We start from the raw sequence: 55,195 nt of genomic DNA on the forward strand, positions 1-55,195 counted from the left end.
GCGCGCCTTGCGGCCTTCGGCACCATCGCCTCGGTCGGCACGCTGCTGATCGCGGCGGCGCTGTTCACGCCGCAATCGGCGGCGGCGGCGCTCTACTACATGCCGCATTCGACGCTGGCGGCGGCGGTCATGTTCCTGGCCGCCGACATGGTGACCGAGCGGCGCGGCGACGCCATCGCGCCCGGGCCGCGCATGGCCCATCATGCGCTGGTGGCGGCGGTGTTCTTCCTTGGCGCGGTGGCGCTGGCGGGGCTGCCGCCGCTGTCGGGCTTTCTGGGCAAGCTGATGATCATGGACGCCGCGCGCGGCCATGAGCGCGTGGCGTGGATCTGGGGCGTGATCCTGGTCGCGTCGCTGATCACGCTGATGGGGCTTGCCCGCGCCGGCAGCGACGTGTTCTGGCGTCCGGCCGAGGGCGAGGGCCGCGCCGAGAACCGCGAGCAGGACGAGGACGACGCCGCCGCCGGGCCCGGCCCCGCCGCGCCGGCGCAGCCCTCGGCGGCGTTGACCTTCGTCGCCGCCTTCGCTCTGCTGGCGGCGCTGGCGGCGCTGACGGTCCTTGCGGGGCCGGCCATGCGCTATGCCGACGCGGCCGTGGCGCAGCTGTTCGACGCCGGCGCCTATGCCGACGCCGTTCTGAGGAGGCCCTGAGCATGCGTCTGATCCGCGCGCTGTTTCCGCACCCGACGCTTTCGCTGCTGCTGACGGCGGTGTGGGTGGCGATGGCCAACACCTTCACGATCAACTCGCTGGTTCTGGGGGCGATGCTGGGCGTGGCCATTCCGATCTTCACGCGCGCCTACTGGCCCGACCGGCCGCGGCTGCGCAGCCCGCTGCGGGTGGCCGAGTATGCGGCGGTGGTGCTTTGGGACATCGTCATGGCCAACATCGCCGTGGCGCGGCTGGTGCTGTTCCGGCGCAACGCCGATCTGCGCCCGGCCTGGATCGCGGTGCCGCTGGATCTGCGCCACCCCGAGGCGATCACCGCGCTGGCGGGCACCATCACCATGACGCCGGGCACCGTGTCGTGCGACGTCTCCTCCGAGGGGCGCGCGCTTCTGGTGCATTGCCTGCATGCGCCCGATCCCGACGCCGTGCGCGACGAGATCAAGCAGCGCTACGAGCGCAGACTGATGGAGATTTTCGAATGATCGCGCTGGCCCTGGACTTCGCCTTCGCCTGCTTCGGCGCCGCGATGCTGATGAACATGTGGGTCGTGGCCGCCGGCCGCACGGTCGAGGACCGCATCCTTGCGCTCGACACCATGGTCATCAACGCCATCGCCCTGCTGATCCTGCACGGGATCTGGGCCGGAACGGCGGTGTTCTTCGAGGCGGCCATGATCATCGCCATGCTCGGCTTCGTCTCGACCGTGGCCTATGCGCGCTTCATCCTGCGCGGCAACATCATCGAATGAGGGGCGGGCATGTCGCAGGCGGCTGAAATCCTGATCGCGGCGAGCCTTGCGGTGGGCGGCGTGTTCGGCCTGGTCGGCTCTTACGGCCTGATCAAGCTGCCGAACCTGGTCATGCGCCTGCATGCGCCGACCAAGGCCACCACGCTGGGCGTGGGCGGGGTGCTGATCGCCTCGATGCTGCATTCGTGGTTCGCGCTCGGGCGGTTCTCGGTGCACGAGCTGCTCATCACCATGTTCCTGTTCCTGACCGCGCCCGTCACGGCGCATTTCATCGCCAAGGCGCATATCCACCGCCGCCTGAGCGCGCGCGATCTGCCCGCGCCGCAGGTCGATCGGGGGTGGGCGACGCTCGAGCGGCCCGAGGACGGCTCCCCCGACGGCGACCCCGGCGAAAAGGCCGAAGGCGCGCAGCCCGGCGGCGGGAACTGACCCGGACCCCGGCCGGCGCGCCGACCCCGCTCCGGCCGCGCTCTGGCCCCGCGCTGATCTCGCTCGAGCCCCGCTCTGGCTCGCCCGCCGGTCAGCGCGTGCGCAGCGCGTCGAGGTCCGCGGCGTGGTCCACGTCGCGCAGCGTTTCGGCGAAGGCCACGCGGCGCCCGGCGAAGGCGCGCAGCGAATCGCTCAGCGCATGGGGGCTTGACCAGCGCACCCCCTGGAACAGGCCGGGCGGGGGCGGCGCGGCGCCGCGCGCCAGGCCGACCAGCCAGAAGCCGCCATCCTCGGCCGGGCCGAACACCGCGTCCGCGCCGCGCAGCAGGGCGAAGGCCCGGGCGATTCGCGCGCGATTCGCGCCGGGCACGTCGCCGCCCACGATCAGCGCCGGTCCGGCGGGCGCGTCGCGCAGCGCGCGGGCCATGCGCGCGCCCAGATCGCCGCGCCCCTGGGGCATGCGGCGCAGATGCGCGGGCCAGACGCGGCTGGTCAGCCCCTCGGCGTCGGGCGAGACGGCAAGGATCGTCTCCCAGCGCGGATCGCGCGCCAGCTCGCGCGCCGTGCGCAGCGCCTGCGCGCGGAACCAGCGCGCGGCCGCGGTCGCGCCCACATCGCGCGCAAGGCGGGTCTTGACGCGGCCGGGGCGCGGCTCCTTGACGAACAGGATCACCCGGGGGCGGCGCATGGCGCGGGGAGGGTCGGCGAAGGCGCGTCCGGGCAACGCGAAACCCCCGCAGGCCTTGCGGCCGGCGGGGGCGTCGAGCGCCATCGACGGCGCGGCGCGCTCAGCCCTGGCGGGCCTTGAAGCGGCGCTGGGTCTTGTTGATGACGTAGACGCGGCCCTTGCGGCGCACGACGCGGCAGTCGCGATGGCGCGCCTTCAGGGAGCGAAGCGAGTTCTTGACCTTCATCTTTCTCTCCGTGGCGAAGGCGCGGCGTGCCCGTCGGAGCCGGCGCCCTGTCAGCTTCGGCCCGCGCGCCCGGACCGTGGGCGCCGCAAGACCGCGAAATGGGATCGCGCCGGCGCGCAACGCTCCGGCCCGCGGGTGATAGCCGAGGAATCGGCCCGACGCAAGAGCCCCGCCTCTCCCCGCGCCGCGCGCCGCGCCCGCGCTCGAGCGCGCGCCGCGGGACATGGCGCCGCGGGCCCGGCGCCCAAGCGGGAACGGTCGCGGGGCGCGCCGCGCGGCGCGGCGTCCGGCGACGGGCGGGCGCGGGCGACCGGCCCCGGCGCGGGCTTGACGGCCGCCGGGGCCGCCGCTTCACTGCCCGCGCCGCTCAGGAGCCGCGACATGCCCCAGCTTCCGCTCTTCGAACAATCGCCCCGCGACCCCGCCTTCGTGCAGGACCCCTTCCCGGCCTATGAGCGCATGCGCGCGCTGGGGCCGGCGGTGTTCTGGCGCGACTATGGGATGGCGGTGTTCGCGCGCCACGCCGACGTGGCGGCCCTGCTGCGCGACCGGCGGCTGGGCCGCGCCCCGGCGCCCGAGCTGGCCCCGCAGGGGCCGCCCGCCGACGCCTTCGACGCCTTCGAGCGCCTGTCCCTGCTCGAGCGCGAGCCCCCCGACCACACCCGCCTGCGGGCGCTGGTCAACCGCGCCTTCACCTCGCGCGCCATCGCCGGCTTCGCGCCGCGCATCCGCGCCGTCGCGGCCGGGCTGGCCGACGCGCTGCCCGCGGAGGAAGCCGATCTGATGCGCGCCTATGCCGAGCCGCTGCCCGTGCGCGTCATCGCCGAGCTGCTGGGCGCCCCGCCCGAGGCGGCGGCGCAGATGCGCGCCTGGTCGCACGACATGACGGCGATGTATCGCTTCGCCCCGCCGCCCGGCGCGCGGGCGCGCGCCAACGCCGCCGCCCAGGCCTTCGGCGCCTTCATGGCCGAGGTGATCGAGCGCCGCCGCCGCGCGCCGGAGCGGGCGTTGATCGACGCGCTCATCGCCGCCGAGCAGGACGGCTCGCGCCTGAGCCGGGACGAGCTGATCGCCACCTCGATCCTTCTGATGAACGCGGGGCACGAGGCCACGACGCTGGCGATCGGCCTGGCGCTGAAGCTGGCGCTGACCGGGGCGGCGACGCCCGCGGCGCTGGCCGCCGAGACGGGGCCTGACGAGGCGCTGCGGCTGGACCCGCCCATGCACCTGTTCACGCGCCATGTGCGCGAGGATCTGGAGCATGCCGGCGCGACGCTGCGGCGCGGGCAGGTGATCGGGCTGGCGCTGGGCGCGGCCAACCGCGACCCGGAGCGCTTCGCGCGCCCCGAGCTCTTCGACCCGCGGCGGCCGGGGCTGGCCGGGCATGTGGGCCTGGGCGCGGGCATCCATTTCTGCGTCGGCGCGCCGCTTGCGCGGCTCGAGATGCGCGCGGCGGTCGCGGCGCTGTTCGCGCGCTGGCCGCGCATCCGCCTGATCGAGGCGCCGCGCTTCGAGGACCGCTACCACTTCCGCGCCCTCGGGGCGCTGCGCGTCCGCCCGGCCGGCTGACCGGCGCCTTGCCGCTTGCGCCGGGGCGGCGCCTCGGCCGATGGTGAGAGGGTCCGAATCCGCCGCAAGGAAACCCCATGCTCGATCCGCTTCTGCCCACCTCGATCTCGGCCGCGACGCTGGCCTTCCTCGTCTTCGCGCTGGTGCTGGTCTTCCTGTCGGTCAAGGCCGTGCCCCAGGGCGAGGAATGGACCGTCGAGCGCTTCGGCCGCTACACCCGCACCCTGCGGCCGGGCCTGAACTTCCTCATCCCGCTGATCGAGCGCGTGGGCGCGCGCATCAACATGATGGAGACCGTGCTCGACATCGACAGTCAGGAGGTCATCACCCGCGACAACGCCCGCATCCAGGCCGACGCCATCGCCTTCTACCAGGTGGTCGACGCCGCCGCGGCGGCCTACGAGGTGCGCGACCTGGAGCGCGCGCTCAACAACCTGACCATGACCAACATCCGCACCGTGATCGGCGCCATGGATCTGGACGAGGTGCTGTCGAACCGCGACGCCATCAACTCGCGCCTCCTGACGGTGATCGACGCGGCGTCGAACCCCTGGGGCGTGAAGGTGACGCGGGTCGAGATCAAGGACCTGACCCCGCCCGAGGACATCACCGCCGCCATGGCCAAGCAGATGAAGGCCGAGCGCGAGAAGCGCGCCGAGGTTCTTCAGGCCGAGGGCGAGAAGCAGGCCGCCATTCTCAAGGCCGAGGGCTTCAAGGAGGCCCAGATCCGCGAGGCCGAAGGCCGCCGCGCCGCCGCCTTCCTCGACGCCGAGGCGCGCGAGCGCCAGGCCCGCGCCGAGGCCGAGGCGACGCGCATGGTCTCCGAGGCCATCGCGGCGGGCGACGTGCAGGCGGTGAACTACTTCGTCGCCCAGAAATACGTCGAAGCCCTGCGCGACGTGGCCGCCGCGCCCAACGCCAAGACGGTGATGATCCCGCTCGAGGCGTCGGGGGTGATCGGCTCGGTCGCCGGCGTGGCCGAGCTGGCGCGCGCCGCCGGGCTTGGCGGCGGCGCGGCCGGCGGCCGGGGCTGAGGGCGCGTCATGGACATTTTCGCCTTTCTCGACGGCGCCTCGCCCTGGGGCTGGGCCGCGCTGGCCGTGGGGCTTGCCGCGGTCGAGATGCTGATCGGCTCGTTCTTCCTGCTGTGGCCGGCGCTGGCGGCGGCGCTGACGGCCATGGCGCTGATCTATGCGCCCGATCTGAGCGGCGCGGCGCAGATCGGGCTGTTCTCGGGCGCGGCGGCGCTGCTGACGCTGGGCGGGCGCTGGGCGGCGCGGCGGCTGGGGGCGGCGCGGTCCGGGCGCCCCGAGCTCAACCGGCGCGAGGCGCGGCTGACCGGGCGCGTGGCCGTGGCGGTCGAGCCCTTCGAGGCGGGCGAGGGCGCGGTCGAGATCGACGGCGTGCGCTGGAGGGCCCGCGCGGCGCCGGATGCGCGCATCGACAAGGGCGCGCGGCTGCGCGTCAGGCGCGCCGAGGGCATGACGCTGATCGTCGCGCCCGTTAACCATTAGTGAACGATTGTTGAGGCAAATTTTTCCGCTTAATATGCGCCCCGTATGTTTTTGTTGATGGGGTCCGCCCGGCAGGGGCGGGCAGGGGGCGTTGCGATGAAACGGTTCATGAAACATTTCGCCGCCGCGGCGATGGCGGCGGGCGTCGCCTGCGGCGCGATGGCGCAAGAAGGCGCGCCGGCGCGCGAGTGCGGCGTGGAGTATGTGGTCGTTCCCGGCGACACGCTGGGCGTGATCGCGCGCAAGACGCTGGGCGACGAACGCCTGTTCGACCTGATCCACCTCGTCAACCGCGCGGCGATCGGCCCCGATCCGAACCGCATCGAGATCGGGCAGAGGCTGCGCATCCCCTGCCCGGACGATCTTCTTGCGGCGCGCGTCCAGCTTGACGAGGCGGCGGACGGCGCCTCCGCCGCGCCCGCCTCCGTTCCTGCCTCCGATCCCGCCGCCGATCCCGCCGCCGATCCTGCCGGGGCGCTTGCCGCCGACCCCCTTCCCGCGCCGGCCCTGCGGCGCGAGGTTCCCGGCGCGCCGCTCTTGCGGCTGGTCACCTTCGACCGCAATCCGCCCCTCAGCGGCGCGGATCTGCCGGCGGGCGGCGTGCTGACCGACCTTGTCGGCGCCGCGCTGAGCGTCGGCCGCCCCGCCTTCGGCTACGAGGTCGTCTTCGTCGACGACCCGGCCGCCATGCGCGGCCCGCAGGCGCGCGCGGATCTGCATTTCCCCGCGGTCGCCCCCGACTGCGCCGCGGGCGCGTCGCTGCCGCCGGCCGCGCGCGCGCGCTGCGCGGCCGAGCTGTTCTCGGACCCGTTCTTCGAGATCCGCGTCGGTTATTTCGTCGGCCCGCGCAGCGACTACCGCCGCGCCAAGGCGCCGGCCGATCTGCGCGGGCTGCGCCTTTGCCGGCCTGCGCGCATGCCCGTGGGCGATCTCGAGGCGCGGGGCCTGACCGATCCCGAGGTGTCGCTGGTGCGCGGGCGCGACCTTGACTATTGCCTGCGCGCGCTGCGCATCGGCGAGGTGGACGTGGTGTCGGCCGAAACCGTCCGCGTGAACGAGGCGGCGGAAAGGCTGGGCTATGTGAACTGGGCGGTCGAGCTCGAGCCGCTGTCGCAGACCCTTCCGCTGCGCGCCGCCGGTCCGCGCACGGCGCGCACGCGCCGGGCGCTCGAGGCGCTCGACGCCGGCCTTGCGCGCCTGCGGTCCGATGGCGGGTGGTTCCGGATCGTCTCGCGCCACGCGACGGGCGCCGCGGCGACGAACTGATCTCCAGACGCCCCGGCGCGCGCCGCGGCGACGGACCGATCCCCAGGCGCCCTGGCGCGCGCAGCAGGGACGAGCCGATCCCTAGGCGCCCTGGCGCGCGCCGCTCAGGGCGCGCACCATCTCGTCCAGCCGCTCGAGCTCGGGATCGCGCAGCCCAAGCTCGCGCAGATGCGCGACGGTGTTGTGCAGATACTCGGCGTTCGGGCCGGCCGGACCGACCGAGGCGGCGATGATCCGCGCCTGTTCGTCAAGCGGCAGCGGCGCGTAGTGGGGATGCGCCTGGTTCATCAGGTAGCAAAGCGCGCGCACCCTGCCGCCGTCGCGCAGCTCGATCTCGTGAAAGGTCTCGAGATAGCTGTCCTCGTCCATCTCGCGATGGTTCAGATAGGCGTGCGCCTCGGCTGCGCTCTCGGCCGGCACGCGAAAGGCCGCGCCGTCGCACCACGCGCCCGGCGCCCGGTCCAGCGCCAGCACCAGCCCCGGCGCCCGCGGCGTGCCCCGGTAGCGCACCGAGCGCAGGCAGAAGGCGCGCCGATAGCCATGGATGCGCGCGATGCGCCGCTCGGCATAGGCGAAGCCGGGCCGCCACAGCAGCGAGCCATAGCCGAACACCCACAGATCGCCCTCGGCGCCCGCCGCCTGCGCCGCGTCGGCGCGCCGGTTCGCGGTCTGTCCGTCATGCATGGCTTTCTCCGCGTCTCGGGCCGGTTTCGCGCCTGCCGGGCCTCGCGCGCCGGCCCGTGCCGGCGTATATAGCGCCCAGCCGCGCAAGCCAAGCGCGGCGCGCCGAAGGGCGGCGAAGGAAAGGGCGGGCATGCTGTTCAGGGTCAGGCTTTTGATTGCGGCCGTGGTCGTCGCGGCGTTGGGGTGGAGCGCATGGTGGTGGATCGGCGCCTCGGCGCAGCGCGCGGCGCTCGAGGGCTGGCTCGAGGCGCGCCGCGCCGACGGCTGGACGGCCGAGGCCGACGCGCTGCGCGTGGGCGGCTACCCCAACCGCTTCGACGCGGTGCTGTCGGGGCTGCGGCTGGCCGATCCGCGGGGCGGCTGGGCGTGGGAGGCGCCCGAGCTGCGCAGCTTCATGCTGTCCTACGTTCCCAACCGGGTCATCCTGGCGCTGCCGGCGCGCCAGACCTTCAGGGCGGGCGCGCTTTCGGGCGCGCTCGAGGCGGACGAGCTGCGCGCCTCGGCGGCCGTCGCGCCGGGGCTTGGGCTGGAGCTGGAGCGCGCGGTGATCGAGGGGCGCGGCCTGCGGCTGATCGCCGACGAGGGATGGCGCGCCGAGGCCGCGCGCGGCCTGCTGGCGCTGCGCCGTTCGCCCCGCGCGCAGGGGCTGGCGAACGCCTATGACGTCGCGCTCGCGCTGGGCGCGCTGGGCCTGCCGCGCCAGGCGGCCGACGCGCTGGCGGGGCTGTGGGACGAGGGGGCGTCGCTGGACGCGGACATGATCGCGGCGTTCGACGCGCCGCTCGACCGCCGCGCGGCAGAGGGCAGGGCGCCGCGGCTGACCCATCTGCGCATCCTGAGCGCGCGGGCGGGGGGCGCGGCCCTGCGCCTCGAGGCGAAGGGCGAGCTGGCCTTCGACGCCCAGGGCCGGCCAGAGGGGCGGCTTGATCTGCGCGTGAGCGACTGGCGCGCGGCGCTCGAGGCGCTGCGGCGCGCGGGGCGCATCGCCGCGGCCGATGCGCGCGACGCGCAGTGGGTCTTGTCGCTGCTGGCCGGCGGGGCGGACGCGCTCGAGGCGCCGCTGCGCTTCGCTTCGGGCGGCGTGTTCCTGGGGCCGCTGCGGCTGGGGCCGGCGCCGCGGCTGGGCATCGCCGCCGCGCGGCGCGGCGCGCCCGGCTGAGGGCGCGGGCGGGGCTCAGCGGCAGACGGGCGGCCCCTCATGGGCGCGCACGTCAAGATGGAAGTGGTCGGCATGGGGGGCGTCATGCTCGGGCCCCAGCGTCGTGCCGAAGCTGGCGCAGCCCGCGCGCCAGGCGCCGCGCAGAAAGCGCCCTGCGACGCCGCGGCCCCAGTGCCGCCGCACCAAGATCACCCGCCCGTCCGACAGCACGAAGGCGGCCACGTCCACGGCGTTGCCCGCCGCATGCTCGGACAGCCGCGCGCCGGGGCGCCCATAGAGCGGCCGGCATTGATACGAGCCGCTGGGCCGCACCGCCGCCAGGTCGAAGCCGAGGCGGCGCGCATGGGCGCGGGTGCGCGCGATCCAGTCGGCGAAGGCGCGCGCCGTGCGGCAGTTGACCACGATCGGCTCGAGCAGCGCGACGCCGTCCGCGCGTTCGACGCGCACGGGTTCGGGCACGCCGCAACGTCCCGGCGCCTCGATGGGATCGAGGGCGCGCCCGCGCAGCCGCGCGTCGCCGCACAGCCCCGCCGCCGCGCCGGCCGCCTTGGCCGTGGGCCCTGCCGGCAGCGCGGCCAGCAGCCCCGCCAGCGCCAGGGCGGCCGCGCGCGGGCGGCCGGCGCGGCGGCGGGCTTCGCGCCGCCCGGGGCGCGCGGCGAAGGTGCGCTGCGCCGGCGTGTCCCGGGGCGCGTCGCCGGGCGCATGGCGAGGGCTGCGCGCGCGCGACATGGCCGCCCTACTCGCGCCGCGCCGCTCCGGGGGCGGGCGTCTCGTCGTCCGCGGCGGGGGCCGGAGCCGGGGCCGCGGTGGGGGCCGGGGCGGGGGCCGCATCGGCGCCCGGCCCCGCGCCCAGTCCTGCGCCCAGGTCCGCATCCTTGTCTGGGCCTGCGCCCTGATCCTGATCCCGGGCCGAGGCCTGCGGGTCGGCGCCCGCTGCGGCCGGCGCCTCGGCGCTGCGGGCGGGCGCGGGGCGCGAGGGCTTCACGCGCCCGAAATCCGGCGCGGCGGTGTCCTGGCCGGCCTCGATGATGCCGCGGCGGATGGCGCGGGTGCGGGTGAAGTAGTCGAACAAGAGGTCCCCGTCGCCCATGCGGATGGCGCGCTGAAGGACGAACAGCTCTTCGGTGAAGCGGCCCAGGATCTCGAGCGTCGCCTCCTTGTTGTTGAGAAACACGTCGCGCCACATGGTCGGGTCGGACGCGGCGATGCGCGTGAAGTCGCGAAAGCCGGCCGCGGAATACTTGATGACCTCGGAATCCGTGACCCGGCGCAGGTGGTCGGCGACGCCGACCATGGTGTAGGCGATCAGATGCGGCGCGTGCGAGGTCACCGCCAGCACCAGGTCGTGATGGGCGGGGTCCATCTCGTCGACATTGGCGCCGCAGCCCTCCCACAGCCGGCGCAGCCGCGCGACCTGGCCGCGGTCCGAGCCGGGCAGGGGGGTGAGGATGCACCAGCGGTTGTCGAACAGCTCGGCGAAGCCTGCCTCGGGGCCCGAATGCTCGGTGCCCGCAAGCGGGTGGGCGGGGATGAAATGGACCTCCTGGGGCAAGTGAGGGGCCACGGCCTCGATCACCGCCGCCTTGACCGAGCCCACATCGGAAACCACCGCGCCGGGCTTGAGCGCCGGGGCGATGGCGCGGGCGGTCGCTTCCATGGCGCCGACCGGCACGCACAGGATGACCAGATCGGCGTCGCGCACGCATTCGGCCGGGGCGGCGAAGACCTCGTCGCAAAAGCCCAGCCGCGCCGCGGTCTCGCGCGTGGCGGCCGAGCGCGCATGCCCCACGATCCGCCGCGCCAGCCCCGCGCGCCGCGCCGCCCAGGCGATGGACGAGCCGATCAGCCCCAGCCCGATCAGCGCCACCGTGTCGTAGATGGGGCCTTCGGCCTGCGCGCGCGCGGCGGCGGCGTCCACCGCCGCGGGGCGCGGGCCGGCGTCGCGCGCGGCGCCGGCGGAGGCGCCCGTCGCCGCGGCGGAGGCGGGCGCGGCTGGGGTGGGCGCGGCGGGGGCGCGTTCGGCGGGGGCGGGTCGGGCGGGGGCCGTCGGCCCCTGGTTCGGCCCGGCGTTCCGGGCGGCGGGCGCGTCGTCGCTCATGCCGATCCCTCCTGATCTTCGCGGGCGAAGCGCGCGGCCAGCTCGGCCACCAGGCGGCAGGCCTCTTCGTCGCCGACGGTGATGCGGATGTGCTCGGGCAGCTTGTAGCCCGCCACCTTGCGCAGGATCACCCCGCGCGCCTTGAAGAAGGCGTCCATGCGCTCGACCCGTCCGGCGCCGACATGGGCGAGCAGGAAGTTTCCCTCGGAGGGCAGGCAGGGCATGCCCGCCGCCGCAAGCCGCTTGGCCAGCCAGTCGCGCCAGACCTCGTTGCGCAGGGCGCAGGTCTCGCGCCATTCGAGGTCGCGGATGGCGGCCTCGCCGGCCTCGAGCGCGGGGGTGGACAGGTTGAACGGTCCGCGGATGCGGTCGAGCGCGTCGATGACGTGATCGGGCGCGTAGGCCCAGCCGATCCGCAGCGCCGCCAGGCCGTGGATCTTCGAGAAGGTGCGCGTCATCACCACGTCGTCGCGCATGCGCGCCAGCCGAGCGCCGGCGTCGTAGCCGGGCGCGCGGACGTATTCGGCATAGGCGCCGTCAAGCACCAGCAGCGCGCGCGCCGGCTTGAGTCGGGCGAGGCGGGCGATCTCGTCCGCGCCGACCAGCGTGCCGGTCGGGTTGTTGGGGTTGGCCACGAAGATCAGGCGCGTGCGCTCGGTGCAGGCGGCCAGCAGCGCGTCGACGTCGGTGCGCATGTCCTTCTCGGGCGCCTCGACGGGCGTGGCGCCGGCGGCCAGCGCGCTGATGCGATACATGCCGAAGCCGTGTTCGGTGTGCAGCACCTCGTCGCCGGGGCCCGCATAGGCTTGGCACAGCATCGAGATGATCTCGTCCGAGCCGGCGCCGCAGATGATGCGCTCGGGCTCCAGCCCCTCGACCTCGGCGATGGCGGCGCGCAGGCGCGCATGGCCGCCGTCGGGGTAGATCGCCAGCCGGTCGGCCGCCGCGGCGTAGGCGGCGACGGCGCGCGGCGAGGGTCCGTAGGGGTTCTCGTTGGACGACAGCTTGATGGCCCGGTTCGCCCCCGGAACCGCGCTCTCGCCGCCCACATAGGGCGCGATGCTCAGGATGCCGGGCTGGGGCTTGATGACGGGATGAGGCTTGGTCATGTGCCGCGTCTTGTTCCGACCGCCGGCTCTGGCGCGCCCGCCGGCGGATGGGCGCGCCAATGACTTACCCGGGAATGCGGGCGCGCGCCAGCGCCGCGCGCGCTCATGTCTTCAGCTTCCAGCCGCTGCGCAGCAGCGCCCATGCCGCCGTCCACAGCGCCGCCGTCAGCCCGGCCGCGACCGCCGCCCCCGTCCATGGCGCGCCGCCCGCGCCGGCGTCCGACAGGCCGATGGCGCCGTAGCGAAAGCCGTCGATCAGGTGAAAGACCGGGTTGAAGTGGCTGGCGGTCTCGAGCGCGGGGGGCAGGTCGCGCACCGAGTAGAAGGTGCCCGACAGGAAGCTGAGCGGCGTGACGACGAAGTTGGTGATCGCCGCCATCTGGTCGAACTTGTCGGCCGCGATGCCCGCGATGACGCCCGCCAGCGCCATGATCGCCGATCCGGCCAGCGCATAGCCCAGCAGCCAGAGCGGATGCGCGGGCGCGACCCCGGCCATGGCGAAGGCCGCGCCGCCGGCCAGCAGCGCCACCGCCAGGCCGCGCGCCACGCCGCCGAAGACGTAGCCGAACAGGATCTCGGTCGGGCTGAGCGGCGGCATGAGCGTATCGACGATGTTGCCCTGCACCTTCGAGATGATCAGCGAGGACGAGGTGTTCGCGAAGGCGTTCTGCAGCACCGCCATCATGGCGACGCCGGGCGCCAGGAAGGCGGCGAAGGGCACGCCCTCGGTCTCGCCGCGCCGGGCGGCGAAGGCGACGGTGAACACCGCCATGAACAGGATCGTCGTCGTCATCGGCGCCAGCAGCGTCTGCGTCCAGACATTGGCGAAGCGCAGCGTCTCGCGCATGCACAAGGTCCATGCGCCCAGCAGGTTGAAGCGTCCGAAGCGCCGCGCCCCCATCCGGCCCGCGCCGCCGCGGGCGGGGGCGTCTTGCAGGTGCGGGGCGGTGGGCTGGGTCATGACGTTCTCCGCTGCAGGGTCGGGATCGTGGCGCCCGGGGCGCCGCGCATCTTGTAACGGGCGCGGCGCGGGTTACAATAGGCCCGAGCGGGGAGGCCTTCTGCGGAGGCCTTCCCCAGCCGCGCGCCCGGCCGGTGCGCGGCGCTTGCATTCGTCAATCAGGAGACTCAGCGCATGTCGTGGACCGACGAGAGGGTCGAGGCGCTCAAGACCATGTGGGCCGAGGGCAAGAGCGCCAGCCAGATCGCCAAGGCGTTGGGCGGCGTCACCCGCAACGCGGTGATCGGCAAGGTGCATCGCCTGGGTCTGTCGAACCGCGCGGCCGCCAAGCCGGCCGCCGAGCCCGCGCGCGAGCGCCCCGAGCCCAAGGCCGAGCGCGCGCCCAAGGCCGCGCCCAAGGCCAAGCCGGCCGAGGCCGAGGCCCCGGCGGCCCAGCCCGCGCCGGCGCCCCAGCCCGCGCCCGAGCCGGCCGCCGCCCGCCCCGCCCCCCAGCCCGAGCCCGAGCCCGAGCCGCGCCCGGCTTCCGCCCCGGCCGCGCAGCCCGAGGCGCCGGTCGTCGCGCGCCGCGGCGGGCCGGGGGCCGGACCGCAGCCGCCCGCGCCCTCGGAGGTGTCCGAAGAGGCCCGCCGCCGCCTTGAAGAGGTCGAGAAGAAGGCCCGCCGCCTTTCGCTGCTCGAGCTGACCGAGCGCACCTGCAAATGGCCCATCGGCGACCCGGCCACGGACGACTTCTATTTCTGCGGCCTGCCCGCCCATGGCGGCAAGCCGTATTGCGAGGATCACGTCGTCATCGCCTATCAGCCCATGAGCCCGCGCCGCGACCGTTCGCGCTCGCGCTGAGGCGCGGCTCAATCGGCCAGCGGCAGCCACAGCGTGAAGCGGCTGCCGCGGCCCGGCGCGCTTTCGATCTGCAGCTCGCCGCGATGGCGCGTCATGATGTGCTTGACGATCGCCAGCCCCAGACCCGTGCCGCCCTGGTCGCGGCTGCGCTTGACCGAGACGCGGTAGAATCGCTCGGTCAGGCGGGGGATGTGCTCGCGCGCCACGCCCTCGCCCTGATCCTCGACGCAGATGCCCGCCATGCGCGGGCGCAGCGGGTCGGCGGGGGCGGGGCGGACGCGCACGGGCTTGCCGCCGCCGTATTTGAGCGCGTTCTCGATCAGATTGCCCAGCGCCTGCGCCAGCTGGTCGCGGTCGGCGCGCACGACGGGGCCGGGCTCGGGGGCGGCGAGCTCGATCGTCACGCCGCGCGCGCGGGCCATGGGCTCGAAGGCGGCGGCCGCCTCGCGGGCGGCGGCGTGCAGGTCGAGGCGCCCGGACGGGGGCACATGCTCGTCCAGCTCGATGCGGCTGAGCGACAACAGGTCGTCCACCAGCCGCGACATGCGCTCGGCCTGCGCGCGCATGATGGCCAGAAAGCGCGCCTGCGCCTCGGGGTCGTCGCGCGCCGGGCCCGACAGCGTGTCGATGAAGCCCATGATCGAGGCCAGCGGCGTGCGCAGCTCGTGCGAGGCGTTGGCCACGAAATCGGTGCGCATCTGCTGGGCGCGCACGTCGCGCGTGCGGTCCTCGAGCGCGCAAAGCGCGCCGCCCTCGTCCTTGCTCAGATGCGCGCGCAGCCAGCGGCCGGGTCCCGAATGCATTGCGAACTCGACCGCGCGCGGGGCGCCGTCGCGCAGCGTGTCCTTGAGCGCCGCCACGAATTCGGGATGGCGAAAGCAGGCCGCGTGATGCACGCCCGGCGCGGCGCGCGGCACAAGCGCGCGCGCGGCCGCGTTGGCGAAGGCGATGCGCCCCGCGCGGTCGATGGCCAAAAGCGCGACGGGCACGGCTTCGAGCGCGTCGCGGCCCTCGGGCGGCGCGGGGGGCGGCCCTGCACGCGGGGGGGACGGCGCGGTGTCGGAGTCGGGGGCGGGGTCTGAGGCGCGCGCCTGCGCGGCGATCCACAGGCCCAGCGCCGCCGCGCCCGCCGCGGCCAGCCCCGCCGGCCCGGCGCCGGCCGCCGCCGCCAGCGTCGCCGCGGCAAGCGACGCCGCGCCCGCGCCCAGCGCCGCCCGGCGCTCCTTCGCATCGCGCCCCGAAGCCATCGAGCCTCCCCTTCCGCGTCCCGGCCTAGCGCGTCCGCGCCGCATCTTCGGCGACGCCGGCGCTCATAGCACGAACGCGCCTTTCGGCGAAGCGCGGTTGCATTGACGAAATCGTCATATATCTGTTTGACCATGCCGATGCGGCGAACCTGTCGGCGGCCGGGAAACTGGTGCGATGATCCGATACGCGTTGAAATGCAAGGCGGGGCACGCCTTCGAAAGCTGGTTCCAGTCGAGCGAGGCGTTCGACCGTCTGCAGGCGGCCGGCCGGCTGAGCTGCGCGGTGTGCGGCGGCGCCGAGGTGGAGAAGGCGCTGATGGCGCCGAACGTGGCGGCCTCGGCCGAGGGGCCGGCGCGCCCCTTGTCCGAGCCCGCCAGCCCGGCCGAGGCGCTCTTGCGCGCGCTGCGCGAGCGGCTTGAGCGCCATGGCGAATATGTCGGCCGCGACTTCGCGCGCGAGGCCCGCGCCATTCACGCCGGAGAGGCCGATGCGCGCCTGATCTACGGCGAGGCCAGCGTGGAGGAGGCCCGGGCCCTGCTGGAAGAGGGCGCGCCCGTCGCGCCCTTGCCGTTTCCAGTCCGGCGTGACGGTTGAGATCGCGCATGACGGGCGTTGACCCTTGCCGTGCGGGCCTCTATGCGCCACCTTTTGATGTGACGCGGCGCAGATGATCGGGCCGTCCCGCCCGCGTCCGGATCCCTCAGGCCCGCCGGGAGAGCAATTGGCGCGCAACGCCCCCCATGACCCCGCCATGGACGGCCCCTTGGCCGTCGCCGACGACGACGCGCCGCGCACGCGGGTCGAATTTCCCGACAATCGCCTTCTGATCGAGCTGTGCGGCGGCTTCGATCGCAATCTCGCCCAGGTCGAGGGCGCGCTGGGCGTGCAGATCGCGCGCCGCGGCAACGTGCTGACGCTGCATGGCGACGAGGACGCCCGCGCGCGCGCGGCCGAGGCGCTGCGCGCGCTCTACCGCCGGCTCGAGGCCGGCCGCGCGGTCGAGCCGGGCGACGTGCTCGCCGCCCTGCGCTTCGGCGCCGCGCCGGACGAGGACGCGCCCCGCGCCGGTCAGCTCGAGATGTTCGCCGGCGGGCGCATGGCCATCCGCACCCGCAAGAAGGCCGTCGAGCCGCGCACCCCCGCCCAGCGCGCCTATGTCGAGGCGCTGTTCGAGAAGGAGCTGGTCTTCGGCCTGGGGCCGGCGGGCACGGGCAAGACCTATCTGGCGGTGGCCGCGGCCGCGGCGATGTTCCTCGAAGGGCGCGTCGACCGCATCGTGCTGTCGCGCCCGGCGGTCGAGGCGGGCGAGCGGCTGGGCTTTCTGCCCGGCGACATGAAGGAGAAGGTCGATCCCTACATGCAGCCGCTTTACGACGCGCTCAACGACCTGATCCCCGCCCGCCAGGTGCAGCGCTTCATCGAGGAGAAGCGCATCGAGATCGCGCCGCTGGCCTTCATGCGCGGGCGCACCCTGTCCAACGCCTTCATCGTTCTGGACGAGGCCCAGAACGCGACCGAGATGCAGATGAAGATGTTCCTTACCCGCCTTGGCGAGGGCGCGCGCATGGCCGTGACCGGCGACCCGGGGCAGGTGGACCTGCCGCGGGGCGTGCGCTCGGGGCTGGTCGCCGCCGATCGGATCCTGCGCGGGGTCGAGGGCGTGGGCTTCGTGCGCTTCACCTCGGCCGACGTGGTGCGTCACCCGCTGGTCGCGCGCATTCTCGAGGCGTGGGACCGCGACGAGCCGGGAGCGGACTCGTGACCGGCCCCGCGCTGAGCGTCGAGCTGATCGCCGAGGCCCCCGGCTGGGCGGCGCTCGACTTCGATCCGGCCGAGGCGGTCGAGCAGGGCGCGCGCATGGCGCTGAAGGCGGCCGGGGTCGCGCGCGGCGCCTATGTCGTCGGCGCGCTGGCGGCGGATGACGCGCGCATGGCGCAGCTGAACGAGGCGCATCGCGGCAAGCCCGCGCCGACCAACGTGCTGTCCTGGCCCGCCTTCGCGCTTTCGGCCGCCGAGCGCGGCCTTGCGCCCGGCGCGCGCCCCGCGCCGCCGCCCGAGGCCGACCCGTTCGGCGAGCCCGTCGAGCTGGGCGATCTGGCCTTCGCGCTCGAGACCGTCGCGCGCGAGGCCGAGGCGCGCGGCCTGAGCCTGCGCGCGCATCTGGTGCATCTGGCGCTGCACGGGACGCTGCATCTGCTGGGCTATGATCACGAGACCGAGCCCGATGCGGCGCTGATGGAGGGCCTCGAAAGCGCGGCCATGCGCAAGGCGGGCTTCGACGATCCCTATGCGCAGGAGGCCGCATCATGAGCGCGCAGGCTTCGTCCGACGAGCCGTCATCCGCCCGCGCGCCCCGCAACTCCGGCGGGGCCGGCGCGGGGCGCGCGCCCGCCTCGGTCCCCGCCTCGGCCCCCACCCCGGCCGCCGTCCCCGCACCCGCCGGCACGGCCGCGCCGGCGCCCGCCGCCGCTCCGGCTTCGGGCGCGCGCGCGCCCGCGGCGCCCGCTCCCGCCGCGCCCGAGCCGCCGCGCCGCGGGTTCTGGGGGCGGCTCGCCGACCTTCTGCGCGGCCGCAAGCCTGCGCCGCCGCCCGTTCCCTCCGGCGCGGACGAAGCCGGCCCGGGCGAGCGCGCCATGCTGGTCAACGTCCGCCGTCTGCGCACCTTGCGCGTGCGCGACGTGATGGTGCCGCGCGGCGACATCGTGTGCGTGCCCGTGACGGCGGCGCTGCCGGATCTGGTCGACGTGTTCCGCCAAAGCGGCCACACGCGCCTGCCCGTGCATGGCGAGACGCTGGACGATCCGCTGGGCTTCGTGCATCTCAAGGACATCGCGCTGACCTACGGCTTCGGGGCCGAGGCCGAGACCTTCGACCTTGGCCGCCATGTGCGCCCGGCGCTTTACGCGCCGCCCTCCATGCCCATCGGCGCGCTGCTGCAGAAGATGCAGAGCGCGCGCGTGCACATGGCGCTGGTCATCGACGAATATGGCGGCGTGGACGGGCTGGTCACGATCGAGGACCTGCTCGAGCAGATCGTGGGCGAGATCGAGGACGAACACGACGTGGACGAGGATGACGAGCTGCGCGAGGAGGCGCGCGGCGTCTTCGTCGCCTCGGCCCGCGTCGAGGTGCCCGAGTTCGAGTCCGCCGCGGGCATCGACCTGTTGCCCGACGACCTGGACGAAGAGGTCGACACGCTGGGCGGGCTGGTCTTCAAGCTGGCCGGGCGCGTGCCCGCCCGCGGCGAGGTGATCCGGCACCCGCAGGGGCATGAGTTCGAGGTGCTGGACGCCGACGCGCGCCGCATCAAGCGCCTGCGCGTGCGGCTGGCCGAGGCGGTGGCGCGGGCCGCGGAATGAGCGGGGCGAAGGTCGGGCCGGCCGCGCGCGCGGCCTTGATGCGCGCGCGCGCCGCGCCTTTCGCGGCCGCCGCGGCGGCGGGCGCGGCCCTGGCCCTGGCCCAGCCGCCCTGGGGCGCATGGTGGCTGGCGCCGCTGGGCTGGGCGGGGCTTGCGGCGCTGACGGCGGAGGCCGGGCCGCGGCGGGCCTTCGCGCTGGGCTGGACGGCGGGCGCGGTCTTTTTCGCCATTGCGATCAGCTGGATCGCCGAGGCCTTCATGGTCGACGCCGCCCGCCATGCATGGATGGCGCCCTTCGCGTTGGCCGGGCTGTGCGGCGGGCTGGCGCTGTTCTGGGGGGCGGGGCTGGCGGGCTTTGCGGCGATGCGGGCGGCGGGCGCATGGCGCGCCGTCGCCTTCGCGGGCGCGCTGACCCTGGCCGAGGCGGCGCGCGCGCGCGTGCTGACCGGCTTTCCCTGGGCGCTGCCGGCGCATGTCTGGGCCGATGCGCCCGTGATCCAGACGCTGGCGCTGTTCGGGCAGGAGGCGCTGGGCTTCGTCACGCTGCTTGGCGCGGCGCTGCCGGTCTTCGCGCGTGCGCGCCTGGCCTGGGCGGCGGGCGGCGCGGCGCTGCTGGCCGCCGCCTGGCTTTGGGGCGCGCATCGCCTGGCGGCGCCCGAGCCCTCGGCCCCCGGCCCGCGCCCAATGGTGCGCATCGTCCAGCCCAACGTCGCGCAGGCGCTCAAATGGGACCCGGCGCTGGCGCCGGTCCACTGGCGCGATCTTCTGGCGCTGACCGCCGCGCCGCGCGCCGACGGGCGCCGGCCGGACGTGGCGATCTGGCCCGAGACGGCCACCGCCTATCTGCCCGACCGCGACGCCGAGGCGCGCCGCCAGGCGGCGGCCGCCGCCCGCGCGCCGGTGCTTGCGGGCGCGCGCCGCTTCGATCCCGCCGCGGGCTGGTTCAACGCGCTGCTGGTCATCGGCGCGGACGGCGCGCTTGAGGCCGTCTACGACAAGGCGCATCTGGTGCCGTTCGGCGAGTATGTTCCCCTGCGCGGCGCGCTGGAGCGGCTGGGGCTGACCGGCCTGGTCGGGCAGGGCTTCGCCGCCGGGCCGGGGCCGCGCACGATCCGCGCGGCGGGTCTGCCGCCCTTCGCGCCGCGCATCTGCTACGAGATCATCTTTCCCGACGAACTGCCGGCCCGGCGTCCCGACTGGATCGTGCAGATCACCAACGACGCCTGGTTCGGCGACAGCGCCGGCCCGCGCCAGCACCTGGCGCAGGCGCGCTTCCGCGCCATCGAGCAGGGATTGCCGGTGGCGCGGGCGGCCAATACCGGCATCTCGGCCATGATCGACGCGCGCGGGCGCATCCTTGCCCGGCTCGAATTGGGAGCGCGCGGAACGTTGGACGCGCCGCTGCCGCCCGCGCTGGCGCCCACGCCCTTCGCGCGCACCGGCGGCTGGCCGTGGCTGGCGCTGATCGGCGCGCTCACGGCGCTGGCGGCGACGCGGCGCCGCGCCGCCTGACCCAGGGCGGCGGCTGACCGGGCCGCGCCCGGCGGCGACGCTCCGATCCAACCCAGGACGCGCACGCCGGGGCGCGCAGCCGATGCGGGCGTCGCATCGACCCAGCCGGGCCCCGGCCGCCCGCGCCCGGGCGCGGGCGGCGCCGTCAAGTCCCGCCCATCGGCCGCGCGCCATCGGCCTCACCCCGCGCACACGGCCTCTCGGCCGCGCGCCGCCTGCGCCGGCGCCGGCGCGGGGGCGGCGCCAGGCTCGCGCCGGGGCGGCGCCGATCCGCAGCGCGATGCGGGGGCCGCCGCCCGCGCCCCGGACGAAGGCGCTCGCGCCGCCGTTCGCGCGGCGGTTTCGCGGCGCGCGCTCTTGACCCGCGGCGGGCGTTGCGCGTATGTCAGCCGCGCCCGCCGCGCGACGCGCCGCGGGCCGCCCTTGTGCGCGCTGCCGCGCGGCCCGCCGCCTGACCCCGAGGAGACGCCCGTGTCCCGACTGAATTACCTGTTCACCTCCGAATCGGTTTCCGAAGGCCACCCCGACAAGGTGTGCGACCGCATCTCGGACGCCGTTCTCGACGCCTATCTGTCGGTCTTCCCCTACACCCGCGTCGCCTGCGAGACCCTGGCCACCACGAACCGCATCATCATCGCGGGCGAGATCGGCCATCCCGAGGGCCGCGAGGACATCGTGCGCCGGGTCAACCCGACCATCGAGCGAATCGCGCGCGAGTGCATCCGCGACATCGGCTACGAGCAGCCCGGCTTCGACTGGGGCACGGTCGAGATCACCAACCTGCTCCACAGCCAGTCCAAGGACATCGCCATGGGCGTGGACGCCACCGACAGCAAGGACGAGGGCGCCGGCGACCAGGGCATCATGTTCGGCTACGCGGTGGACGAAACCCCCGAGCTGATGCCCGCGCCGATCCACTACGCGCACCGCATCCTGCGCCGCCTGTCCGAGGCGCGCAAATCGGGCGAGGCGCCGCAGCTGGGCCCCGACGCCAAGACGCAGCTGACCCTGCGCTACGAGGACGGCAAGCCGGTCGAGGTGACCTCGCTGGTGCTCTCGACCCAGCACCTGGACAAGCGCATGAGCTCGGAGCGCGTGCGCGAGGTGGTCGAGCCCTACATCCGCGAGGTGCTGCCCAAGGCGTGGCTCACCTCGAACACCGAGTGGCACGTCAACCCCACCGGCGCATTCGTCATCGGCGGACCCGACGGCGACGCGGGCCTGACCGGGCGCAAGATCATCGTCGACACCTATGGCGGCGCCGCGCCGCACGGGGGCGGCGCCTTCTCGGGCAAGGATCCGACCAAGGTCGACCGCTCGGCCGCCTACGCCGCGCGCTACCTGGCCAAGAACGTGGTCGCGGCCGGTCTGGCCAGCCGCTGCGTCATCCAGCTCAGCTACGCCATCGGCGTGTCCAAGCCGCTGTCGATCTACGCCAACACCTACGGCACCGCCACGGTGGACGAGGCCGCCATCGAGCGCGCGCTCGGCGAGGTGATGGACCTGACCCCGCGCGGCATCCGCGAGCATCTGGGCCTGAACAAGCCGATCTACCAGCGCACGGCCGCCTACGGGCATTTCGGCCGCGACCCCGAGCCCGACGGCGGCTTCAGCTGGGAGCGCACCGACCTGGTCGACGCGCTCAAGGCGGCGGTCTGACCCGGCCCGGGGCGGCCGCGCGCCGCCCCGCGCCGACACCCGAAGGAAGGTTGCGATGACAGCGAATGGCGAGGGCGCCCCGGGCCGCGCCGACGGCGCGCCTTGGCGCAACTTCTACGGCCGCCGCCATGGCAAGCGGCTGCGCAAGGGGCAGGAAGAGCACCTGCGCACCACGCTTGCGCGCATCGCCCCGCGCGGCGTGACCTGGGAGGAGAACCCCGCGCGCACGCCCATCGACCTTGCCGAGCTGTTCGGCGGTCCGCGCCCGGTCTGGCTCGAGATCGGCTTCGGCGGCGGCGAGCACATGCTGGCCCAGGCCGCCGCCAACCGCGAGGTCGGGATCATCGGCTGCGAGCCCTTCGTCAACGGCGTGGCGATGTTCCTGTCGCACATGGCCCGGCATGGCATCGACAATGTGCGCGTGCATGCGGGCGACGCGCGCGACCTGATGGATGTGCTGCCCGAGGGCGCCATCTCGCGCGTGTTCCTCAACTATCCCGATCCGTGGCCGAAGGCGCGCCATCACAAGCGCCGTTTCGTCAACCCCGAGAACCTCGACGCGCTGGCGCGCGTGATGGCGCCGGGGGCCGAGCTGCGCCTGGCCACCGACATCGGCGACTATGCGCGCCACGCCCTCGCGCATGTCATGGACCACCCCGCCTTCGTCTGGACCGCCGAGCGGCCCGAGGACTGGCGCCGCCCCTGGCCCGATTGGCCGGGCACGCGCTACGAGGCCAAGGCCCTGCGCGAGGGCCGCACGCCCATCTATCTGACCTTCCGCAGGGTCTGACCGGCCGCCGGCGCGCGCCGCGCCGGCGCGGCGGGGCGGGAGCAGGGCGCGCGGGCGGCGAAAGCCGCGGCCCGATGCGCGGGGCGCCGGGCAAAAGCGTGGGCCGGCGGGCAAGCGCGCAGGGCGCCGGACAGGCGCGGGCCGGCGAAAGCCGCGGCCCGATGCGCGGGGCGCCGGGCAAAAGCGTGGGCCGGCGGGCAAGCGCGCAGGGCGCCGGACAGGCGCGGGCCGGCGGACAACCGCGCGGGGCGCCGGACACGCGCCGGCGAAGGGCGGTGGACGCGGCGCGCGCGCGTGGCTAGAACCGGGCCGTTCCCGCTGTTCGAACCGGAAGGCCCGCATGACCGCTCATGGCCCCGCCAGCCCCCTGACCGCCCGCCGCGCCGGACCGCTTGCCGGCATCGCGCATGTGCCGGGCGACAAGTCCGTCTCGCATCGGGCGCTGATCCTTGGCGCGCTGTCGGTGGGCGAGACCCGCGTGACCGGCCTGCTCGAAGGGCAGGACGTGCTCGACACCGCCGCGGCCATGCGCGCCTTCGGCGCCGAGGTCGAACGCCTCGCGCCCGGCGAGTGGCGCGTGCACGGCGTGGGCGTGGGCGGCTTCGCCGAGCCCGAGAACGTCATCGACTGCGGCAATTCGGGCACCGGGGTGCGCCTGATCATGGGCGCCATGGCGACCACGCCCATCAGCGCCTGCTTCACCGGCGACGCCTCGCTGCGCTCGCGCCCCATGGGGCGGGTGACCGAGCCGCTGGCGCTGTTCGGCGCGCGCGCGCAGGGGCGCGCGGGCGGGCGGCTGCCGCTGGTGCTGACCGGGGCTTCCGATCCGGTTCCCGTCAGCTACCGCCTGCCGGTGCCCTCGGCGCAGGTCAAGTCGGCGGTGCTGCTGGCCGGGCTCAACGCCCCCGGCGTGACCGAGGTGATCGAGCGCGAGCCCACCCGCGACCATACCGAGCGCATGCTGCGCGGCTTCGGCGCCCGGGTCGAGATCGAGCGCGACGGCCCCGACCGGATCATCCGCCTGACCGGCCGGCCCGAGCTGACCGGCCAGACCATCGCCGCCCCGCGCGATCCCAGCTCGGCGGCCTTCCCGGTCTGCGCGGCGCTGATCGTCGAGGGCTCGGACGTGCTGGTCCCCGGCGTGTGCCTAAACCCCACCCGCGCCGGCCTTTACGAGACGCTGCGCGAGATGGGCGCGGACCTGGTCTTCGAGAACCCGCGCGAAGAGGGGGGCGAGCCCGTGGCCGATCTGCGCGCGCGCTTCTCGACGCTGCGCGGCGTCGAGACCCCGCCCGAGCGCGCGCCGGCGATGATCGACGAATACCCGATCCTGTCCGTGGTCGCCGCCTTCGCCGAGGGACGCACCGTCATGCGCGGCGTGCGCGAGCTGCGCGTCAAGGAATCGGACCGCATCGATGCCATGGCCCGCGGGCTCGAGGCCTGCGGCGTGACGGTCGAAGAGGACGAGGACACGCTGATCGTCCACGGCATGGGGCCGGGCGGCGTGCCGGGCGGGGCGACCTGCGCCTCGCGGCTCGATCACCGCATCGCCATGTCGTTCCTGTGCCTTGGCATGGCGTCGCGCCGCCCGGTGACGGTGGACGACGCCGGCCCGGTGGCGACCTCGTTCCCCGGCTTTCGCGCGCTCATGCAGTCGCTGGGCGCGGCGTTCGAGGAGCGGGCGGCATGAGCGCGGCCTGCGCGGGGCGCTTCGTGGTGGCGCTGGACGGCCCCGCGGCGGCGGGCAAGGGCACCATCGCGCGGGCGCTGGCGGCGCGCTTCGGCTTCGCGCATCTGGACACGGGGCTGCTCTATCGCGCGGTCGGGCGCAAGGCGCTGGCCGCGGGGGGCGGGGCGATCAGGCCCGAGGACGCGATCCGCGCCGCGCGCGCGCTGCGCGCCGAGGATCTGCAGGCGCCGGGGCTGCGCGATCCGCAGGTGGGGCAGGCGGCCTCGCAGGCGGCGGCGCTTCCCGAGGTGCGGGCCGCGCTGCTGGACTTCCAGCGCGCCTTCGCCGCCCGGCCCGGCGGCGCGGTGCTGGACGGGCGCGACATCGGCACGGTCATCTGCCCGGACGCGGATGTGAAGCTGTTCGTCACCGCCTCGGACGAGGTGCGCGCGCGCCGGCGCTGCGCCGAGCTGCGCGCGGGCGGGGCGGAGGCGACGTTCGAGCAGGTGCTCGAGGATCTGCGCCGGCGCGACGCGCGCGACGCGGCGCGCGAGGCGGCGCCGATGAAGCCGGCCCCCGACGCGGTCTTGCTTGACACGACGAAATTGAGTATAGACGCGGCGGTCGCCCAAGCGGCGGCGCTGATCGAGCGGAAATGTGCTGGCAGAGCAGGCGGGGGGTGATTCCCTGCGCGGCGACAAACCCCGGACACCCGACATGGCCCGGTGTTCGCCGGGCTTTCGCTTTTTCGCACGCGCCCGCTCGCCGTCGGCGACGGACCCAGAGGAAAGACCGCCGGACCCAACCGGCTGGCCGGAAACCATAGACCCATACGGAGACCCGACTGCATGCCCGCAGCAACCATGGAAGAATTCGAGGCGCTTCTCAACGAGAGCCTCGAGATCGCGACCCCTCAGGAAGGCAGCGTCGTTCGCGGCAAGGTTCTCGCCATCGAGAACGGCCAGGCGATCATCGACGTCGGCTTCAAGATGGAGGGGCGCGTCGACCTCAAGGAATTCGCCAAGCCCGGCCATGAGCCCGAGATCAAGGTCGGCGACGAGGTCGAGGTGTATCTCGAGCGCGTCGAGAACGCCCGCGGCGAGGCCGTGATCTCGCGCGACAAGGCCCGCCGCGAAGAGGCCTGGGACCGTCTCGAGAAGGCCTACGAGAAGGAAGAGCGCGTCGAGGGCGCCATCTTCGGCCGCGTCAAGGGCGGCTTCACCGTGGATCTCGGCGGCGCCGTGGCCTTCCTGCCGGGCAGCCAGGTCGACGTGCGCCCCGTGCGCGACGTCACGCCGCTGATGGGCATCCCGCAGCCCTTCCAGATCCTCAAGATGGACCGCCGCCGCGGCAACATCGTGGTCTCGCGCCGCGCCGTGCTCGAGGAAAGCCGCGCCGAGCAGCGCGCCGAGGTTGTCGCGCGCCTGAAGGAAGGCGACGTGGTCGAGGGCGTGGTGAAGAACATCACCGATTACGGCGCGTTCGTGGACCTGGGCGGCGTCGACGGCCTGCTGCACGTCACCGACATGGCCTGGCGGCGCGTCAACCACCCCTCCGAGATCCTGAACATCGGCGAGACCGTCAAGGTCCAGGTGATCAAGATCAACAAGGACACCCACCGCATCAGCCTGGGCATGAAGCAGCTGCAGGCCGATCCGTGGGAGGGCGTCGAGGCCAAGTATCCCGTCGGCGCCAAGCTGCCGGGCCGCGTGACCAACATCACCGACTACGGCGCCTTCGTCGAGCTGGAGCCGGGCGTCGAGGGCCTGGTCCACGTCTCGGAGATGAGCTGGACCAAGAAGAACGTCCATCCGGGCAAGATCGTCTCCACCTCTCAGGAGGTCGAGGTGATGGTGCTGGACGTCGATCCGGTCAAGCGCCGCGTCTCGCTGGACCTCAAGCAGTGCCTGCAGAACCCCTGGGAGGCCTTCGCCGAGAAGTTCCCGCCGGGCTCGAAGGTCGAGGGCGAGGTCAAGAACATCACCGAGTTCGGCCTGTTCATCGGTCTCGAGGGCGACATCGACGGCATGGTGCACCTGTCCGATCTGGACTGGGACCGTCCCGGCGAGCAGGCGATCCAGGACTACAAGAAGGGCGACGTCGTCCAGGCGGTGGTGCTGGACGTGGACGTCGAGAAGGAGCGCATCTCGCTCGGCATCAAGCAGCTTGACGGCGATCCCTTCGCCGACGCCGTGGCCGGCGTGAAGCGCGGCGACGTCGTCACCTGCACCGTCACCGCGATCGAGGATGGCGGCATCGAGGTGGAATACGACGGCATGAAGTCGTTCATCCGCCGCTCGGACCTGGCGCGCGACCGTCAGGACCAGCGCCCCGAGCGCTTCTCGGTCGGCGACAAGGTGGATGCGCGCGTGACCAACATCGACCGCGCCTCGCGGCGCCTCGGCCTGTCGATCAAGGCGCGCGAGATCGCCGAAGAGAAGGAGGCCGTGCAGCAGTATGGCTCGTCCGACTCGGGCGCCTCGCTGGGCGACATCCTGAGCGCGGCCCTCAAGGAGCGCGGCGAGTGATCGCCGCCGCTTCGCGGGCATGACCACGCTCGACGACATCGAACGGCGCCGCTTGCGGCGCCGTTTATGGTTCTGGCGCATCCTGGCGCTGATCCTGCTGGCCGTGGCGGCGGCGGCGCTGCTGGCGCCCGAGGCGGGGCCCTCGGGGCCGCGGGTGGCGCGGGTGCAGCTGTCGGGCGTGATCGCCGACGACCCCGAGCGCGACGCCTTTCTCGAATCGCTGGCCGAGGACGACGAGGTGCGCGCCGTGATCCTGCGCATCAACAGCCCCGGCGGCACCACGGTCGGGGCCGAGGCGCTGTATGATTCGCTGCGCCGCCTGGCCGCGCGCAAGCCGCTGGTCGCCATCGCCGGCGAGGTCGCCGCCTCGGGCGCCTACATCGCCGCCCTGGCGGCCGACCGCTTCATCGTGCACGGCAATTCGATCGTCGGCTCGATCGGGGTCATCGCCCAGCATCCCGAACTGTCCGAGCTGCTCGATTCGATCGGCGTGCGCATGGTCGAGGTGAAGTCCTCGCCGCTCAAGGCCGCGCCCTCGCCCTTCGCCCCCGCCGACGAGGCCGCGCTGGAGGTCGAGCGCGCCATGATCCGCGACGCCTACGCCTGGTTCCGCGACCTGGTGGCCGAGCGCCGCGGGCTGCGCGGCGAGGCGCTCGAGCGCGTGGCGGATGGGCGAATCATGACCGGGCGCATGGCCGTGGCCGCCGGGCTGGCGGACCAGATCGGGGCCGAGCGCGAGGCGCGCGCCTGGCTCGAGGAACGCGGCGTGCCGGCCGATCTGCCCCTTGCGGACGCGCGCCCGCGCGAGAAGGGCGCCTCGACGCTCGAGCGGCTGATCGACCTGCTGCGCGGCGCCGGCTCGGCCGCGCGCGCGCTGACGGCGGGGCCGCGGCTGATGTCGATCCAGCGCTGACCTGCATCGCGCCGCGGGCCGGGCGCGGTTTTGCGGTGACATTCCGCGCCGCAGCCGCGATAGTCCCAAGGCATCGGACGAGAAGATCCGCGGGGAGGAGAAGGCATGATTAGATCGGAACTCATCCAGCGTCTGACGGAAGAGAACCCGCATCTCTACCATCGCGACGTCGAACGCATCGTCGCCACGGTGTTCGAGGAGATCACGCGCGCGCTGGCCGACGGCGACCGGGTTGAGCTGCGCGGATTCGGCGCCTTTTCGGTCAAGACGCGCGAGGCCAGGATGGGCCGCAACCCCCGCACGGGCGAATCCGTGGCCGTCCCGGAAAAGCGCGTGCCTTTCTTCCGCACGGGCAAGGAGCTGCGCCTGCGGCTGAACCAGGCGCAGACCGGCCAGGACCGCCCCGCTCAAGAGGAGTGAACGCCAGGTGCGCATCGTCAAATTCATCCTGCTGGCCGCCATCGCGCTGGCCGCCATCGCCTTCGGCGTGGCCAATCGCGGCCCGGCCACCGTGCACGCCCTGCCGCCCGAGCTGGACATGGGCCTTGGCCTGTCGGGCGGGGTGACGGTTCCGCTCTTCGTCGCGCTGTTCGCCGCCTTCTTCGTCGGCGTCGCGGCGGGGCTGCTGCTCGAGGCGGTGCGCGAGCGCGGCCATCGCCGGGCCGAGCGCGAATACAAGCGCAAGGCCGCCGAGCTGCAGCGCGAACTCAAGCGCCTCGAACGCAAGACGGGCGAGGAGGATGCCGACATCCTCGGACTGGCGCGCGGCTGAGGGGCGATGCGGATCAAGATCTGCGGCCTGACCGAGCCCGAGGGGCTGCGCGCGGCGGCCGGCGCCGGCGCGGCCTATGTCGGCTTCGTGTTCTTCGCGCGCTCGCCGCGCAACGTCGCCCCGGCCGAGGCCGCGCGGCTGGCGGCGCTGGCGCCGGCGGGCCTGTGCAAGGTGGCGCTGACGGTCGATGCCGACGACGCCGCGCTCGAGGCGATTCTCGAGGCCGCCCCCATCGACATGCTGCAGCTGCACGGCGCCGAGACGCCCGAGCGCGTCGCGCAGCTGCGCGAGCGCTTCGGCCTGCCGGTGATGAAGGCGGTGGGCGTGGCCGACGAGGGCGACCTGCCCGCCATCGCCGAGCACGCGCGCGCGGCCGATCAGCTGCTGATCGACGCCAGGCCGCCGCGCGGCGCGGCGTTGCCGGGGGGCAACGGGCTCAGCTTCGACTGGCGGCTGCTGCAGGGGCGGCGCTGGGCCGTTCCGTGGATGCTGGCGGGCGGGCTGACCCCCGAGAACGTCGCCGAGGCCGTGCGGCTGACCGGCGCGCGGCAGGTGGACGTCTCGTCCGGGGTCGAGCGCGCGCCCGGCGTCAAGGACCCCGCGCGCATCGCCGCCTTCGTGCGCGCGGCCGCCGCGGCCGCCTGACCCGCGATCGGCGATCGACTAGCCCGCGCCAAGGCGCTAAACACCCCTTTCGCAGGCCAAGCTACGAGGAATTCGAGATGAGCGCAGAGGGCGTCAACAGCTACCGCACCGGCCCGGACGAGCGCGGGCGCTTCGGCATCTACGGGGGGCGCTTCGTCTCCGAGACGCTGATGCCGCTGATCCTCGATCTCGAGGCCCGCTACGAGCACGCCAAGACCGACCCGTCCTTCTGGGCCGAGATGGACGATCTGTGGAAGCACTATGTCGGCCGTCCCTCGCCGCTCTACTTCGCCGAGCGCCTGACCGAGCAGCTGGGCGGCGCGAAGATCTACATGAAGCGCGACGAGCTCAACCACACCGGCGCGCACAAGATCAACAACGTGCTGGGGCAGATCATCCTTGCCCGGCGCATGGGCAAGACGCGCATCATCGCCGAGACCGGCGCCGGCCAGCATGGCGTGGCCACGGCCACGGTCTGCGCCAAGTTCGGGCTCAAATGCGTCGTCTACATGGGCGCGACGGACGTCGAGCGGCAAAAGCCCAACGTCTTCCGCATGAAGCTGCTGGGCGCCGAGGTGGTGCCCGTGACCTCGGGGCGCGGCACGCTCAAGGACGCGATGAACGAGGCGCTGCGCGACTGGGTCACCTATGTGGACGACACGTTCTACTGCATCGGCACGGTCGCCGGCCCGCATCCCTATCCGGCCATGGTGCGCGACTTCCAGTCGATCATCGGGCGCGAGACCCGCGCGCAGATGCTCGAGCGCGAGGGCCGTCTGCCCGACACGCTGGTCGCCTGCATCGGCGGCGGCTCGAACGCCATGGGCCTGTTCCATCCCTTCCTCGACGAGGAGAGCGTGCGCATCATCGGCGTCGAGGCCGGCGGCCACGGCGTGGACGCGCGCATGGAGCATGCCGCCTCGCTGACCGGCGGGCGGCCGGGCGTGCTGCACGGCAACCGCACCTATCTGCTGCAGGACGAGGACGGGCAGATCCTGGAGGGGCACTCGATCTCGGCCGGGCTCGACTATCCGGGCATCGGCCCCGAACACGCTTGGCTGCATGATGCGGGGCGGGTGGAATACGTGGCCGTGACCGACGACGAGGCGCTCGAGGCGTTCCAGGCCTGCTGCCGGGCCGAGGGCATCATTCCCGCCCTTGAACCCAGCCACGCGCTGGCGCATGTGATGAAGATCGCGCCCGAGCTGCCGAAGGACCACCTCTTGGTCATGAACATGTGCGGGCGCGGCGACAAGGACATCTTCACCGTGGCCGAGGCGCTGGGGGCGAAGATCTGAAGGGGCGGCGCGCCGCCCGAAGAACCTGGGGCCGCGGGCCCCGAACAAGGGATCACGTTACGTGACTGACTTCAAAACGGGCGACATGGTCGTCCTCATCTCGGGTTCCATGCGCATGGCGGTGGAAGAGGTTCGCGACGACCGCGTGAAGGTCGTCTGGTGCCACGAGGGCCGCGTGGGCCGCGACGAATTCGACGCGCGCCTGCTCAACAAGTGGGAAGCGCGCGAGGGGCAGGGCGCCGGCCCGCGCCCATTCGGCGGCAAGCCGCAGGGCGATCGCGGCGGCAAGCCGTGGCAGAACCGCGACGAGCGCCCGCGCGGCGGCGACGACCGCCCCCCGCGCAAGACCGGCTGGGACGGAAAGCCGCGCGACAAGAAGTATTTCCGCAAGGAAGACTGACCCCGACCCGCCGCCGCCCGGCCCCGCGCCCGGCGGCGGCGCATGACCGCCGCATCGCACGACGAGAGAGCCGCCCATGACCCGCATCGCCGACCGTTTCGCCGAGCTCAAGGCCCAGGGCCGTTCGGCCTTCGTGTCCTTCGTGATGGCCGGAGACCCGGATTTCGAGACCTCGCTCGAGCTGGTGCGCGGGCTGCCCGGCGCGGGGGTGGACGTGATCGAGCTGGGCATGCCCTTCACCGATCCCATGGCCGACGGTCCGGCCATCCAGATGGCCGGACAGCGCGCCCTGGCGGCGGGCATGACGCTGTCGCGCGTGCTCGACCTGGTCGCCGCCTTCCGCAAGGAAGACGACCGCACCCCGATCGTCCTGATGGGCTATTACAACCCCATCTACGCGATGGGCGTGCCGCGCTTTCTCGAACGCGCCAGGGCGGCGGGGGTGGACGGCCTGATCGTGGTCGATCTGCCGCCCGAAGAGGATGACGAGCTGTGCCTGCCCGCCCGCGCGGCGGGGCTGGACTTCATCCGCCTGGCGACGCCGACCACCGACGACGCGCGCCTGCCCAAGGTGCTGAGCAACGCCTCGGGCTTCGTCTATTACGTCTCGATCACCGGCATCACCGGCGCGGCCGCCGCCGACGCGGCGCGCGTCGCGCCCGAGGTGGCGCGCATCAAGGCGCGCACCGATCTGCCGGTCTGCGTGGGCTTCGGCATCAAGACGCCCGAATCGGCGCGCGAGATCGCGGCGGCGGCCGACGGCGCCGTGGTCGGCTCGGCCATCGTCGAGCGGCTGGGCCGCGGCGAGCCGCCCGCCCGCATCCTCGAATTCGTCCGCAGCCTGGCCGACGCCGCCCACGGCGCCTGACCCGCCGCGGGCCGGGCGAGCGCGCAACGCCGCCCCCGGGGCGCGTATCCGCAGCCGCCAGGCCGCCCTGTCCCGCGCCCTCGCGCCGGGCGCGCGGCCTCGGAGCGCGCGCGGATGCGCCCGCATGTCGGCGCCGCGCGCGCGGCCAAGGCGCCAGCTTGCGCAGCGCCGCCCCGATCAGCGCCCGGCGCCGCGCGCGCGCATGGCCCGAGGCGCCTTCGCCGCGGCCAGACGCGGCGCGCGCGCCCGAGCGCCGGCTGGGGGCGTCGGCGGCGCGTCGGCGGCGCGGGCGATGGGCGCGGATCAGAACGGCACGTCGTCGGCGGCGGTGACGTAGCCCGCCACCACCTTCTTCACCCCGGCTTTCTCGAAATCGACGGTCAGCTTGTCGCCCTCGATGGCCTGCACGGCGCCGTAGCCGAATTTCTGGTGGAACACGCGCTCGCCCAGCGCGAAGGCGGGCGCGGCGCGCGCGTCGATGACCACGGGCGCGGCCGAGGGCGCCGCCCGGCGCGCCTGCATGCGCCGCCATCCGGGCGAGTCATAGGCGCCGGCGCGCGCGGCGCGCTCTTCCAGCTCCGAGCCGCGCACGACGCCGGCCAGCCCCTCGATCGCCCGCAGCCGCCCGTCGGCGCCCGCCGCGCCGCGCCCTCCCGCCACCGCCGCGCGCCCGCGCGGGCCGCCATGCAGCCCCGGCGGGGTCAGCACCTCGACATGCTCGGGGGGCATCTCGTCGATGAAGCGCGAGGGCAGGGCGCTTTGCCAGCGGCCGAACACGGCGCGGTTGGCGGCGAAGCTGACCACCGCCAGCCGGCGCGCGCGCGTCAGGCCGACATAGGCCAGGCGCCGCTCTTCCTCGAGGCCGGCAAGCCCGTTCTCGTCCATCGAGCGCTGCGAGGGAAACAGCCCGTCCTCCCATCCGGGCAGGAAGACGACGGGAAACTCAAGCCCCTTGGCGGCGTGCAGCGTCATGATCGAGACCTTGGCCGCGCCGTCTTCCTGCTCGTTGTCCATGACCAGGGCGACATGTTCGAGAAAGCCCTGCAGGTTCTCGAACTGCTCGAGCGCCTTGACCAGCTCCTTCAGGTTCTCGACCCGGCCGGCCGAGTCCGGGGCGCGGTCGTTGCGCCAGTGATCGACATAGCCGCTTTCGTCAAGGATCGTCTCGGCCAGCGCGACGTGATCGGCGCCCGCGCGCACGGCCTCGTGCCAGCGGTCGATGGCCTCGAGCAGCCGCCCCAGCGCGCCTCGCGCGCGCGCGGTCAGCCCACCCTCGGCCACCAGCGCGCGGGCCGCGTCCACCAGCGTCAGGCCGCGTTCGCGCGCGATCAGGTTCACGCTCTGCGCCGCCTTCTCGCCCAGGCCGCGCTTGGGGCGGTTCATGACGCGCTCGAAGGCCAGCCCGTCGTCGGGCGAGACGGCCAGGCGGAAATAGGCCATGGCGTCGCGGATCTCGAGGCGTTCGTAAAAGCGCGGGCCGCCGATCACGCGATAGGGCAGGCCGATGTTGAGGAAGCGGTCCTCGAAGGCGCGCATCTGGAACGAGGCGCGGACCAGGATCGCGATGCCGTCGGGCGAGACCGGCTCCATGCCGCGCGTGCCGCGGGTCAGGGCCTCGATCTCCTCGCCGATCCAGCGCGCCTCCTCCTCGCCGTCCCAATGGCCGATCAGGCGCACCTTCTCGCCCTCGGTCTCGTCGGTCCACAGGGTCTTGCCCAGGCGGCGCTCATTGGCCGCGATCACCTCGGAGGCGACGGCCAGGATATGCGGCGTCGAGCGGTAGTTGCGCTCGAGCCGGATGACCGCCGCGCCGGGAAAGTCCTGCTCGAAGCGCAGGATGTTGCCGACCTCGGCGCCGCGCCAGCCATAGATGGACTGGTCGTCGTCGCCCACGCAGCAGATGTTGCGATGCTCGGCCGCCAGCAGGCGCAGCAGCAGATATTGCGCGACGTTGGTGTCCTGATACTCGTCCACCAGAATGTAGCGCAGCCGCCCGCGCCACAGCTTCAGCACCTCGGGATGGGCCTGGAAGATGGTCAGCACATGCACCAGCAGGTCGCCGAAATCGGCGGCGTTGAGGGTGCGCAGACGCTCCTGGTAGTCGGCGTAGAGCCGCCCGCCCTTGCCGCCGAAGGCCGCGGCCTCGTCGGCGGGCAGGTTGGCGGGCGTCCAGCCGCGGTTCTTCCAGCGGTCGATCAGCCCGGCCAGCATGCGCGGCGGCCAGCGCTTTTCGTCGATGTTCTCGGCCGCGATCAGCTGCTTGAGCAGGCGCAGCTGGTCGTCCGTGTCGAGGATGGTGAAGTTGGGCTTGAGCCCCGCCAGCTCGGCATGGCGGCGCAGCAGCTTGGCGCACAGGGCGTGGAAGGTGCCCAGCCAGGGCATGCCCTCGACCGCGCCGCCCACCAGCGCGCCCACGCGCTCCTTCATCTCGCGCGCGGCCTTGTTGGTGAAGGTGACGGCGAAGATCTCGTTCGGGCGCGCGCGCCCCGTGCGCAGCAGATGCGCCACGCGGCAGGTCAGCGCGCGCGTCTTGCCCGTGCCCGCGCCGGCCAGCACCAGAACGGGGCCGTCCAGCGTCTCGACCGCGGCGCGCTGCTCGGGGTTCAGCCCGTCCAGATACGCGGCGTCGCCCGGCGGGCCGCCGGGCATGGCGCGTGCGGACAGGCTCTGGGCCTCGTAGCCGGCGAAGGCGTCGAATTCGTCGAAGTCGCTGCTGCTCATGGGGGTGCAATCTAGCGCCTTGCGCGCGGTTGGGAAAGGTGTCGTTCGCGCATTGTTCGCGCCAAATCGCGACATGGCCCGCGCGGGCGCGGGCGCGCCGGTCCGGCGGGGCTGGACCCGGAGCGCGGGGCGTGGAAACCTGCGCGCGACGCGGCGTGCGCGCCGCCGGGGAAAGGCGATCGATGGACGAGGCGCAGGCGACGATTCTGTGCGAGGGCGACGGTTCCGGGGCGCGGCTGCGCGTGCGCGGCGCGCTGACGCTGCCGGGGCTGGCCGCGGCCCGCGCCGAGCTGCGCAGGGCCTGCGCGCGGCCGGGGCTGCGGGTCGTCGAGTTCGATCTGGGCGCGCTCGAGGGGCTGGACACCGCCGGCGCATGGCTGATCGCCTCGGAGCGCGCGCGCCTTGAGCGCGCGGGCGTGACGACGCGCCTCGCCCCGCCGCCCGCGCGGCTGCGCGAGCTGCTCGAGGCCGTGACCGCCGCCATGCCCGAGGCGCCCCCGCCGCCGCCGCGCCAGGGCCTGGCGCAAAGGCTGGCGGCGCTGGGGCGCGGGGTGGAATCGGGGGCGCTGGGCGCGCTCGACGCGCTGGCCTTTCTGGGGCTGACGCTGGCGCGGCTGGGCGGGGCGCTGCTCCGGCCGCGGCGGCTGCGCATGGCGGCGCTGTTCAGCCACATGCAGCAGGCGGGGCTGAACGCCCTGCCCATCGTCACGCTGATGGGATTCCTGATCGGCGTCGTGCTGGCGTTTCAGGGCGCCACGCAGCTGCGCCGTTTCGGGGCCGAGGTGTTCGTGGTCGATCTGATCGCCATCTCGGCGCTGCGCGAGCTGGGCGCGCTCTTGACCGCGATCATCGTCGCCGGGCGCTCGGGTTCGGCCTTCACGGCGGCGATCGGCTCGATGAAGGTGAACGAGGAGATCGACGCCATGCGCGCCCTGTCGCTCGACCCGATCGAGACGCTGGCGCTGCCGCGCGCGCTGGCGCTGCTGCTGACGCTGCCGGTGCTCAGCTTTCTGGCCATGATCGCGGCGCTGGCGGGCGGCCTGCTGATGAGCTGGATCGAGCTGGGCGTCTCGCCGGGCATGTTTCTCGAGCGGCTGCACGCGCAGACCGACGTGAAGCATTTCCTGGTCGGCATCTCGAAGGCGCCGGTCTTTGCGCTGATCATCGGCGTGGTCGGCTGCCATCAGGGATTTCTGGTCGGCGGCAGCGCCGAAAGCGTGGGGCGGCGCACCACCGCCTCGGTGGTGATCGCGATCTTCTCGGTCATCGTCGCCGACGCGCTGTTCTCGGTCTTCTTCGCCGAGCTGGGCATATGAGCGGCGCGGCGCAAAACATCATCGAGGTCCGCGGCCTGCGCACGCAGTTCGGCGCGCAGGTGGTGCATGACGGGCTGGATCTGGACGTGCGCCGGGGCGAGGTTCTGGGGGTGGTCGGCGGCTCGGGCACCGGCAAGTCGGTGCTGCTGCGCACCATCATCGGGCTGAACCGCCCGGCGGCCGGTTCGGTGCGGGTGCTGGGGGTGGACATGCTGCGCGCCCCGCGCGCCGAGCGCGCCCGCGTCGAGCGCAGCTGGGGGGTGCTGTTCCAGAACGGGGCGCTGTTCTCGTCGCTGACGGTGCAGCAGAATGTCGAGGCGCCCTTGCGCGAGGCGCGCGATCTGGGCCTGGACGACGCCGACATCGCCGAGCTGGCGCGGCTGCGCATCGCGATGGCCGGGCTCGCCCCCGGCGCGGCGGCCAAGATGCCGGCCGAGCTGTCGGGCGGCATGCGCAAGCGCGCCGGGCTGGCGCGGGCGCTGGCGCTCGATCCGCAGATCCTGTTCCTCGACGAGCCGACCGCCGGGCTGGACCCGATCGGCGCGGCGGCCTTCGACCAGCTGATCGGCCGGCTGCAGCGCGCGCTGGGGCTGACGGTGTTCATGGTCACGCATGACCTCGACAGCCTGAACGCCGTATGCGACCGCATCGCCGTGCTGGCCGAGCGGCGCGTGCTGGCGGTGGGCACGATGGAAGAGATGCTTGCCGTCGACCATCCCTGGGTGCGCGAGTATTTCCACGGTCCGCGCGCGCGCGCCGCGCTGCGGGCCGGATGAACGCGAAAGGACGCTCGGCATGGAGACCAACGCCAGATACACGCTCATCGGAGCCTTCGCCGTGGCGGGGTTTCTGGGGCTTCTGGGCTTCTTCCTGTGGCTGGCCAAGGTCGAGACCGACCGGCGCTACGCCTATTACGACGTCCTGTTCGAAAGCGTCGCCGGGCTGAACGAGGCCGGCGAGGTGCGCTACAACGGCCTGCCCGTGGGGCGCGTGATGTCGCTGGCGCTGGACAAGGCCGACCCCGGGCGCGTGCGCGTGCGCATCGAGGTCGACGCCGCCACCCCCGTGCGCGCCGACACCCGCGCCACGCTCGAGATGCAGGGCGTGACGGGGGTGTCCTACGTGGCGCTGAGCGGCGGCAGCCCCGACGCCCCGCCCCTGACCGCGCCCGGCGCCGCCGGCGTGCCCGAGATCGTGGCCGAGAAATCCGCCGTGCAGAGCGTGTTCGAGGGCGCGCCCGCCCTTCTGGACGAGGCGCTGCGGCTGATCGGCGACCTGCGCGAGGTCGTCTCGCCGCAGAACCGCGCCGCGGTGGCGCGCATGCTGGCCAACCTGGCCGACGCGTCCGAGCGCATCGACGGCGCGCTTGCGGCGTTCGAGAAGGTGGCCGGCGCGCTGGACCAGGCCTCGGGCGCGGTCGCGGCGGTGGCCGCGCGGGCCGAGCGGCTGGCCGACGGCGCCGACGCCGCCCTGGCCGCCACCGCCGGCGCCATGGACGCGACCCGCGCCGCGGCCGAGCGCGCGCAAGGCGCGATCGACGACGCCCGCGCGGCGCTGGCCGAGGCGCGCGGGGCCTTCGCCGACGCCCGACCCGCCATCGCCGAGGCCGGCCGCGCCGCGGGCCGCATCGGGGCGGCGGCGGACATGGTCTCGGCCCAGGCGGCGGCGGCCGGCGCGGCGCTGACCGCGCGCCTGACCGAGGCCCAGGCGGCGCTTGCGCGCGCCGACGCGATGTTCCTGGCCGTGACCGAGGCCGCGCGTGGCGTCGAGGGCCTGGCGCGCGGCGAGGGCGCCGCGCTGATCGCCGACGCGCGCGCCGCGGCCGGCGCCGCCGCCCAGGCGGCCGCGCGGCTCGATGCGCTGCTCTCCGCGCAGCTGCCGCCCATGCTCGAGCAGGTGCGCGCCGCCGCCGCGGGGGTCGAGCGGCTGACCGCCTCGGCCGAAGCCGATCTGGGCGTCATGATCGGCGGCTTCGACGCCGCCGCCGCACAGGCGCGCGAAACGCTGGTTCAGGCCGCCGACACCTTCGCCAACGCCAACCGCGCCATCGAGGCCGTGACCGGCGCCATGGGCCGGGCCGAGGGCGCCATGGACGCGGTGCGCGCGACCATGGCCAACGCCGACGCCGCGCTGGCCTCGGCCAAGGGCGCCTTCGACGGCGCCGGCCGCCTGATCGATCAGGACATGGGCGCCGTGATGGCCGACATCCGCGCCTCGACCCTGGCGATGTCCGAGGCCGCGCGCGCCGTCGCCGCGCAGGCGCCCGCCGTGGCCGAGGATGTGCGCCGCATGGTCGAGCGCGCCGCGCGCCTTGCGGCCAGCCTCGACGGCGTGGTGGCCGGCAATCGCGAGCAGATCGACGGCTTCCTCAAGGCCGGTCTGCCGCAATTCGTCCGCTTCGTGCGCGAATCGCGCGAGCTGGTCCGCAACCTGGAGCGTCTGACCGCGAAGATCGAGCGCGACCCCGCGCGCTTTCTTCTGGGCGGCCGCGCTCCCGAATTCGGGAGAGACCGATGACCCCCTTCCTTCGCCCGCCCCGCGCGGCCGCGGCGGCCGCGCTGCTGGCGCTGTCGGGCTGCGGTGGCCTTGCGGGGCTGAGCGCCGTCACCGAGACCGCGGCGCTTTACGACCTGTCGCCCAAGACCTCGTTCGACGCCGATCTGCCGCGCGTGCGCCGCCAGGTGGTGGTCGAGGAGCCCACCGCCTGGAGCTACGTCGACACCGACCGCGTCGCGGTCAAGGTCGGCCCCTACCGGGTCGAGTATTTCCCGGCCGTGCGATGGGTGGACCGGGCGCCGAAGATGGTGCAGCGACTGCTGGTCGAATCGCTCGAGAATTCGGGCGCGCTGGCGGCGGTGGGGCGTCAGGCGGTGGGGCTGAACTCGGACTACACGCTGATCGCCGATCTGCGCGAGTTCGAGGCCGTTTCCGTGGGCGGCGCGGACGAGCCCGTCGGCGTGCTCGTGCGGCTCAACGTCAAGGTGGTGGCCGAGCCGCGGGGGCTGATCATCGCCTCCGAGTCCTTCGCGGCCCGGACCCGCGCCGCCTCGAACGGTTTCGACGACGTGGCCGAGGCCTTCGACCAGGCGCTGGGCAAGGTGTTGCGCCGCGCGGTCGAGTGGAGCGTGCGCGCCATCGCCGCCGACGCCGCAGGCTGAGCGCGGCGGCCAAGGCCCGCGCGACGGCGCGTGCGGGCGGGGCGCGCGGCTTCGGCCCCCCGGGGCGGCCGCGCGTTCCGCCCGGGCTGAGTCGGTGTCGGGCGGGGGCGGCGCGTTCAGCCCGGGCGGGGGCCGGCGGCGGGCAGGGGCGGGCGCAAGGCTTGCCGCTTGCCGCGCGCCTCGGCCCCGATTTTCCTGCTTCGCAGCCCGCAGCCCGCAGCCCGCAGCCCGCAGCCCGCAGCCCGCAGCCCGCAGCCCGCAGCCCGCAGCCCGCGCGGGACGCTTAGGCGGCCGGACCGCGCGCGGCGGGGCGTTTGTGTCCGCTTTTCGGGGCCCTGCGGTCAGCCCGCGGGATATTCGCCGCGCAGAAAGCGTTCGGCCATCGCCGCCGTGCCCTCGGCGAAGCCGGGGCCAAGCGCGCGGGCGGTGTCCGATTGCGCATGCGTGCCCAGCCAGGCCGTCAGCAGCATCCGCCGCAGCATGATCATCGCCGGCATGATCCGCCGCATTCCGGGCGGCAGGGGCGCGACGCGGGCATAGCCCTCGAGCCACGCTTCCTGCAGCGCCGGGATCCAGGGCTCGCGCTCGATGAAGCTGATCGCGGCGGCGAAGTCGTAGGCGAACCAGCCGAAGCCGCAATCGTCGAAGTCGATCACCGCGATGGCGTCGTCGCAGACCAAAAGGTTCGCAAGCCGCAGATCCGCGTGGATGAGGCCGAAGCGGTCGGCGCCGTCGCCATAGGCGGCCAGCGCGGCGCGCAGTGCGTCCGAGGCGCGCTCGAGCGCGGCGCGCGCCTCGGGCGTCAGACCCGGCGCGGCGCGCCAGTCGCCCCACAGCGCGCGCGCGCCAAGCGTCGTCTCGAAATCCCAGCGCTTGCGCGCGAACCAGTCCGGGCGCCGCCATGCGCGCGCGTGCAGATGCAGCCGCGCGGTGATCGCCCCCAGCCGCGCGAAATCGGGCGCCAGATCGGCGCTGGGCGCAGGCTCGGCGCCGGGCACAAAGGCGAAGGCGACCGCAAGGCGCGCGCCTTCGTCCGCGGGCAGCGGCGCGGCCAGACGCCCGTCGCGCCGGGCGACCGGCGCGGCCGCGCGCGCCGCGCCGTCGCGGCGGATGGCCTCGATCCAGGCCAGTTCCGAGGCGATCTCGCGCGCCGTGTGATAGCCTGGCCGGTGCACGCGCACCACCAGCGGCGCCGGCGCTTCGGGGTCCTCGGCCAGGAAGGTGGCGTTCTCGGACACGTTCAGAAGCCGCACCCGCGTGCGCGGCGACAGGCCCCATTCGGGCGCAGCGCGGCGCACGGCCTCGGCCAGCCTGGCCAGCGCATCGGGCGCATGCGCAAGGTCGGGCGGCGGCGCCTCGATGGCTGCGGAGCCGGCTTCGGGGCCGGCGTCCTGGCCGACCGGCCGCTCGGGCGCTGGCGGCGCCTCGCGGGCAGGAAGCGCCCTGTCGTCGCCCGGCGTCGCCCCCGCCGTCCCCGTCGCCCCGAGGGCCGGGAGGCCCCGCGGCGCGCGCGCATCCACGGGCGACGCTTCGCGCCCGGCGCGTCCTTCGGCCATGGCCTCGGGGCGGCGGCGCGCGTCGCGGCCGGTCATCGCGTCGCCCCCGCCCCGCGCCCGAGCTGAGCGCCGGCGCGCATCCGCCCGCCCGCGCCCTTCAGCGCGCGCGCGCGCAGGCGGCGCATTTGACCGCGTAGGGAACCAGCTCCAGCCGCCGGTCCTCGATCCGCTCGCCGCATTCGGCGCACCAGCCGTATTCGCCCTTGTCCAGCCGCTCGAGCGCGGCCTTGATGGCGCGGATCTCCTGCAGCCCGCTCAGGCCGAGGCCCTCGAGCACCTCGTCGCCCTCGCGCTCGACGGCGCGTTCCTCGAGATCGGGCGAGGGGGTCTCGTCCAGCTCGTCCTCGATCTCGTCAAGCCGCTCCTCCAGCTCGCGCAGGCGGGTCTCGAGCTTCTCGCGCCAGTAATCGTCGTCCTTCATCGCGGGGTCCTTTCGGCTGCGGTCGCGGCGCGGGGCCGTCTGCGCCATCAATAGGGCGTCGCGGGCCGCGCCTCCAGCCCCAAGATGCGCGGCCGCGGCGACGAGGCGCTTGCAACCTGCGCCGCCTGGGCTAGTTCCTGAACGCGCGTCGCCGCGCCGGCGCGTCGCCCCGCGCCCATCAGGAGCCCCGGATGCTGAGCGTCACGGATCTGCGCAAGACCTATCCCGCCCCCGACCGCCCGGTCGAGGCGCTGCGCGGCGCGTCGCTGGAGATCGGCGCGGGCGAGGCCGTGGCCCTGACCGGCGAGTCGGGTTCGGGCAAGAGCACCTTGCTGCACATCATCGCAGGGCTGGACGAGGCCGATTCGGGCTCGGTGCGCGTGGACGGCCGCGAGATGTCGGGGCTGAGAGACGGCGCGCGCGCGCGGCTGCGGCGCGCCCGCATCGGGCTGGTCTTTCAGCAGCTGAACCTGATCCCCAGCCTGAACGTGTGGGACAACCTCACCTTCCAGGCCCGCCTGGCCGGGCGCGAGGACCGCGCCTTCGCGCGGGCGCTGCTGGGCCGGCTGAGGCTCGAGGGGCTCGAGCGCCGCTACCCCGAAGAGCTGTCGGGCGGCCAGCAGCAGCGCGTGGCCATCGGGCGCGCGCTTGCCCATCGGCCGGCGCTGGTGCTGGCCGACGAGCCGACCGGCAGCCTTGACGAGGCCGCCGCCGACCGGGCGCTCGACCTTCTGCTCGAGCTGACGCGGGACGCGGGGGCGGCGCTGCTGATGGCCACGCACTCGTTGCGGCTGGCGGCGCGGCTGGACCGGCGGCTGCATCTGAGCGGCGGCGTGCTGCGCGAGGCGGCCTGCGGCGGCGCAGGGCGCGCTGCGGGCATGAGCGCGGCCGGAGGCGGGGGATGAGCGCTCCGGCCCTTGCGCCGCTTCTGGCGGCGCTGGGCGCGCTGGCCAGTCACTGGCGCCGGCGGCCGGGGCAGCTGGCGGCGCTTCTGGGCGGGCTGGCGGCGGCGACGGCGCTGTGGTCGGGGATTCAGGCGCTCAACGCCCATGCCCGCGCCAGCTACGACGCCGCCGCGCGCGAGCTGGGCGGCGGCGCGCGGCTGGTTGCGGCCGCGCCCGGCGCGACGATCGACGAGGGCGTCTTCGCCGCGCTGCGCCGCGCGGGCTGGTCGGTCTCGCCGGTGGTCGAGGGCGCGGTGCGCGCGAACGGCGCGACCTTGCGCGTGATCGGGATCGACCCCGTTTCGGCGCCTGCGGGGCTTGCGCCGGGCGTGTTCGGCGGCGGTTCGGGCGACGACGGGGGCGACGCGGGCGACGGGGGCGACGGGGGCGCGCCCGGCGGCGGGCACGGTTCGCGCGCGCCGGGCGAGGGGGACGCGGCGCGCGACCTGGCCGCCTTCATCACGCCGCCGGGGCTGGCGCTGGCGGCGCCCGAGACTCTGGCCGCGCTGGGCCTTTCGCCGGGCGCGCGCCCGCGCGCGCAAGGCGGGCGCCCCTTGCCGCCCGTGCGCCCCGCCGCGGGGGCGCCGCCGGGCGCGCTGGTGATGGATGTGGGCATGGCGCAGGCGGCGCTGGGGCTCGAGGGCCGGTTGAGCGCGCTGGCGCTGGCGGGGCCGGTTCCGCCTGCGGCCGCGGATCTGCCGGCGCGCCTCGGGCTGAGCATGCGCGAGGCGCCGGCGGGCGCGGATCTGGCGCGGCTGACCGCCAGCTTTCACATGAACCTCGACGCCTTCGCCCTGCTGGCCTTCCTGGTGGGGCTGTTCATCGCGCGCGCGGCGGCGGGGCTGGCCTTCGAGCAGCGCCGCCCGCTTTTGCGTACCATGCGCGCCTGCGGGCTGGCGGCCTCGACCGCCGCCTGGGCGCTGGCGATCGAGGCGCTGGGCGCCGCGCTCGTGGCGGGGCTTGCCGGCCTCGCCGGCGGGCGGGCGCTGGCCCGGGCGCTGCTGCCCGATCTGGCCGAGAGCCTCAACGCCCTTTACGGCGCGCAGCTTGGGGCCGAGCTGGCGCCCGGCCCGGCCTGGTGGGCGGGCGGGTTGGCCATGAGCTGCGCGGGCGCGCTGGCCGCCGCCCTGGGCGGGGTGTGGAGCGCGGCGCGGATGCCGGCGCTGGACTCGGCGCGTCCGACCGCCTGGCGGCGCGCGCAGCGCCGGCGCACGCGCCTGCAGCTGGCCGGCGCGGCGGGGGCGGGGCTGGCCGGCGCGGCGGCCTTCGGCGCGCTTGGCGGGCTGGCCGGGGGCTTTGCGTTGCTGGCGGGGGCGATGCTGAGCGCGGCGCTGGCGCTGCCGGCGGCGCTGGACCTTGCGCTGGCGCTGGCCGAGCGCGCCGCGCGCCGGCTGGGCGCGCTGGCGCATTGGGCGGCCGCGGATGCGCGCCAGCAGCTGCCGGGGCTGGCGCTGGCGCTGATGGCCCTCTTGCTGGCGCTGGGGGCGAATATCGGCGTCGGCGCGATGACCGAGGGCTTCCGCCGCACCTTCGAGGACTGGCTCGAGCAGCGCCTGACGGCCGAACTCTACGTGCGCGCGGGCGATCCCGCCGAGGCCGACGCGCTGGCGGCGTGGCTGGCCGCGCGTCCCGAGGCGGCGGCCGTTCTGCGCGAATCCGAGGCGCGCCTGCGCATCGGCGGCTGGCCGGTCGCGCTGCGCGGCGCGCCCGATCACCCGACCTACCGCGAGCGCTGGCCGCTTCTGTCGGCCGAGCCCGGCGCCCGGGACGCGATCGCCGCCGGGCGCGGCGCGGCGGCGTCCGAGCAGCTGGCGCGGCGGCTGGGGCTTGGCCTTGGGGACGAGCTGAGCGTTCCGACCCCGCGCGGCCCGTGGCGCCTGCGCATCGTGGCGCTGTTCGCCGATTACGGCGCGGCCGAAGGGAAGCTGCGCGTGAACGATGCGGCCATGGCGGCGCATTTCCCCGCCGCCGACCGCACGCGCATGGCGGTGCGGGCCGATCCGGCGGCGGTTCCGGCGCTGGCGGCGGCGGTCGCGGCGCATGGGCCGGGCGCGCCGCAGGTGATCGACCGCGCGGCGCTCAAGGCGCGCAGCCTGCGCATCTTCGAGCGCACCTTCGCGGTCACCGCGGCCCTCAATGCGCTGACCTTCGCGGTGGCGGGCGCGGCGCTGTTCGCGGCGCTGGCGACCTTGGCGCGCGCGCGCCTGGCCCAGTCGGCGCCGGTCTGGGCCATGGGCGCGCCGCGCCGCGCGCTGGTGCGGCTCGATCTGGCCAAGACGGTGGCGCTGGCGCTGGGCACGTCGGCGCTGGCCGTTCCGCTGGGCGTGGCGACGACGTGGATCCTGGTCGCCGTCGTCAATGTCGAGGCCTTCGGCTGGCGCCTGCCCATGCATGTGTTTCCGGGCCAGTGGCTGCGGCTGGCGGCGCTGGCCGGGCTGACGGCGGCGGCGGCCTCGCTGGCGGCCTCGCGCGCGTTGTCGCGCACGCCGCCCGCCACGCTGGCCAAGGTGTTCGCCGATGAACGCTGAGAGCGCCGCCCCCCGCCCCCGCCGCCGCGCGACCGTGTGCGCCGCCTTGCGCGCGCGGCGGATGATGGGCGCGGCCGCGTTGGCGGCGCTGGCTGCGCTGGCCCCGGCATGGGCTGGCGCCGGGCCGTCCGGGGCGGGCGCGTCGCAGCCCGAGGGGCAGCGCCTGGGCGCCGCCCCGGCGCAGTCGCCGGCCCGCGATCGCGGCCCGGCTTCGCCCCCGACCGGCGCGCCGGATGACGGGCGCGCCGGCGCCCATGGATCGGTCCGGGGCGCCGCCGAGCCTCTCGGCCGGCGCGCCGCAGCGCCCTTTCTTGCGCGCGCCGTCCAGGGCGCCGACCGGCCCCTTGCCGGGGCGCCCGCCCTGTCCCAAGGCGCCGTTCGGGTCGCGCAGGCGGATCGCGCCGCCCCCACGCCCGCGCCAACCCCCGGCCCGACGCCCGCCGCGCGCCTTGCGGACCGGCCCGCCGGCGCCCCCGCCGCCCAGCTTCCGGCGCAGTCGCGGCAGGGCTTCGCCGGGCTTGGAGAGGCTGCCGAGGGCTTCGCCCCCGTGATGCGGGGAACGCGGCTGGTCTTTCCGCGCGATCACGGCGCGCATCCGCGTCACCGCATCGAGTGGTGGTATCTGACCGCCAACCTGACCGCCGAGGACGGCGCCGAGCTGGGCGTCCAGTGGACCCTGTTCCGCCAGGCGCTGGCGCCGGAAGGCCCGGCGCGGGGCTGGGCGACGCCGCAGCTGTGGATGGGTCACGCCGCCGCCACCTCGGCCGGGGCGCATCGCTTCGCGCAGAAGCTGGCGCGCGGGGGCGTGGGCGTCGCGGGCGTGACGGCCGAACCCTTGGCCGCCTGGATCGACGACTGGCGCCTGGCGGCGCGCGGCCCGGGCATGAAGCTGCTCGAAGCGCGCGCCTCGGGCGAGGGCTTCGCCTATGAGCTCGAGCTGCGCGCCGAGGGCCCGCCGGTGCTGCATGGCGATGGGGGGTGGTCGCTCAAATCCGCGCAGGGGCAGGCCAGCCACTACGTTTCGCTGCCTTTCCTGAGCGCCGAGGGCTGGGTCGCCATCGACGGGCGCCGCATGCGCGTGCGCGGGCGCGCATGGATGGATCACGAATGGTCCAGCCGCCCGCTTTCGGCCGATCAGAAGGGGTGGGACTGGTTCTCGATCCACTTCGACGACGGGGCGCGGCTGATGCTGTTCGCCCTGCGCGGGGCGGACGGGGCGTTCCTGTCGGGCTCGTGGATCGCGCCCGACGGCGCCGTCCAGCCGCTGGGACCCGACGAGATCCGCATGACTCCGCTGTCGCGCCGGCGCGTGGCGGGGCGCGCGCTGCCGCTGCGCTGGCGGCTCGAACTGCCGCGCCGCGGGTTGCGCATCGAGACGGCGCCGCTCAATCCCGAGGCGTGGATGGCCGCGCGCTTTGCGTATTGGGAGGGGCCGATCCGCGTCAGCGGCACGCGCACGGGCCGCGGCTACATGGAGCTGACGGGATATTGACGCAATATTGATGCAGCGGCCTGGCCTGCGCCGCGCTCAGAACGGGCAGGGGGCCTCGACGCGCACATGCGCGCCGTCGCGCGGGTGGCGGAAATCCAGCCGCCAGGCGTGCAGCTGCAGCCGCTCGGCGCCGGGCTCGGGGCCGCCATACAGCCGGTCGCCCAGAATGGGATGCCCGATGGCCAGCATGTGCACGCGCAGCTGGTGGCTGCGGCCGGTCAGCGGCTCGAGCAGCAGGCGCGTCGCGCCGTCCTCGCGCGCCAGAACGCGCCAGCGCGTCAGCGCCGGCTTGCCGCGCGCATGGTCCACCATCTGGCGCGGGCGGTTGGGCCAGTCGCAGATCAGCGGCAGGTCGATCTCGCCGGCCTCGTCCGCCACCTGGCCGCGGACGCGGGCGATGTAGGCCTTGCGCACGTGGCGGCGCTCGAATTGCAGCGACAGGATGCGCTGGGCGCGCCGGTTGCGCGCCATCAGCAGCGCGCCCGAGGTGTCCATGTCCAGCCGGTGAACGATCAGCGCGCCGGGGAACAGGCGCCGCGCGCGGGCCTCGGCGCAGTCGGCAAGGTCGGGCGTCCTGCCCGGAACGGTCAGCAGGCCGGCGGGCTTGTCCACGGCCAGCGCGTCGTCATCGGCCAGCAGAACGGGCAGCCAGGGCTCTTGCGGGGGCGCGTAGCGCAGCGGCGGAACGGGCGCCGACGCGCCCGCCGCCGACCCGGCGGCGCCGGCCGAGCGCGCGCCGTCCGGGCCGGGCGCGTCGGATGGCGCGTCGGCTGGCGCAGCTGGCGGCGCGGGCGGTCTGGCGGGCATGGGGGCTCCTGCGGGCGGGGGCGGGGCGTTGCGCGGGCCGGAAAGCTAGCGGCGTGGCGCGCCGGCGTCCAGTTCCGCCCGTCTCGCGCCCGTATCGCGCCAGTCTGCGGCGCCTCTTCGGCCACTCTTCGGCCCGTGTCCAGCCCGTGTCCCGCCCGTGTCCGACCCGTGTCCGGCCCGCGTCCGGCCCCTGTCGGGCGCGCCGACCGGGGGGCGATCGGGGCCGCGGGCGCCGGCCGTCGGCCGGAGCCGTCGATGCGCCCTTGCGCCGCGCGGCGCCTCGGTTAGAGTGCCGACAAGAGCGGAACGCAGTTCCGCAGCTTGAAGCAAGGATGTTCGCCATGACCCAGACCATTCCCGCCACCATGCGCCGTGTGGCGCTGGCCGCCCGTCCCAAGGGCGCCGTCACCCCCGACTGCTTCCGCATCGAGGAGCTTCCCATGCCCCAGCCCGGCCCCGGCCAGTTCCTGGTGCGGGTGATCTGGCTGTCGCTCGATCCCTACATGCGCGGGCGCATGGACGAATCGAAGTCCTACGCCAAGGGCGTCGAGATCGGCGAAACCATGCAGGGCGGCGCCGTGGGCGAGGTGATCGCCTCGAACCATCCGGGCTTCGCGGTGGGCGAGTTCGTGGTCGGCCCCTTCGGCTGGGCCACCCATGCGCTGTCCGACGGCGAGGGCGTGCGCAAGCTGGACCCGGCGCGCGCGCCGATCTCGACCGCGCTGGGCGTGCTGGGCATGCCCGGGCACACCGCCTGGGTGGGCCTCAACGACATCGGCCAGCCCAAGGCGGGCGAGACGCTGGTCGTCGGCGCCGCCACGGGCGCGGTGGGCCAGGTGGTCGGCCAGCTGGCCAAGGCCCGGGGTCTGCGCGCGGTGGGCGTGGCGGGCGGCCCCGACAAGTGCCGCTACGCGGTCGAGGAGCTGGGCTTCGACGCCTGCATCGACCACCGCGCCGCGCCCGACGCCAAGGCGCTGCGCGCGCAGCTGGCCGAGGCCTGCCCCGACGGCGTGGACATCTATTACGAGAATGTCGGCGGCAAGACGCTCGAGGCCGTCATTCCGCTGATGAACGTGCACGGGCGCATCCCGGTCTGCGGCATGATCTCGTGGTACGACCTTGGCGGGCTGGGCATGGGCGAGGTTCCCGGCCCCGATCGCCTGCCCAGGGTCTGGCGCACGATCCTGGTGCAGCGGCTCAAGGTCCAGGGCTTCATCATCTTCGACCACAACGACCGCTTCGCCCCCTTCGAGGAAGAGGTCTCGGCCATGATCCGCGACGGGCGGCTGAAGTATCGCGAGACCATCGCCGAGGGGCTCGACGCCGCGCCCGAAGCCTTCATCGCCATGCTCAAGGGCGGCAATCTGGGCAAGCAGCTGGTCCGCGTCTCGGACGATCCCACGCGCGGGGACAAGGCGTGAGCCAGCTTCTGCTGGCGCGCCACGGCCAGGCCAGCTTCGGCGCGCAGGATTACGACGTGCTGTCCGATCTGGGCCGCAGCCAGGCCCGCTGGCTGGGCGAGCACCTGGCCGCGGCGGGCGTGCGGCCGGTTCGGGCGCTGGCGGGCACGCTGCGCCGCCAGCGCGAGACGGCGGCGCTGGCGCTTGAGGCGATGGGGCTGCCCGAGCTCGAGATCGAGACCCATCCGGGCTTCGACGAATACGACGCCGAGGCGGTTCTGGCCGCCTGGCGGCGCGCCAACCCCGACGAACCGGTCCCGACCGACCGGCGCGGCCATTTCCGCGCCTTGGCGCGGGCGCTGGCCGACTGGCAGGCGGGGCGCATCGACGGGGCCGAGAGCTTCGCCGCCTTCGAGGCGCGCGTGGCCGAGGCCATGTCCCGCGCCCTGGCCGCGGCGGCCGAGGGCGGGCCGGTGCTGGCGGTCAGCTCGGGCGGGGTGATCGGGCAGGCGGTGCGCGCGGCGCTGTCGGCGCCGGCCGAGGCGATGATCCGCCTGCACATGCAGGTGCGCAACGCCTCGCTCACGCGCTTCTTCGCGGGGCGCGAGGCGCCCTGGCTGGGCAGCTTCAACGAGACCCCGCATCTGGACCTGCGCCCCGGCGCCGTCACCTGGTCCTGACCGGGCGACGGCCGGGCCGGCGGATTTCGCCCTGGCCCGGCGGGGCGGGTCGGGGGCGAGCGTCGCCGCGGCCCACGGCGCCTTCGCCGCGGACCATTCGGCCGCCGCGGCGCGTTCGGCGCCGCTCGAACCCCGCCTTCGCCGCCGTTTTGCGCCGACGCTCCCGGGCGGGTGCGGCCGGGGCGCGCAGGCCCCCGGCCGCGCGGCTTCAGGCCGGATCGCCCATCGGGTCGCCGCCGGCGCCGCGCCAGCGCATGGTGGCCACGCCCTTGGCCAGAGGGGCGCCGGTCTCGTCATGCAGATCGACCTCGGCGAAAAAGGTCTTGCGTCCGCCGCCGGTCTGGCGCGCCTCGGCGATCATGCGCCGCCCGCGCAGCTGGCCCAGATAGTTGATGGTCAGCGACAGCGTCATCGCCCGCCGCACGCGGCCCGGATGGGGGCACCAGCAGCCGGCGAAGCCCGCCGCCGTGTCGATCAACGCCGCGTGCACGCCTCCATGGGGCAGGCCGTAGCGGTTGGCATGGCGGGCGGGATCGACCTCGAGCGCGACGCGCGCGTAGCCCTCGGACCAGGCCTCTATGCGAAAGCCGAGAAGGCGCTGGAAGGGGTAGAGGGGCTCTCCGGTGACGGGATCGACCGAACCCGAGAGTTCGGCCCGCGCAAGCGCGTCCGCCTCCGGCGCCGGGCCCCCAGGCGCGTCGCCCCCGTCCGCGCCGCCCGTTTCCGCGCCGGACGAGCGGCTCGGCGCGGCGTCCCGCGATCGGGCGCCGGGGGCGGCTTCGGGGCCGGGGGCGGCGGAATGGTCGCCGGCCGCCGGGCGCGCGCCGCCGCCGGAAGCGCGCGGCTCATGCGCCGAATCCGCCCCCGCCTCATCCGCCCCCGCCTCGCCGGCAAGCGCGCCGGACGCGGCGCCGGGGCCGCCCGGTCGCGCATCGGCGCGCGCCGCCCGCGGCGCGTCCTCGCGCGCGCCGGCTGCGCCCGGGCTACGTCCCGGGGCCTGTTCGGCGCCCTGGCGGGGCGGCGCGGGAGGTGCGCCGGGGGGCGGGCCGGGGGGCGCTGCGCTCATGCCTCGCGGCCGGCCGCGTCGAGCGGCGCCAGCGTCAGGTCGCGCGCGGCCCGCGCCAGGCGCGGACCCATCTCTTCGCGCAGGAACTCGGGCGAGACGAGGAAGGACGGGCCGCCCACATTCATGGCGAAGATGCGCTCGCGATCGGCCGAGTAGATGGGCGCGGCGATGCCGTGGATCTCCTTCTTCCACTCGCCGAAGGACGAGACGTAGCCATGCCGGCGGTATTCCTCCAGCGCGCGGGCCAGACCCTCGGCGTTGGCGGCGGCGTGCTCGGGGCGCTCGGCGGCCAGCTCGTCCATGATGCGGCGGCGCTCGTCCGGCTCCATCGCCACCAGGATCGCGCGCCCGATCGCCGAGGCCGCCAGCGGCAGCCGCGCGCCCACGTCCAGCGACAGCGCCAGGGTCTGGGGCGCGCGGCGCACGGCGACGTAGACGGCCTTGAGCTTGTGCCGCTCGGCCAGCGCGACGGTGACGTTCTCGGCCTGGGCCAGCTCTTCCATCGCCGGCAGGGCGCGCTCGCGCATCTCCATGCCGTTGAGCACGCCGTAGCCGAGCCCCAGAATGCCCGGCCCCAGCTGATAGACGCCGGTCTTTTCGGAGTAGATCAGATAGCCCAGCGCGCACAGCGTGTAGGTCAGGCGCGTGACGGTGGGCTTGGGCAGGCCGTTGCGCTCGGCGATCTGCTGGTTCGTCAGGCCGTATTCGCCCGGGCGAAAGCAGCGCAGGATCTCGAGCCCGCGCGCCAGCGAGGTGACGAACTTGCGGTCCTCGGCGCCTTCGCGGGCGTCGTCGGCGACGGTCATGACGCGGCTCCTGAACCGGGGCGCGGCGCGGCGGGCGCGCGGCTGACCCAGGCCGCTGGGCGGGCTTTCATGGCGGGCCTCCGTGTTGGGCGGCGCGGCTGCGCCTTGTTTTCGTTCTTTGCGGAACAGGCTTTCGCAAACTTGCGATCCGGTCAATGCTTTCTTCACAACCGCAGGCGTCGGGTCAAGCGGATTGACGTTGCGTCGCCTTGCCGCGCGGCTTGGTTGACAGCGAGGGCGGGCGCTTTCTACCGTCTTTCCAAAACAGGGTTCCGCCAAGCGGAACCGAACGGACCGGAGGAACGCCCATGCCTGCCGACGACGCGCTGCCAAGCCGCGCTCGCCCCTGGCGCGCTTCGTATCCGCCCAGCGTCGATCCCGACCCGAAGATCGCGCCGCGCACCGTCCCGCAGCTGTTCGAGGAGGCCGCTGCCCGGCACGGCCCGCTGCCCGCGCTCAGCTTCGGTCCGACCACGCTCAGCTACGCCGAGCTGGCGCGGCGCGTGCGCCAGACGGCCCATGCGCTGGCGCGCGCCGGGATCGGGCCGGGCGAGGCGGTGGCGCTCTACCTGCCGAACCTGCCCTGGCATCCGATCTTCTTCTACGGCGCGCTGACGGCGGGCGCGCGGGTGGCGCATCTGAGCCCGCTCGACGCCCTGCGCGAGCTTGAGCACAAGCTGCGCGACAGCGGCGCGCGCACGCTGGTCACGACGAACCTGCCCAACATGACCGCGCTGGCCGAGCAGCTGGCGCGGTCGGGGGCGGTCGATCGGGTGATCCTGTGCGATGCGGGCGCCTTCGGCCCGCTGCCGGTTCCGCTGGCGCCCTTGCCGCAGGACGCGCGTTTCGTCGGCGCCGAGGAGTTCCTGGCGGGCGCGCCCGACGGCCCCTTCGCCAGCCCCGCCGCGCCCGAGGACGTGGCCCTGCTGCAATACACCGGCGGCACCACGGGCCTGCCCAAGGGCGCGGTGCTGACCCATCGCAACCTGACCGCGGCGGTGTCGATCTACGACGCGTGGTATGAGGGCTTCGGCATCGCCGGCGATCCCGACGCGCCGCCGCAGGAGGTGGCGCTGGTGGTGCTGCCGCTGTTCCACATCTACGCGCTGGTGGTGCTGCTGCTGCGCCAGACGCAGGAGGGCGCGCACATGGTGCTGGCGCTGCGCTTCGATCCGGCCGAGATCCTGGACCTGATCGAGCGCCGGCGCGTGACGCTGTTCCCGGGCGTGCCGACGATGTGGACCGCGCTCGTCAACATGCCCGACATCGACAAGCGGGACCTGAGCTCGCTGCGGCTGGTGGGCTCGGGCGGGGCGCCGCTGCCGCTCGAGGTCAAGAAGCGCTTCGACCAGCTGACCGGCCTCAGGCTGGGCGGCGGATGGGGCATGACCGAGACCGCCTCGGCGGGCACGGGTCATCTGCGCGACATCCCGCCCGAGAAGGCCGCCAGCGTCGGGCTGCCGCTGCCCGGGCTCGAGATGAAGGTGGTGGACGTGGCCGATCCCGCGCGCGAGCTGCCCCTCGGCGAGACGGGCGAGCTGGCGATCCGCGGCCCCAACATCACGCGCGGCTACTGGAACCGCCCCGACGCCGACGTCGAGGCCTTCCATGACGGCTGGCTGCTGACGGGCGACATCGGGCGCATCGACCGGGAGGGCTATGTCTGGCTGGTGGACCGCAAGAAGGACATGATCATCTCGTCGGGCTACAACGTGTATCCGCAGATGATCGAGCAGGCGATCTACGAGCACCCCGCCGTCGCCGAATGCGTGGTCATCGGCATCCCCGACGACTACCGCGGCGAAAGCGCCAAGGCCTTCGTCGCCCTGCGCCCCGGCGCGCAGCCCTTCGCCCTCGACGAGCTGCGCGCGTTCCTGTCCGACAAGCTGGGCCGGCACGAGCTGCCCGCGGCGCTCGAATTCCGCGATCATCTGCCGCGCACGGCGGTCGGCAAGCTGTCGCGCAAGGAGCTGCGCGACGAGCTGCGCGGCGCGGGGGGTTGACGCATGGCCTGTGGCGCGCGCGCGAGCGGCGCGCTAAGCTTTCGCCCGTTGAACGAAAAAACGGCGCGCCTGCGCAAGGCGCGCCTTCAGCAGGGAGAGCACGGCATGCGCATGATCACCAGGCTTGCGGTCGCGGCGGTCGCCGCGGGGGGAATGGCCGCCGCCGCTCTGGCGGCCAATGATTCGGCGCCGGCGGATCTGAACGATCCCGTCTCGGTGCGCCAGCACATGATGAAGAACGTCGGCGGCTCGATGAAGCTTCTGGCCGGCATGGTCAAGGGCGAGGCGCCCTATGACGCCCGCGTGGCCGAGGCGGCCTTCCGCGCCATGAACAACGCGGCGCTGGGCCTTGGCGCCTTCTTCCCGCCCGGCTCCGATGCGGGCGAGACCGAGGCCTCGCCGAAGATCTGGCAGGACATGGCGGGGTTCAAGGCCGCCATCGGCGCCTTCGCGCGCGACACGGCGGCCGCGGCCGCGGCGCGGCCGGCGGATCTGGACGCCTTCAAGCCGGTCTTCGGCAAGGTCGCCGGAAACTGCAAGTCCTGCCACGAAGCCTGGCGCGTGAAGAAGGAGTGACCGCGCCATGCCGGGCCGGCGCCGGTCGGGCCGCCTTCTGGGCGCGGCGGCGGCGCTGGCCGCGGCCGGGGCGGCGGCGTTCTGGCTGGCCACCGCGCCGCGGCGCCCCGATCCGGCGCTGACGGCCGGGCTGCAGGGCGACGCGGCGCGCGGCGCGCTGGTCTTTCGCGTGGGGGGCTGCGCCGCCTGCCACGCGGCGCCGGGCGCCGAGCCGGCCGAGCGCCCCGTCCTTTCCGGCGGCCGGCGCTTCGTCACGCCCTTCGGAACCTTCACGGCGCCGAACGTCTCGCCTCATCCCGAGGCGGGGATCGGCGCGTGGAGCCTGCAGGACTTCGCCGCCGCCATGCTGCGCGGCGTGGGGCGCGACGGGCGGCACCTTTACCCGGCCTTCCCCTATGTTTCATATGCGCGCATGACGCCGCAGGATGTGGCCGATCTGTGGGCGTGGATGCGCGCGCTTCCGCCCTCGGACTCGCGCCCGCCGGGGCATGATCTGCCCTTCCCCTTCAACATCCGCCGCGGGCTGGGGCTGTGGAAGCTGCTGGCGCTGGACCCCTCCTGGGTCGTGGACGTGCCCGCGGACGACGCCCTTGCCATGCGGGGGCGCTATCTGGTCGAGGGGCCCGGCCATTGCGCCGAGTGCCACACCCCGCGCAACGCGCTGGGCGTGCTTGACCGCGCGCGCTGGCTTCAGGGCGCGCCGAACCCGGACGGGCCGGGCGTGGTTCCCGACATCACGCCGGGGCCGAAGGGCATCGGCGGCTGGTCCGAAGAGGACATCGCCTGGTATCTCGAGTCGGGCTTCACGCCCGATTACGACAGCGTCGGCGGCTCGATGGCCGAGGTCGTGCGCAACCTGTCCGGCCTGCCCAAGGAGGACCTGCGCGCCATCGCGGCCTATCTCAAGGCGGTCCCGCCCAGCCCATGACCACCCAGCCCCCGCGCCGAGCGCGTGACCACCCCGCCCCCCGCGCCGAGCGCGTGACCGCCCCGCGGAGCGGCGGCCGGCGGGGGCGCGTCTGCCATCCCGCCCCGCGCGGGGGTGGGGCGGCGCGGGGTGCGCGCCGCTCGGGCGCGGATCCATCACTCCCCGCGCGGGGGTGCGGCTGCGACGCGCTTTGCACGGTTTATCGCGCGCTCGCGATCCCGCCTCGCACGGGGGGCGCGGGCCTGCGCGGCGCCGCCCTTCGGATCAACCCTTCGGATCAACCCTTCGGATCAACCCATCGCCGCCCCGTCTGCGGCCCGTCTGCGGCCCGTCTGCGGCCCGTCTGCGACCCGCGCGCGGGCGGCGTCGGCGCCCGTTCACGCTGCTGGCGGTGTGGCCTCTTCGCCCCGTCCGCCCGCGGCCGGCGGCGAAGCGCAGCCGCCGCGCCTTGTCCGGGCGCCGCCATCCCTCCGGCGCGAGAGGCTGCGCGCGGGGGCGCAGGCCGGTCGGCGGCGCGGGCGGGGCTCCTTCATGCGGGCTCTTCACCCATGCGGGGGCAGGGCGCGGCGCGTCAGCGCCAGCCAATAGGCGCAGCCGGCGGGAATGATGCGGTCGTTGAAGTCGTAAGCCGGGTTGTGGAGCGGCGCCGAGTCGCCCGCGCCGATGAAGATGAAGGCGCCCGGGCGCGCCTCGAGCATGTAGGCGAAATCCTCGGCGCCCATGAGCGGCGGCGCCGCCTCGTCCACCATCGCGGCGCCGGCCACGTCGCGCGCCGCGCGCGCCGCCAAGGCCAGCGGCGCGGGCGCGTTGACGGTGACCGGATAGCCGCGCGTCCAGTCCACCCGCGCCTCGGCGCCGTAGGCGGCGGCGACGTTGCGCGCGACCTCGTGCACGCGCGCCTCGAGCAGCGCGCGCACCGGCTCGGACAGGCTGCGCGCCGTGCCGCGCAGCCGGGCGCGGGCGGGGATGACGTTGTAGGCCTCGCCCTCGGCGGCGATGCCGGTGACCGAGACCACCGCCGGCTCGAGCGGATCGACCGCGCGGCTGACCACGCCTTGCAGCGCCACCGCCACATGCGCGGCGGTCAGCACCGGATCGACGCAGGCATGGGGCAGGGCCGCATGGCCGCCGCGCCCCTCGACGGCGATGTCGAACTGGTCCGAGGCGGCCATG

53 protein-coding genes and 1 pseudogene (2 of these 54 only partly in view) are annotated in these 55,195 nt (G+C 74.6%); 39 read left to right on the top strand and 15 right to left on the bottom strand.

Features of this window, described 5'->3' with window-relative positions; genetic code table 11:
- The 4 genes in view from LY05_RS00230 to LY05_RS00245 are tightly spaced (at most 9 nt apart) and all read left to right on the top strand, a layout consistent with a single transcriptional unit that may run on beyond the window.
- Nucleotides 1-651 carry the 3' portion of a monovalent cation/H+ antiporter subunit D gene (locus LY05_RS00230; protein WP_148921683.1) on the top strand. Its footprint begins 903 nt before the window's first position, so the window shows 651 of its 1,554 coding nt (coding positions 904-1,554); its start codon lies off the left edge, out of view; its stop codon occupies nt 649-651.
- Nucleotides 652-653: 2 nt separating this feature from the next.
- Nucleotides 654-1,151, top strand: coding sequence for a Na+/H+ antiporter subunit E (locus LY05_RS00235; RefSeq protein ID WP_072746488.1), 498 nt, complete (start codon nt 654-656; stop codon nt 1,149-1,151).
- Entirely contained in the window at nt 1,148-1,417 is a 270-nt protein-coding gene (locus LY05_RS00240) for a K+/H+ antiporter subunit F (RefSeq protein ID WP_072746487.1), read from the top strand. The genes LY05_RS00235 and LY05_RS00240 overlap by 4 nt, the downstream gene beginning before the upstream one ends.
- A gap of 9 nt (nt 1,418-1,426) precedes the next feature.
- Complete coding sequence (locus LY05_RS00245; protein ID WP_148921684.1) at nt 1,427-1,846, top strand: Na+/H+ antiporter subunit G; 420 nt, start codon at nt 1,427-1,429, stop codon at nt 1,844-1,846.
- A 91-nt stretch (nt 1,847-1,937) separates the two neighbouring features.
- On the opposite strand, the gene LY05_RS00250 is transcribed toward LY05_RS00245, so the two are convergent.
- Complete coding sequence (locus LY05_RS00250; RefSeq protein ID WP_148921685.1) at nt 1,938-2,534, bottom strand: TIGR04282 family arsenosugar biosynthesis glycosyltransferase; 597 nt, start codon at nt 2,532-2,534, stop codon at nt 1,938-1,940.
- Nucleotides 2,535-2,634: 100 nt separating this feature from the next.
- Nucleotides 2,635-2,760, bottom strand: coding sequence for a type B 50S ribosomal protein L36 (gene ykgO, locus LY05_RS00255; protein ID WP_072746485.1), 126 nt, complete (start codon nt 2,758-2,760; stop codon nt 2,635-2,637).
- Between the two features lie 381 nt (nt 2,761-3,141).
- Between ykgO and LY05_RS00260 the strand changes: the two genes are divergently transcribed.
- The 4 genes from LY05_RS00260 to LY05_RS00275 all read left to right on the top strand — a co-directional run bounded on the left by LY05_RS00260 (nt 3,142) and on the right by LY05_RS00275 (nt 7,109).
- Nucleotides 3,142-4,329, top strand: coding sequence for a cytochrome P450 (locus tag LY05_RS00260; RefSeq protein WP_148921686.1), 1,188 nt, complete (start codon nt 3,142-3,144; stop codon nt 4,327-4,329).
- 77 nt (nt 4,330-4,406) lie between these two features.
- Nucleotides 4,407-5,363: an SPFH domain-containing protein gene (locus tag LY05_RS00265; RefSeq protein ID WP_148921687.1), complete on the top strand. Its 957-nt coding sequence runs from the start codon at nt 4,407-4,409 to the stop codon at nt 5,361-5,363.
- A gap of 9 nt (nt 5,364-5,372) precedes the next feature.
- Nucleotides 5,373-5,843, top strand: coding sequence for an NfeD family protein (locus LY05_RS00270; protein WP_148921688.1), 471 nt, complete (start codon nt 5,373-5,375; stop codon nt 5,841-5,843).
- Between the two features lie 108 nt (nt 5,844-5,951).
- The gene (locus tag LY05_RS00275; RefSeq protein WP_148921689.1) at nt 5,952-7,109 is read left to right on the top strand and encodes a LysM peptidoglycan-binding domain-containing protein; all 1,158 of its coding nucleotides are present in this window, start codon (nt 5,952-5,954) and stop codon (nt 7,107-7,109) included.
- Nucleotides 7,110-7,190: 81 nt separating this feature from the next.
- Here the strand turns inward: LY05_RS00275 and LY05_RS00280 are convergent, their stop codons facing one another.
- Nucleotides 7,191-7,793 carry a gamma-glutamylcyclotransferase gene (locus LY05_RS00280; protein ID WP_083581163.1) on the bottom strand — a complete coding sequence of 201 codons (603 nt, stop codon included), beginning with the start codon at nt 7,791-7,793 and terminating at the stop codon, nt 7,191-7,193.
- A gap of 130 nt (nt 7,794-7,923) precedes the next feature.
- Here LY05_RS00280 and LY05_RS00285 point away from each other — a divergent pair, with 130 nt between their 5' ends.
- A complete protein-coding gene (locus LY05_RS00285) occupies nt 7,924-8,952 on the top strand; it encodes a DUF2125 domain-containing protein (RefSeq protein ID WP_170258709.1) in 1,029 nt (342 codons plus the stop codon).
- A gap of 15 nt (nt 8,953-8,967) precedes the next feature.
- Here LY05_RS00285 and LY05_RS00290 read toward each other — a convergent pair whose 3' ends face one another.
- From LY05_RS00290 to LY05_RS00305, 4 genes and pseudogenes are all read right to left on the bottom strand, one after another.
- Nucleotides 8,968-9,681: an extensin family protein gene (locus LY05_RS00290; protein WP_148921691.1), complete on the bottom strand. Its 714-nt coding sequence runs from the start codon at nt 9,679-9,681 to the stop codon at nt 8,968-8,970.
- Nucleotides 9,682-9,931: 250 nt separating this feature from the next.
- Nucleotides 9,932-10,870 (bottom strand): annotated as a pseudogene (locus LY05_RS00295) (prephenate/arogenate dehydrogenase family protein); the annotation flags it as partial.
- A 176-nt stretch (nt 10,871-11,046) separates the two neighbouring features.
- Entirely contained in the window at nt 11,047-12,159 is a 1,113-nt protein-coding gene (gene hisC / locus LY05_RS00300; RefSeq protein ID WP_072746478.1) for a histidinol-phosphate transaminase, read from the bottom strand.
- Nucleotides 12,160-12,262: 103 nt separating this feature from the next.
- Nucleotides 12,263-13,060, bottom strand: coding sequence for an ABC transporter permease (locus LY05_RS00305; protein ID WP_148921990.1), 798 nt, complete (start codon nt 13,058-13,060; stop codon nt 12,263-12,265).
- Between the two features lie 234 nt (nt 13,061-13,294).
- On the opposite strand from LY05_RS00305, the gene LY05_RS00310 reads away from it, so the two are divergent.
- Nucleotides 13,295-13,960, top strand: a complete 666-nt coding sequence (locus LY05_RS00310) for a GcrA family cell cycle regulator (protein ID WP_148921693.1) — start codon at nt 13,295-13,297, stop codon at nt 13,958-13,960.
- An 8-nt stretch (nt 13,961-13,968) separates the two neighbouring features.
- On the opposite strand, the gene LY05_RS00315 is transcribed toward LY05_RS00310, so the two are convergent.
- On the bottom strand, nt 13,969-15,207 hold the full coding sequence (locus tag LY05_RS00315) for a sensor histidine kinase (RefSeq protein ID WP_148921694.1): 1,239 nt from the start codon (nt 15,205-15,207) through the stop codon (nt 13,969-13,971).
- A 175-nt stretch (nt 15,208-15,382) separates the two neighbouring features.
- On the opposite strand from LY05_RS00315, the gene LY05_RS00320 reads away from it, so the two are divergent.
- The 17 genes from LY05_RS00320 to trpA all read left to right on the top strand — a co-directional run bounded on the left by LY05_RS00320 (nt 15,383) and on the right by trpA (nt 31,620).
- Nucleotides 15,383-15,802, top strand: a complete 420-nt coding sequence (locus tag LY05_RS00320; protein ID WP_148921695.1) for a DUF1178 family protein — start codon at nt 15,383-15,385, stop codon at nt 15,800-15,802.
- A 157-nt stretch (nt 15,803-15,959) separates the two neighbouring features.
- The gene (locus LY05_RS00325; protein ID WP_072746474.1) at nt 15,960-16,970 is read left to right on the top strand and encodes a PhoH family protein; all 1,011 of its coding nucleotides are present in this window, start codon (nt 15,960-15,962) and stop codon (nt 16,968-16,970) included.
- Nucleotides 16,967-17,518, top strand: a complete 552-nt coding sequence (ybeY, locus tag LY05_RS00330; protein WP_249041812.1) for an rRNA maturation RNase YbeY — start codon at nt 16,967-16,969, stop codon at nt 17,516-17,518. Before LY05_RS00325 ends, ybeY begins: the two co-directional genes overlap by 4 nt.
- A complete protein-coding gene (locus tag LY05_RS00335; RefSeq protein ID WP_148921696.1) occupies nt 17,515-18,567 on the top strand; it encodes a hemolysin family protein in 1,053 nt (350 codons plus the stop codon). Before ybeY ends, LY05_RS00335 begins: the two co-directional genes overlap by 4 nt.
- The gene (gene lnt / locus LY05_RS00340; RefSeq protein WP_249041813.1) at nt 18,564-20,078 is read left to right on the top strand and encodes an apolipoprotein N-acyltransferase; all 1,515 of its coding nucleotides are present in this window, start codon (nt 18,564-18,566) and stop codon (nt 20,076-20,078) included. Before LY05_RS00335 ends, lnt begins: the two co-directional genes overlap by 4 nt.
- 471 nt (nt 20,079-20,549) lie before the next feature.
- Nucleotides 20,550-21,737, top strand: coding sequence for a methionine adenosyltransferase (gene metK / locus LY05_RS00345; protein ID WP_072746472.1), 1,188 nt, complete (start codon nt 20,550-20,552; stop codon nt 21,735-21,737).
- Nucleotides 21,738-21,792: 55 nt separating this feature from the next.
- A complete protein-coding gene (gene trmB, locus LY05_RS00350) occupies nt 21,793-22,527 on the top strand; it encodes a tRNA (guanosine(46)-N7)-methyltransferase TrmB (protein WP_148921697.1) in 735 nt (244 codons plus the stop codon).
- Nucleotides 22,528-22,867: 340 nt separating this feature from the next.
- On the top strand, nt 22,868-24,217 hold the full coding sequence (aroA, locus tag LY05_RS00355; protein ID WP_072746470.1) for a 3-phosphoshikimate 1-carboxyvinyltransferase: 1,350 nt from the start codon (nt 22,868-22,870) through the stop codon (nt 24,215-24,217).
- Complete coding sequence (locus tag LY05_RS00360) at nt 24,214-24,879, top strand: (d)CMP kinase (RefSeq protein WP_072746469.1); 666 nt, start codon at nt 24,214-24,216, stop codon at nt 24,877-24,879. The genes aroA and LY05_RS00360 overlap by 4 nt, the downstream gene beginning before the upstream one ends.
- Before the next feature lie 165 nt (nt 24,880-25,044).
- The gene (gene rpsA / locus LY05_RS00365; protein ID WP_148921698.1) at nt 25,045-26,724 is read left to right on the top strand and encodes a 30S ribosomal protein S1; all 1,680 of its coding nucleotides are present in this window, start codon (nt 25,045-25,047) and stop codon (nt 26,722-26,724) included.
- A gap of 19 nt (nt 26,725-26,743) precedes the next feature.
- Nucleotides 26,744-27,637, top strand: a complete 894-nt coding sequence (gene sppA, locus LY05_RS00370) for a signal peptide peptidase SppA (protein ID WP_148921699.1) — start codon at nt 26,744-26,746, stop codon at nt 27,635-27,637.
- A 105-nt stretch (nt 27,638-27,742) separates the two neighbouring features.
- Entirely contained in the window at nt 27,743-28,057 is a 315-nt protein-coding gene (ihfB, locus tag LY05_RS00375) for an integration host factor subunit beta (protein WP_072746466.1), read from the top strand.
- 7 nt (nt 28,058-28,064) lie between these two features.
- The gene (locus LY05_RS00380) at nt 28,065-28,409 is read left to right on the top strand and encodes a lipopolysaccharide assembly protein LapA domain-containing protein (protein ID WP_148921700.1); all 345 of its coding nucleotides are present in this window, start codon (nt 28,065-28,067) and stop codon (nt 28,407-28,409) included.
- Nucleotides 28,410-28,415: 6 nt separating this feature from the next.
- Entirely contained in the window at nt 28,416-29,054 is a 639-nt protein-coding gene (locus tag LY05_RS00385; RefSeq protein WP_148921701.1) for a phosphoribosylanthranilate isomerase, read from the top strand.
- 77 nt (nt 29,055-29,131) lie between these two features.
- A complete protein-coding gene (gene trpB, locus LY05_RS00390; protein ID WP_148921702.1) occupies nt 29,132-30,352 on the top strand; it encodes a tryptophan synthase subunit beta in 1,221 nt (406 codons plus the stop codon).
- A 61-nt stretch (nt 30,353-30,413) separates the two neighbouring features.
- Nucleotides 30,414-30,752 carry a hypothetical protein gene (locus LY05_RS00395; protein WP_125458986.1) on the top strand — a complete coding sequence of 113 codons (339 nt, stop codon included), beginning with the start codon at nt 30,414-30,416 and terminating at the stop codon, nt 30,750-30,752.
- A 76-nt stretch (nt 30,753-30,828) separates the two neighbouring features.
- Nucleotides 30,829-31,620, top strand: coding sequence for a tryptophan synthase subunit alpha (gene trpA, locus LY05_RS00400; protein ID WP_148921703.1), 792 nt, complete (start codon nt 30,829-30,831; stop codon nt 31,618-31,620).
- Nucleotides 31,621-31,923: 303 nt separating this feature from the next.
- Here trpA and LY05_RS00405 read toward each other — a convergent pair whose 3' ends face one another.
- Nucleotides 31,924-34,341, bottom strand: coding sequence for an ATP-dependent helicase (locus LY05_RS00405; protein WP_148921704.1), 2,418 nt, complete (start codon nt 34,339-34,341; stop codon nt 31,924-31,926).
- Nucleotides 34,342-34,523: 182 nt separating this feature from the next.
- On the opposite strand from LY05_RS00405, the gene LY05_RS00410 reads away from it, so the two are divergent.
- The 4 genes from LY05_RS00410 to LY05_RS00425 are packed head-to-tail and all read left to right on the top strand — an operon-like array spanning nt 34,524 to nt 38,815.
- Entirely contained in the window at nt 34,524-35,657 is a 1,134-nt protein-coding gene (locus LY05_RS00410) for an ABC transporter permease (RefSeq protein WP_148921705.1), read from the top strand.
- Nucleotides 35,654-36,433, top strand: a complete 780-nt coding sequence (locus tag LY05_RS00415) for an ABC transporter ATP-binding protein (protein WP_072746457.1) — start codon at nt 35,654-35,656, stop codon at nt 36,431-36,433. The genes LY05_RS00410 and LY05_RS00415 overlap by 4 nt, the downstream gene beginning before the upstream one ends.
- 19 nt (nt 36,434-36,452) lie before the next feature.
- On the top strand, nt 36,453-38,174 hold the full coding sequence (locus LY05_RS00420; protein WP_148921706.1) for an MlaD family protein: 1,722 nt from the start codon (nt 36,453-36,455) through the stop codon (nt 38,172-38,174).
- The gene (locus LY05_RS00425; protein ID WP_148921707.1) at nt 38,171-38,815 is read left to right on the top strand and encodes an ABC-type transport auxiliary lipoprotein family protein; all 645 of its coding nucleotides are present in this window, start codon (nt 38,171-38,173) and stop codon (nt 38,813-38,815) included. Before LY05_RS00420 ends, LY05_RS00425 begins: the two co-directional genes overlap by 4 nt.
- A gap of 341 nt (nt 38,816-39,156) precedes the next feature.
- On the opposite strand, the gene LY05_RS00430 is transcribed toward LY05_RS00425, so the two are convergent.
- Both LY05_RS00430 and LY05_RS00435 read right to left on the bottom strand, forming a co-directional pair.
- Nucleotides 39,157-40,407 carry a phosphotransferase enzyme family protein gene (locus LY05_RS00430; RefSeq protein WP_249041814.1) on the bottom strand — a complete coding sequence of 417 codons (1,251 nt, stop codon included), beginning with the start codon at nt 40,405-40,407 and terminating at the stop codon, nt 39,157-39,159.
- Nucleotides 40,408-40,468: 61 nt separating this feature from the next.
- Entirely contained in the window at nt 40,469-40,792 is a 324-nt protein-coding gene (locus LY05_RS00435; RefSeq protein ID WP_148921708.1) for a TraR/DksA family transcriptional regulator, read from the bottom strand.
- A 191-nt stretch (nt 40,793-40,983) separates the two neighbouring features.
- Between LY05_RS00435 and LY05_RS00440 the strand changes: the two genes are divergently transcribed.
- The 3 genes from LY05_RS00440 (at nt 40,984) to LY05_RS00450 (ending at nt 45,756) form a co-directional block, all read left to right on the top strand.
- A complete protein-coding gene (locus LY05_RS00440; protein ID WP_148921709.1) occupies nt 40,984-41,697 on the top strand; it encodes an ABC transporter ATP-binding protein in 714 nt (237 codons plus the stop codon).
- The gene (locus tag LY05_RS00445) at nt 41,694-44,264 is read left to right on the top strand and encodes an ABC transporter permease (RefSeq protein WP_148921710.1); all 2,571 of its coding nucleotides are present in this window, start codon (nt 41,694-41,696) and stop codon (nt 44,262-44,264) included. Before LY05_RS00440 ends, LY05_RS00445 begins: the two co-directional genes overlap by 4 nt.
- A 550-nt stretch (nt 44,265-44,814) precedes the next feature.
- Nucleotides 44,815-45,756 carry a lipocalin-like domain-containing protein gene (locus tag LY05_RS00450; protein WP_148921993.1) on the top strand — a complete coding sequence of 314 codons (942 nt, stop codon included), beginning with the start codon at nt 44,815-44,817 and terminating at the stop codon, nt 45,754-45,756.
- A gap of 36 nt (nt 45,757-45,792) precedes the next feature.
- Here LY05_RS00450 and LY05_RS00455 read toward each other — a convergent pair whose 3' ends face one another.
- Complete coding sequence (locus LY05_RS00455; protein ID WP_148921711.1) at nt 45,793-46,563, bottom strand: RluA family pseudouridine synthase; 771 nt, start codon at nt 46,561-46,563, stop codon at nt 45,793-45,795.
- Nucleotides 46,564-46,904: 341 nt separating this feature from the next.
- Here LY05_RS00455 and LY05_RS00460 point away from each other — a divergent pair, with 341 nt between their 5' ends.
- Together LY05_RS00460 and LY05_RS00465 are read left to right on the top strand one after the other, a co-directional pair.
- Entirely contained in the window at nt 46,905-47,984 is a 1,080-nt protein-coding gene (locus LY05_RS00460; RefSeq protein ID WP_211356249.1) for an NADP-dependent oxidoreductase, read from the top strand.
- Nucleotides 47,981-48,643, top strand: coding sequence for a histidine phosphatase family protein (locus LY05_RS00465; protein WP_072746451.1), 663 nt, complete (start codon nt 47,981-47,983; stop codon nt 48,641-48,643). The genes LY05_RS00460 and LY05_RS00465 overlap by 4 nt, the downstream gene beginning before the upstream one ends.
- 208 nt (nt 48,644-48,851) lie before the next feature.
- On the opposite strand, the gene LY05_RS15320 is transcribed toward LY05_RS00465, so the two are convergent.
- Complete coding sequence (locus tag LY05_RS15320) at nt 48,852-49,709, bottom strand: PaaI family thioesterase (RefSeq protein ID WP_148921712.1); 858 nt, start codon at nt 49,707-49,709, stop codon at nt 48,852-48,854.
- Nucleotides 49,706-50,515 carry an IclR family transcriptional regulator gene (locus tag LY05_RS00475; protein WP_072746450.1) on the bottom strand — a complete coding sequence of 270 codons (810 nt, stop codon included), beginning with the start codon at nt 50,513-50,515 and terminating at the stop codon, nt 49,706-49,708. Before LY05_RS00475 ends, LY05_RS15320 begins: the two co-directional genes overlap by 4 nt.
- Before the next feature lie 308 nt (nt 50,516-50,823).
- Between LY05_RS00475 and LY05_RS00480 the strand changes: the two genes are divergently transcribed.
- The 3 genes from LY05_RS00480 (at nt 50,824) to LY05_RS00490 (ending at nt 54,022) form a co-directional block, all read left to right on the top strand.
- Nucleotides 50,824-52,518 carry an AMP-binding protein gene (locus LY05_RS00480; RefSeq protein WP_148921713.1) on the top strand — a complete coding sequence of 565 codons (1,695 nt, stop codon included), beginning with the start codon at nt 50,824-50,826 and terminating at the stop codon, nt 52,516-52,518.
- Between the two features lie 105 nt (nt 52,519-52,623).
- Nucleotides 52,624-53,094, top strand: coding sequence for a c-type cytochrome (locus tag LY05_RS00485; RefSeq protein ID WP_148921714.1), 471 nt, complete (start codon nt 52,624-52,626; stop codon nt 53,092-53,094).
- Nucleotides 53,095-53,101: 7 nt separating this feature from the next.
- A complete protein-coding gene (locus tag LY05_RS00490; RefSeq protein ID WP_072746449.1) occupies nt 53,102-54,022 on the top strand; it encodes a c-type cytochrome in 921 nt (306 codons plus the stop codon).
- Nucleotides 54,023-54,564: 542 nt separating this feature from the next.
- Here LY05_RS00490 and LY05_RS00495 read toward each other — a convergent pair.
- A protein-coding gene (locus tag LY05_RS00495) for a M20 aminoacylase family protein (RefSeq protein WP_148921715.1) crosses the window boundary here: on the bottom strand, nt 54,565-55,195 show its 3' portion. The gene runs 551 nt beyond the window's last position; only the last 631 of its 1,182 coding nucleotides appear in the window; the start codon falls outside the window, past its right edge; the stop codon is at nt 54,565-54,567.

The organism is Oceanicella actignis (genome assembly GCF_008124525.1).
Classification (GTDB): Bacteria; Pseudomonadota; Alphaproteobacteria; order Rhodobacterales; family Rhodobacteraceae; genus Oceanicella; species Oceanicella actignis.

Coding starts and splice junctions, on each gene's coding strand:
- LY05_RS00310 (WP_148921693.1), top strand. CDS start 13,295: ATGTCGTGGACCGACGAGAGGGTCGAGGCGCTCAAGACCATGTGGGCC.
- LY05_RS00435 (WP_148921708.1), bottom strand. CDS start 40,792: ATGAAGGACGACGATTACTGGCGCGAGAAGCTCGAGACCCGCCTGCGC.
- LY05_RS00240 (WP_072746487.1), top strand. CDS start 1,148: ATGATCGCGCTGGCCCTGGACTTCGCCTTCGCCTGCTTCGGCGCCGCG.
- LY05_RS00315 (WP_148921694.1), bottom strand. CDS start 15,207: ATGGCTTCGGGGCGCGATGCGAAGGAGCGCCGGGCGGCGCTGGGCGCG.
- LY05_RS00320 (WP_148921695.1), top strand. CDS start 15,383: ATGATCCGATACGCGTTGAAATGCAAGGCGGGGCACGCCTTCGAAAGC.
- LY05_RS00325 (WP_072746474.1), top strand. CDS start 15,960: ATGGACGGCCCCTTGGCCGTCGCCGACGACGACGCGCCGCGCACGCGG.
- LY05_RS00475 (WP_072746450.1), bottom strand. CDS start 50,515: ATGACCGTCGCCGACGACGCCCGCGAAGGCGCCGAGGACCGCAAGTTC.
- LY05_RS00270 (WP_148921688.1), top strand. CDS start 5,373: ATGGACATTTTCGCCTTTCTCGACGGCGCCTCGCCCTGGGGCTGGGCC.
- LY05_RS00440 (WP_148921709.1), top strand. CDS start 40,984: ATGCTGAGCGTCACGGATCTGCGCAAGACCTATCCCGCCCCCGACCGC.
- LY05_RS00265 (WP_148921687.1), top strand. CDS start 4,407: ATGCTCGATCCGCTTCTGCCCACCTCGATCTCGGCCGCGACGCTGGCC.
- LY05_RS00275 (WP_148921689.1), top strand. CDS start 5,952: ATGAAACATTTCGCCGCCGCGGCGATGGCGGCGGGCGTCGCCTGCGGC.
- LY05_RS00285 (WP_170258709.1), top strand. CDS start 7,924: ATGCTGTTCAGGGTCAGGCTTTTGATTGCGGCCGTGGTCGTCGCGGCG.
- LY05_RS00485 (WP_148921714.1), top strand. CDS start 52,624: ATGCGCATGATCACCAGGCTTGCGGTCGCGGCGGTCGCCGCGGGGGGA.
- LY05_RS00280 (WP_083581163.1), bottom strand. CDS start 7,793: ATGCATGACGGACAGACCGCGAACCGGCGCGCCGACGCGGCGCAGGCG.
- LY05_RS00460 (WP_211356249.1), top strand. CDS start 46,905: ATGACCCAGACCATTCCCGCCACCATGCGCCGTGTGGCGCTGGCCGCC.
- LY05_RS00415 (WP_072746457.1), top strand. CDS start 35,654: ATGAGCGGCGCGGCGCAAAACATCATCGAGGTCCGCGGCCTGCGCACG.
- sppA (WP_148921699.1), top strand. CDS start 26,744: ATGACCACGCTCGACGACATCGAACGGCGCCGCTTGCGGCGCCGTTTA.
- trpA (WP_148921703.1), top strand. CDS start 30,829: ATGACCCGCATCGCCGACCGTTTCGCCGAGCTCAAGGCCCAGGGCCGT.
- aroA (WP_072746470.1), top strand. CDS start 22,868: ATGACCGCTCATGGCCCCGCCAGCCCCCTGACCGCCCGCCGCGCCGGA.
- LY05_RS00335 (WP_148921696.1), top strand. CDS start 17,515: ATGAGCGCGCAGGCTTCGTCCGACGAGCCGTCATCCGCCCGCGCGCCC.
- LY05_RS00480 (WP_148921713.1), top strand. CDS start 50,824: ATGCCTGCCGACGACGCGCTGCCAAGCCGCGCTCGCCCCTGGCGCGCT.
- hisC (WP_072746478.1), bottom strand. CDS start 12,159: ATGACCAAGCCTCATCCCGTCATCAAGCCCCAGCCCGGCATCCTGAGC.
- LY05_RS00290 (WP_148921691.1), bottom strand. CDS start 9,681: ATGTCGCGCGCGCGCAGCCCTCGCCATGCGCCCGGCGACGCGCCCCGG.
- LY05_RS15320 (WP_148921712.1), bottom strand. CDS start 49,709: ATGAGCGCAGCGCCCCCCGGCCCGCCCCCCGGCGCACCTCCCGCGCCG.
- LY05_RS00405 (WP_148921704.1), bottom strand. CDS start 34,341: ATGAGCAGCAGCGACTTCGACGAATTCGACGCCTTCGCCGGCTACGAG.
- LY05_RS00245 (WP_148921684.1), top strand. CDS start 1,427: ATGTCGCAGGCGGCTGAAATCCTGATCGCGGCGAGCCTTGCGGTGGGC.
- LY05_RS00445 (WP_148921710.1), top strand. CDS start 41,694: ATGAGCGCTCCGGCCCTTGCGCCGCTTCTGGCGGCGCTGGGCGCGCTG.
- LY05_RS00235 (WP_072746488.1), top strand. CDS start 654: ATGCGTCTGATCCGCGCGCTGTTTCCGCACCCGACGCTTTCGCTGCTG.
- LY05_RS00425 (WP_148921707.1), top strand. CDS start 38,171: ATGACCCCCTTCCTTCGCCCGCCCCGCGCGGCCGCGGCGGCCGCGCTG.
- trpB (WP_148921702.1), top strand. CDS start 29,132: ATGAGCGCAGAGGGCGTCAACAGCTACCGCACCGGCCCGGACGAGCGC.
- LY05_RS00410 (WP_148921705.1), top strand. CDS start 34,524: ATGGACGAGGCGCAGGCGACGATTCTGTGCGAGGGCGACGGTTCCGGG.
- LY05_RS00490 (WP_072746449.1), top strand. CDS start 53,102: ATGCCGGGCCGGCGCCGGTCGGGCCGCCTTCTGGGCGCGGCGGCGGCG.
- ykgO (WP_072746485.1), bottom strand. CDS start 2,760: ATGAAGGTCAAGAACTCGCTTCGCTCCCTGAAGGCGCGCCATCGCGAC.
- LY05_RS00420 (WP_148921706.1), top strand. CDS start 36,453: ATGGAGACCAACGCCAGATACACGCTCATCGGAGCCTTCGCCGTGGCG.
- LY05_RS00450 (WP_148921993.1), top strand. CDS start 44,815: ATGCGGGGAACGCGGCTGGTCTTTCCGCGCGATCACGGCGCGCATCCG.
- LY05_RS00455 (WP_148921711.1), bottom strand. CDS start 46,563: ATGCCCGCCAGACCGCCCGCGCCGCCAGCTGCGCCAGCCGACGCGCCA.
- LY05_RS00430 (WP_249041814.1), bottom strand. CDS start 40,407: ATGACCGGCCGCGACGCGCGCCGCCGCCCCGAGGCCATGGCCGAAGGA.
- ihfB (WP_072746466.1), top strand. CDS start 27,743: ATGATTAGATCGGAACTCATCCAGCGTCTGACGGAAGAGAACCCGCAT.
- LY05_RS00385 (WP_148921701.1), top strand. CDS start 28,416: ATGCGGATCAAGATCTGCGGCCTGACCGAGCCCGAGGGGCTGCGCGCG.
- lnt (WP_249041813.1), top strand. CDS start 18,564: ATGAGCGGGGCGAAGGTCGGGCCGGCCGCGCGCGCGGCCTTGATGCGC.
- LY05_RS00250 (WP_148921685.1), bottom strand. CDS start 2,534: ATGCGCCGCCCCCGGGTGATCCTGTTCGTCAAGGAGCCGCGCCCCGGC.
- LY05_RS00260 (WP_148921686.1), top strand. CDS start 3,142: ATGCCCCAGCTTCCGCTCTTCGAACAATCGCCCCGCGACCCCGCCTTC.
- trmB (WP_148921697.1), top strand. CDS start 21,793: ATGACAGCGAATGGCGAGGGCGCCCCGGGCCGCGCCGACGGCGCGCCT.
- rpsA (WP_148921698.1), top strand. CDS start 25,045: ATGCCCGCAGCAACCATGGAAGAATTCGAGGCGCTTCTCAACGAGAGC.
- LY05_RS00305 (WP_148921990.1), bottom strand. CDS start 13,060: ATGGGGGCGCGGCGCTTCGGACGCTTCAACCTGCTGGGCGCATGGACC.
- LY05_RS00360 (WP_072746469.1), top strand. CDS start 24,214: ATGAGCGCGGCCTGCGCGGGGCGCTTCGTGGTGGCGCTGGACGGCCCC.